This window comes from Pirellulales bacterium, assembly GCA_019694435.1.
Taxonomy (GTDB): domain Bacteria; phylum Planctomycetota; class Planctomycetia; order Pirellulales; family JAEUIK01; genus JAIBBZ01.
In genome coordinates this window covers 1-57,671 of the sequence record JAIBBZ010000026.1, presented here as the reverse complement: position 1 = coordinate 57,671, position 57,671 = coordinate 1, and the positions used below count along the sequence as shown (strand labels likewise).

General features: G+C 63.4%; 42 protein-coding genes and 1 pseudogene (1 of these 43 running past the window's edge). 22 read left to right on the top strand and 21 right to left on the bottom strand.

All coding sequences use genetic code 11. The features are described from left to right. Nucleotides 1–1,001, bottom strand: the start of a protein-coding gene (locus tag K1X74_17395; GenBank protein ID MBX7168114.1) for an AAA family ATPase. 4,102 nt of this gene lie to the left of the window's left edge; 1,001 of the gene's 5,103 nt are visible here — the first part of the coding sequence; it begins with the start codon at nt 999–1,001; its stop codon lies beyond the left edge, outside the window. An 898-nt stretch (nt 1,002–1,899) separates the two neighbouring features. Between K1X74_17395 and K1X74_17390 the strand changes: the two genes are divergently transcribed. From K1X74_17390 to K1X74_17380, 3 genes are all read left to right on the top strand, one after another. Further along, nucleotides 1,900–2,967 carry a transcriptional regulator gene (locus tag K1X74_17390; GenBank protein MBX7168113.1) on the top strand — a complete coding sequence of 356 codons (1,068 nt, stop codon included), beginning with the start codon at nt 1,900–1,902 and terminating at the stop codon, nt 2,965–2,967. A 425-nt stretch (nt 2,968–3,392) separates the two neighbouring features. Beyond that, nucleotides 3,393–4,889, top strand: coding sequence for a hypothetical protein (locus tag K1X74_17385; GenBank protein ID MBX7168112.1), 1,497 nt, complete (start codon nt 3,393–3,395; stop codon nt 4,887–4,889). Between the two features lie 39 nt (nt 4,890–4,928). Continuing rightward, nucleotides 4,929–6,152 (top strand): SGNH/GDSL hydrolase family protein, encoded by a 1,224-nt coding sequence (locus K1X74_17380; protein MBX7168111.1) that lies wholly within the window; start codon nt 4,929–4,931, stop codon nt 6,150–6,152. 823 nt (nt 6,153–6,975) lie between these two features. Here the strand turns inward: K1X74_17380 and K1X74_17375 are convergent. From K1X74_17375 to K1X74_17365, 3 genes are all read right to left on the bottom strand, one after another. Continuing rightward, entirely contained in the window at nt 6,976–7,998 is a 1,023-nt protein-coding gene (locus K1X74_17375; protein ID MBX7168110.1) for a hypothetical protein, read from the bottom strand. An 86-nt stretch (nt 7,999–8,084) separates the two neighbouring features. Continuing rightward, on the bottom strand, nt 8,085–8,264 hold the full coding sequence (locus K1X74_17370; GenBank protein MBX7168109.1) for a hypothetical protein: 180 nt from the start codon (nt 8,262–8,264) through the stop codon (nt 8,085–8,087). Nucleotides 8,265–8,426: 162 nt separating this feature from the next. Next, nucleotides 8,427–8,630: a hypothetical protein gene (locus K1X74_17365; GenBank protein MBX7168108.1), complete on the bottom strand. Its 204-nt coding sequence runs from the start codon at nt 8,628–8,630 to the stop codon at nt 8,427–8,429. 264 nt (nt 8,631–8,894) lie between these two features. On the opposite strand from K1X74_17365, the gene K1X74_17360 reads away from it, so the two are divergent. Further along, nucleotides 8,895–11,186: an SUMF1/EgtB/PvdO family nonheme iron enzyme gene (locus tag K1X74_17360; protein ID MBX7168107.1), complete on the top strand. Its 2,292-nt coding sequence runs from the start codon at nt 8,895–8,897 to the stop codon at nt 11,184–11,186. 228 nt (nt 11,187–11,414) lie between these two features. Further along, nucleotides 11,415–11,897 (top strand): hypothetical protein, encoded by a 483-nt coding sequence (locus K1X74_17355; protein MBX7168106.1) that lies wholly within the window; start codon nt 11,415–11,417, stop codon nt 11,895–11,897. 48 nt (nt 11,898–11,945) lie between these two features. Here the strand turns inward: K1X74_17355 and K1X74_17350 are convergent, their stop codons facing one another. After that, nucleotides 11,946–13,166, bottom strand: a complete 1,221-nt coding sequence (locus tag K1X74_17350) for a hypothetical protein (GenBank protein MBX7168105.1) — start codon at nt 13,164–13,166, stop codon at nt 11,946–11,948. 490 nt (nt 13,167–13,656) lie between these two features. Here K1X74_17350 and K1X74_17345 point away from each other — a divergent pair, with 490 nt between their 5' ends. From K1X74_17345 to K1X74_17295, 11 genes and pseudogenes are all read left to right on the top strand, one after another. Next, nucleotides 13,657–14,184: a hypothetical protein gene (locus K1X74_17345; GenBank protein ID MBX7168104.1), complete on the top strand. Its 528-nt coding sequence runs from the start codon at nt 13,657–13,659 to the stop codon at nt 14,182–14,184. Next, complete coding sequence (locus K1X74_17340) at nt 14,177–15,250, top strand: ThiF family adenylyltransferase (GenBank protein MBX7168103.1); 1,074 nt, start codon at nt 14,177–14,179, stop codon at nt 15,248–15,250. Before K1X74_17345 ends, K1X74_17340 begins: the two co-directional genes overlap by 8 nt. Then, nucleotides 15,219–15,830, top strand: a complete 612-nt coding sequence (locus tag K1X74_17335) for a hypothetical protein (GenBank protein MBX7168102.1) — start codon at nt 15,219–15,221, stop codon at nt 15,828–15,830. Before K1X74_17340 ends, K1X74_17335 begins: the two co-directional genes overlap by 32 nt. Next, nucleotides 15,827–16,555 (top strand): hypothetical protein, encoded by a 729-nt coding sequence (locus tag K1X74_17330; GenBank protein MBX7168101.1) that lies wholly within the window; start codon nt 15,827–15,829, stop codon nt 16,553–16,555. The genes K1X74_17335 and K1X74_17330 overlap by 4 nt, the downstream gene beginning before the upstream one ends. A gap of 40 nt (nt 16,556–16,595) precedes the next feature. After that, nucleotides 16,596–16,877: a hypothetical protein gene (locus K1X74_17325; protein ID MBX7168100.1), complete on the top strand. Its 282-nt coding sequence runs from the start codon at nt 16,596–16,598 to the stop codon at nt 16,875–16,877. A gap of 1,054 nt (nt 16,878–17,931) precedes the next feature. After that, nucleotides 17,932–18,084 (top strand): annotated as a pseudogene (locus K1X74_17320) (hypothetical protein). Further along, the gene (locus K1X74_17315; GenBank protein ID MBX7168099.1) at nt 18,081–19,718 is read left to right on the top strand and encodes an AAA family ATPase; all 1,638 of its coding nucleotides are present in this window, start codon (nt 18,081–18,083) and stop codon (nt 19,716–19,718) included. Before K1X74_17320 ends, K1X74_17315 begins: the two are co-directional and overlap by 4 nt. A gap of 30 nt (nt 19,719–19,748) precedes the next feature. After that, nucleotides 19,749–21,299, top strand: coding sequence for a proteasome accessory factor PafA2 family protein (locus K1X74_17310; protein ID MBX7168098.1), 1,551 nt, complete (start codon nt 19,749–19,751; stop codon nt 21,297–21,299). 37 nt (nt 21,300–21,336) lie between these two features. Further along, nucleotides 21,337–21,534, top strand: coding sequence for a hypothetical protein (locus K1X74_17305; GenBank protein MBX7168097.1), 198 nt, complete (start codon nt 21,337–21,339; stop codon nt 21,532–21,534). Between the two features lie 52 nt (nt 21,535–21,586). Next, nucleotides 21,587–23,209 carry a proteasome accessory factor PafA2 family protein gene (locus tag K1X74_17300; protein MBX7168096.1) on the top strand — a complete coding sequence of 541 codons (1,623 nt, stop codon included), beginning with the start codon at nt 21,587–21,589 and terminating at the stop codon, nt 23,207–23,209. Between the two features lie 89 nt (nt 23,210–23,298). After that, nucleotides 23,299–25,704: an SUMF1/EgtB/PvdO family nonheme iron enzyme gene (locus K1X74_17295; GenBank protein MBX7168095.1), complete on the top strand. Its 2,406-nt coding sequence runs from the start codon at nt 23,299–23,301 to the stop codon at nt 25,702–25,704. 282 nt (nt 25,705–25,986) lie between these two features. On the opposite strand, the gene K1X74_17290 is transcribed toward K1X74_17295, so the two are convergent. The 7 genes from K1X74_17290 to K1X74_17260 form a co-directional block, all read right to left on the bottom strand. Next, nucleotides 25,987–26,241, bottom strand: a complete 255-nt coding sequence (locus K1X74_17290; GenBank protein MBX7168094.1) for a hypothetical protein — start codon at nt 26,239–26,241, stop codon at nt 25,987–25,989. A 6-nt stretch (nt 26,242–26,247) separates the two neighbouring features. Further along, nucleotides 26,248–27,279, bottom strand: a complete 1,032-nt coding sequence (locus tag K1X74_17285; GenBank protein ID MBX7168093.1) for a reverse transcriptase/maturase family protein — start codon at nt 27,277–27,279, stop codon at nt 26,248–26,250. A 6-nt stretch (nt 27,280–27,285) separates the two neighbouring features. Beyond that, complete coding sequence (gene avd / locus K1X74_17280) at nt 27,286–27,642, bottom strand: diversity-generating retroelement protein Avd (protein ID MBX7168092.1); 357 nt, start codon at nt 27,640–27,642, stop codon at nt 27,286–27,288. Nucleotides 27,643–27,768: 126 nt separating this feature from the next. Continuing rightward, on the bottom strand, nt 27,769–30,288 hold the full coding sequence (locus K1X74_17275) for an SUMF1/EgtB/PvdO family nonheme iron enzyme (GenBank protein MBX7168091.1): 2,520 nt from the start codon (nt 30,286–30,288) through the stop codon (nt 27,769–27,771). 160 nt (nt 30,289–30,448) lie between these two features. Further along, nucleotides 30,449–33,577 carry a tubulin-like doman-containing protein gene (locus K1X74_17270; protein ID MBX7168090.1) on the bottom strand — a complete coding sequence of 1,043 codons (3,129 nt, stop codon included), beginning with the start codon at nt 33,575–33,577 and terminating at the stop codon, nt 30,449–30,451. Between the two features lie 132 nt (nt 33,578–33,709). Next, complete coding sequence (locus K1X74_17265; protein MBX7168089.1) at nt 33,710–36,055, bottom strand: PKD domain-containing protein; 2,346 nt, start codon at nt 36,053–36,055, stop codon at nt 33,710–33,712. An 81-nt stretch (nt 36,056–36,136) separates the two neighbouring features. Continuing rightward, a complete protein-coding gene (locus tag K1X74_17260; GenBank protein ID MBX7168088.1) occupies nt 36,137–36,907 on the bottom strand; it encodes a hypothetical protein in 771 nt (256 codons plus the stop codon). A 244-nt stretch (nt 36,908–37,151) separates the two neighbouring features. Between K1X74_17260 and K1X74_17255 the strand changes: the two genes are divergently transcribed. From K1X74_17255 to K1X74_17245, 3 genes are all read left to right on the top strand, one after another. Next, entirely contained in the window at nt 37,152–39,518 is a 2,367-nt protein-coding gene (locus K1X74_17255; GenBank protein MBX7168087.1) for an SUMF1/EgtB/PvdO family nonheme iron enzyme, read from the top strand. Nucleotides 39,519–39,733: 215 nt separating this feature from the next. Next, nucleotides 39,734–40,390 carry an NYN domain-containing protein gene (locus K1X74_17250; protein ID MBX7168086.1) on the top strand — a complete coding sequence of 219 codons (657 nt, stop codon included), beginning with the start codon at nt 39,734–39,736 and terminating at the stop codon, nt 40,388–40,390. A 248-nt stretch (nt 40,391–40,638) separates the two neighbouring features. Then, nucleotides 40,639–41,637 carry a hypothetical protein gene (locus K1X74_17245; protein ID MBX7168085.1) on the top strand — a complete coding sequence of 333 codons (999 nt, stop codon included), beginning with the start codon at nt 40,639–40,641 and terminating at the stop codon, nt 41,635–41,637. A 220-nt stretch (nt 41,638–41,857) separates the two neighbouring features. Here K1X74_17245 and K1X74_17240 read toward each other — a convergent pair whose 3' ends face one another. The 6 genes from K1X74_17240 to K1X74_17215 all read right to left on the bottom strand — a co-directional run bounded on the left by K1X74_17240 (nt 41,858) and on the right by K1X74_17215 (nt 49,221). Next, nucleotides 41,858–44,332: an SUMF1/EgtB/PvdO family nonheme iron enzyme gene (locus K1X74_17240; protein ID MBX7168084.1), complete on the bottom strand. Its 2,475-nt coding sequence runs from the start codon at nt 44,330–44,332 to the stop codon at nt 41,858–41,860. Nucleotides 44,333–44,402: 70 nt separating this feature from the next. Then, on the bottom strand, nt 44,403–45,653 hold the full coding sequence (locus tag K1X74_17235) for a hypothetical protein (protein ID MBX7168083.1): 1,251 nt from the start codon (nt 45,651–45,653) through the stop codon (nt 44,403–44,405). A 47-nt stretch (nt 45,654–45,700) separates the two neighbouring features. Continuing rightward, complete coding sequence (locus K1X74_17230; protein ID MBX7168082.1) at nt 45,701–46,363, bottom strand: hypothetical protein; 663 nt, start codon at nt 46,361–46,363, stop codon at nt 45,701–45,703. Between the two features lie 86 nt (nt 46,364–46,449). Continuing rightward, nucleotides 46,450–47,601, bottom strand: a complete 1,152-nt coding sequence (locus K1X74_17225; GenBank protein ID MBX7168081.1) for a hypothetical protein — start codon at nt 47,599–47,601, stop codon at nt 46,450–46,452. 163 nt (nt 47,602–47,764) lie between these two features. Next, nucleotides 47,765–49,021 (bottom strand): ThiF family adenylyltransferase, encoded by a 1,257-nt coding sequence (locus K1X74_17220; GenBank protein ID MBX7168080.1) that lies wholly within the window; start codon nt 49,019–49,021, stop codon nt 47,765–47,767. A 5-nt stretch (nt 49,022–49,026) separates the two neighbouring features. Continuing rightward, the gene (locus K1X74_17215) at nt 49,027–49,221 is read right to left on the bottom strand and encodes a hypothetical protein (GenBank protein ID MBX7168079.1); all 195 of its coding nucleotides are present in this window, start codon (nt 49,219–49,221) and stop codon (nt 49,027–49,029) included. Nucleotides 49,222–49,543: 322 nt separating this feature from the next. Between K1X74_17215 and K1X74_17210 the strand changes: the two genes are divergently transcribed. Beyond that, the gene (locus tag K1X74_17210) at nt 49,544–51,901 is read left to right on the top strand and encodes a formylglycine-generating enzyme family protein (protein ID MBX7168078.1); all 2,358 of its coding nucleotides are present in this window, start codon (nt 49,544–49,546) and stop codon (nt 51,899–51,901) included. 230 nt (nt 51,902–52,131) lie between these two features. Here K1X74_17210 and K1X74_17205 read toward each other — a convergent pair whose 3' ends face one another. Next, nucleotides 52,132–53,157: an alpha-ketoglutarate-dependent dioxygenase AlkB gene (locus K1X74_17205; GenBank protein ID MBX7168077.1), complete on the bottom strand. Its 1,026-nt coding sequence runs from the start codon at nt 53,155–53,157 to the stop codon at nt 52,132–52,134. Between the two features lie 34 nt (nt 53,158–53,191). Here K1X74_17205 and K1X74_17200 point away from each other — a divergent pair, with 34 nt between their 5' ends. Both K1X74_17200 and K1X74_17195 read left to right on the top strand, forming a co-directional pair. Continuing rightward, nucleotides 53,192–54,220, top strand: a complete 1,029-nt coding sequence (locus K1X74_17200; GenBank protein ID MBX7168076.1) for a hypothetical protein — start codon at nt 53,192–53,194, stop codon at nt 54,218–54,220. 96 nt (nt 54,221–54,316) lie between these two features. Continuing rightward, complete coding sequence (locus K1X74_17195; GenBank protein ID MBX7168075.1) at nt 54,317–55,387, top strand: hypothetical protein; 1,071 nt, start codon at nt 54,317–54,319, stop codon at nt 55,385–55,387. A gap of 738 nt (nt 55,388–56,125) precedes the next feature. Here the strand turns inward: K1X74_17195 and K1X74_17190 are convergent. Both K1X74_17190 and K1X74_17185 read right to left on the bottom strand, forming a co-directional pair. Beyond that, nucleotides 56,126–56,557, bottom strand: coding sequence for a hypothetical protein (locus K1X74_17190; protein ID MBX7168074.1), 432 nt, complete (start codon nt 56,555–56,557; stop codon nt 56,126–56,128). A 479-nt stretch (nt 56,558–57,036) separates the two neighbouring features. Then, nucleotides 57,037–57,671, bottom strand: a 635-nt coding sequence (locus K1X74_17185; protein ID MBX7168073.1) for a hypothetical protein, incomplete at its 5' end; no start/stop codon positions are given.

The following is a 57,671-nucleotide window of genomic DNA, read 5'->3' as shown; positions in this document are numbered from 1 at the left end:
AGGTCCTTGGGGGCATCGTCGCTGGTAACCAGCTCGGCGATGCCGGCTGGCAGCCGGCCTCCGGTGTGGATTTGCTCACTGATTCTCTGTAGGGCAGCCCGCAGGGATCGTCCCATCCGCGGGCGGAGGATGAGCACAGGTGCAAAGCACACCTGGGGAACTTCCGTTACGCGCGTGGGGGGCTCGAGGGCATCTTCATATTGCGCGTCCGAATGCAGGCCATGCACGTACGCAGTCAGCAGCGATCGCAAGTCTGCTCGTTCCCAGGGCGAGCCGAGTTGTTGGATTTGCTCACGAGTACGGTGTTGAAGTTCGATAGCGGGTCGTTCGTCGACTTCCAGCATGTCCTGCTCGAGCGACAGGTTGACACCGTCGACGGAAGGTGACACTCGGAGGCAACCGGAGGTGGCCTCCAGTTCAATGGCCACACTCGCCGTGATCAAAGGATGATAGATCCGCTGGTTGCGCGGGGTGACCCAGGCCAGCAACCCAAAGCCGAACCGCAACTCGTATTGCTCACCACGCCGCAACTGCTCCTGATAGATTTTGAACAGTCGGCTGTAGGCGTCTTGCACGAGCAGCCAATGGCGCTGCTTGGTCTGCCAGGGCAACCACTGGTCTTCGAGGAAACGCTGCCAAGCGGTGAGCACCTCGGGGTGATCGACTAAGCGAAGGTGAGGTGTTGGGAGCGCTTCCTCGCTGTCGCCCGAATCGATCGGCGGCTGCCAGCCGGGATCGGCAATCTCTTCCCGAAGTTGCGGGACCTGGTTCACTTGCTCTAAGGATGAGAGCTCAAGCCACGGTTGGCAGATTTCGGGACAGCGGGGTCGCGCAGGTGGTCGCGGCTTATCTATCCGCAGCCAGGCCTCCTCTTCGTCGTCCGGTGTTTGGGCCTGCGCGAAGCAGTGAGGATCAGCGGGTAGCCGGTGGATCCAGAAAAGGCCGGTCGACGGGCTGATGTCGCGGACAACTTTGGTCCGCATCGCAACCAGATCGGCCAAATAGGCGAACAAGCGAGCGGCACGATCATTGGCAGGACTGGCAACCGGCGACGTCATGAGCGTCCATCTTCAAATTCATCGAAATCTCACGATCCGCAGCGCCCCACGGCACACTTGGAAATCTGAGAGGCAGACAAAGGCCGCAACGGCGTCCTTTCGACTTCCCAATAGTGGCTGATTGTAAACCGGGACTCAAGCTGTCCAATCGCCAACCAGTCAGGGATGCCAAAATCGATGCCTTCGATGCGCGAAACATACTACCGAGGACGCGTTTTCGCCCGGCAGCTCGTATTTGGTGGAGCCGGATACACGGCCGGTATACAACGAGGAATTGGACGGATCAGTGACAAATTTCCGCTGAAAACGCCACCAGGTTGATGGGCTCGCGGACCATCTCAGTACGATCTTGACGAGGCTACCGGCCGAGCAATCTATCGAGCAGTGACACCAGGCCGTCGCTGTTGCCACATCATGCGGACAGGATCGCTGCGTTGACGGCAAAGCGGCCTTCAGTGATCGTCGCGACGGGTGCCGGAATGCCATCTTGCGCTACGGTGGTGTCGCGTAATTGGGCGGATCAGGGAGCGCCGCTTTGGCAGCGTCTTACCCCGTGACCAAAGGTGTCATACGCGTGGCCTAGGTGGACAAACGTTTCGAGGCCTTCCGCGTTTTGCTGTTCTGGAGCGATGGTGCCGGCCGAGAAAGCGGGATCATGTTGTGGGCCGACCCATTCGCACTGGCCGCCTGGAGAACAAGCCCCGCGGAATCGATCGCCCGGATTGCTTGCGTTCGTTGAATGCTCGGATCAAAGTTAATCACGATATTCAGTTTGAAATCGCCGGGCCACACCGCAGAGTCGTGGCTGGAATTGAAGCAATGCAGGTGGGGGCTGCTCCGCATGGCTCGTAACGAACAACTGATTCGGCAACTGAAGCTGCTGCAAATCCTCGAGGAGTCGCGCTATGGTTGTACGCTCGAGGAGCTTCGTGCGGGCTTGCTCGAGCGGCTCGGCCTGTCGTCGCTGTCGACACGCACAGTTCGCCGCGATCTCGAGGCCCTGCAGGCTGCCGGGTTCGATGTCGACACGACGACCTCCGAGGCGCGGGGCACGGTCTGGAAGCTGGGCCGTACATTGCGTCGCTTGCCGGAGCTCTCGGCCACGTGTACGGAGTTGCTGGCCCTCTCGGCCGGACGTGATTTGCTCTTGGCACTCAGCGGCACCCCGTTCGCCCAGGGCATCGAGTCCTTCTGGGAAAAAATCCGCGAGGCCTTGCCCGAACCCGTCTGGAAGCATTTCGAACGCCGCCGTCAAAAGCTGATCGTCCGCACGATACCGCACAAGTCGTACGCCACCAAGGCTGGAATCCTGGCGACGCTCAATCGCGCGATCCTCGAACACCGTCGGGTTGAGATTGCCTATCAGGGGCTGGGGAAACCCCGCCCGATGCCACGGAAGATCGAACCGCTGGGCTTGGCCGTGTACCAAGGCAGCATCTATGCAGTCGCCTCGGCCTGCGATGCGGCGCCCGACGAGCCACCGCGGCACTTCAAGCTGGACCGGATTAGTCGCTCGCAGCTATTGGACGAGCGGTTTGCGCCGCGAGCGTTCGATCTGCAGAGCCATTTCAGCCACAGCGTAGGCGTCTATAAGGCTGCTCGACCGCAGCGGTTTCGGATTCGCTTTTCGGCGCTCGTGGCTCCCTGGGCCAGTGAGACGCCTTGGCATCCGCAGGCCAAGCTCGAGCCGTTGGATGACGGCGGGCTGATGATGACGTTGACGGCCGCTTACGAGGCCGAGATCGTGCCCAAAGTGCTGGGCCTGGGGGCCGAAGTAGAGATCCTGGAGCCGGCCTCAGCTCGACGTGCGGTCGAACAAATCGCTCGACGCATGGTCGCCGTCTACGGAGAGGCGACAGCGCCCATGTCTTGTGATGGCGAGCGGATCGCCGCAGCTCCAGCGAACTGACGGCTCCACTGCGACTGCGGGTGGAGCCGCTTCACCGGAGCACATCACCATCGTTTCGCGCGCGGGCAGTTAAAGAATTGGGGCCGTTGGACCAAATGTGTCACGGCCGCGCAGACAATCGTCTTGCAGGAGCCAAGCAGGGGCCAATCCATGGGCTTCGGCTGAGTTCCGCACCGAACTTCGCGGTGCAAAGAGAGTCCGCGCGGCACGGCATGCTGCCGAATCGAGGCAGTCGGCATCGAGCGTGTCCTCGCGGACCTTCTTTCCATCGCGACAGGCGTCTGCCCAGGAACCCGATCCAACGGGCAGCCACCAGGTGGCAGCTTTGCATCGGCGGTGCCGCGGCTCTGGTCCGAGCCGCGAGCGGCTTCCGGTGCGCGCAGCGGAATCGAACAAGCAATCTTGTCTCCCAGGGGCACCTCAAGATGAACAAACAGATTTGGCTGTGGTTGGCGCTGCTAGGGGCTTGGCCGCAGGCATCGGTCGCTCAAAGCTACCGCCAAAACCTGGTTCTCGACACCGCGTTTGGCTCGAACCCGTTACGCGTGTCCAACGCGTTCATTCGCTATGAGCCCTTTGGGCCGCCCCAGATCCGCTATTGGCAACCAGCGGTCGCCAATACCTGGGGCGAGGTCGTTTACCGCTTCGATTTGCCGTTTGCGGCACGGACCGCTGAACTGTTTGCGCCAGCAAGCGTCTACACCCTGGGCGGACCTGCCAACTTTGACCCGGATGCGGAGGCGCACGTCGAAGTCTCTCTCGACGACGTCCAGTGGCGAACGATCTATTCCGGTGTGCCCGGCAATGTCCCACCGTCACTGCCGATCGACCTGACCGGTTGGATCGACGACGCTACGAGCTTGTATGTGCGGGCCCGGCTGCGGACCTCGACCGACTACGGCGATTTCTCCACCTCGCAATTCATCCGCACGGCGCCGGGTGACGGCGGGTACCTGAAGATCACTGGTGCCGATTCGCCATCCGTCGCCAATTTGGCCGCGGCGGTCAGCCCGCCGGGCTCGAGCCCCGGCTACGACGGGCCGGTGCTCCGCTACGGTTTGACCGATTCGGGTGACGTGGTGGATCTGCCGGACCTCTACGGGGCGCCCACCAGCAGCATGCACGATCCGATGGGTCTGGCATTCGACCGTCACGGCGAACTGTTCGTCGGCAACCGTTTTGGCAACCAACCGGGCGCCGGGAGTATCTCGCGATTCCGCTACAGCGCCGAAGGAATCCGTGTCGAAGGCGCTCCCATCATGGGCAATGGCCTGGAAGCCGTCCACGGCTTGGCGTTCAGCCCGAACGGCGAACTATTCGCGGCCAACTACCTGGCTGGCAGCATCTCGCGATTCACCTTTGACGACCGGGGGGAGGCGATCCCGCATGGCCAGATCACGGGTCTTACGCCCGGCCAGACGATTGGCGTCGCGTTCTCGCCCGCTGGCGAGCTCTTCGTCTCGGAGTACACGCAGGTTCGCCGCTTTATGATCGATCCGCTTACCGGCGAGGCGCTATCCAACGGCGCGTTTCAAGTCCCCGGCGAGCAGAAGCTGCATTTTTTGGAGTTCGATCGGTACGGGCGGCTATTCATCGCCGGCCTGGATTCCAACACGGTCTACCAATACTCGTTTCTCACCAGCGGTGCCCCCAGTCTGCTGAACAGCTTTGCGGTGCCCGAGCCGATTGGCTTGGCCTTCACCGCGGACGGGGAACTGTTGGTCAGCTCGCACGGCAGTGGCGGCATTCACCGTTTCACTTTCGATGTCGGCCGCCACGCCTTGCCCGCCGGGCACATCGAGACGGGCACTCCGCTGGGCGACCTGGCCTTCAACGTCGTTCCCGAGCCGGCTACTTGGGTGTTGGCCGTTAGTGGCGTGGCAGGACTAGCCGCGCTGCGCCGCTGGCGTCGGTGCCATTAGCCGTAACGTGCGCTTTCATTTCGTGCTAGGAGGGGCAACATGTGGCGACGTCCACTGATCTGGGGTTCGTTTGCAGTCAACCTGGCGTTGTTGGGCGTGTTGCTCTGGGGGAGCGGCCGCTGGCGTAGTCGTTCTGCGGAGACTCCGCTGAATGATCCAATCACGCGGACCTATCAGTGGGTCCATGCTCACAAATTGACGCTCGAAGGTCGGGCGTTTCGTGACACGCTAGGCCCGTACGACCGCCTGCCGCAGCGCGCCGAGACACTCGTCCCGCGAAGCGTTTGGCAGCTGGCCCACCAATCGGCGGGAATCTGTGTGCGGTTTCAGACCGACGCGCGCGAGATCGCCGTGCGCTGGCAACTACGCTCCGAGCGGTTGGCGCTGGCCGATATGCCCGCGGCCGCCGTGAGTGGTCTGGATCTTTACGCCCGCGATGCCAAGGGCAAACTGCGCTGGCTGGCCGTGGCTCATCCAACGGGCATCGACAATGCATGCGTGCTGATCGACGCCTTGGATGGATCACTGCGCGAGTACTGGCTCTACCTGCCGCTGTACAACGGGGTCGAGATGTTGCAAATCGGAGTGCCAGCTGAGTCGAGGCTTGAACCGGCATCGCCACGCGCCGCCTTGCCGCTGGTATTCTATGGTACGAGCATCACGCAAGGTCGTTCGGCCAGTCGCCCCGGGATGGCCTACCCGGCAATCTTGGGGCGACTGCTCGATCGCCCTGTGATCAACCTGGGCTTCTCGGGCAGCTGCAAGATGGAGCCCGCCGTGGTTTCGCTGCTCGCCGAGATTGAAGCGGCTGTGTACGTCGTCGATTGTCTACCCAACATGAATGGTGAGCTGGTCCGCCAGCGCACCGAAGGGGTCGTGCGGCAATTGCACGCAGCGCGCCCTGGCGTGCCGCTAGTGCTAGTCGAAGACCGCACGTACCCGGCCGCTGCGTTTCGTGCCGATCTGGCCGAGCACAACCAAGCCAGCCGCGCCGCACTGCGGCAAGTGGTCGAGCGGCTGCAGGCCGAGGGCATCGGGCCGTTGGTGCTGGTCTCGGGTGATGAGCTGCTGCGCGACGATCACGAGGCCTGTGCCGATGGCTCGCATCCGACCGACGTGGGCATGCGGCATATCAGTGAACGACTGCGTCAGGTGCTCGAGGCACAACTCCAAGCCGCTGCTGGCCAGCAGCTCGGCGGCAATGCATTCCGGCAACCCGCTGCCGGAAGCACCGCTACAGTTTCGCTCGTCCGAACCCGTTGAGGATGCCGTGGATCTTTTCGATTACTGGATCTGGGACGAGTTTCTCGATCCGGGACGACGCGCGGTGTGTCCACATTGCGGCAGCAGGCTGGATGACGCACCAACGACCGAGACGTCCGCCGATGGCACGGTGCGGGCGAACTGCCTTGGATGTGGGCGTCGCATTCGCGTGCCAGACGACGAGTGCTAAGGGGGAATACGGCACAGCAAACCTCTGGCAACGGTGATGGAACGAATGTCGCCATGGCTTCGCAAGTTGTCCTAACCACGCGCTTAGCTGTTCAATCGTTGGCAAGTCTCTGCAAACGCGTTGACCACGATCTCGGTGCAGCGGTGACTCAGCTCAGCCGTCCATGCTTGGCGACAGGGGAATTGATTCGAGGGCTTCAGAACCCGCTGTGACGCGTCGATTGACCTTGCCAGGTCCATGGAGGTCCTGCGGTCAGCGCCCGCGTGAGAGGCGCTGCTGGGCGTTTTCCTGAGGGCATGCGGATCGGCGCATCGCGAGCGGACGATGTTGGTGCATCGATTGCAAGGTCTTGCTCATGTTTGCAAGTCCCTGCCGGAGTCCGCATTGATTTGCGACGCCTCGCTGCGATCATGGTGAACGGCCAGGACGTCATCCGGGTCCAAGGCACCTTAGGCCAATCGGCGCAGTAAGAATTCTTCTCGTATTTGGCCATCCGCGATGCAGGGCGGCAGAAAGTGAAAACGTTTTCACGATTCGCGCCCTGCTCGCGTTTGCTCGCAGCAACCTCCACCAACGAAACCGGCTCGGCGCGCTGTCCTGAACGTGCCGAGCCGGCAGGGTGTGTTAGCCGACTCAGGCGACAGCAGTCGCCGCGGGCACTGCAGCTCCGCGTTCGATTGCTCCGCGCGCGACCAGGTAGGCCAGGCGGGCCCGTTCGCGCGAGGGGCGGTCGTGATAGTAGTGGGCCGAAGCGGCGGCCTGCGCGGCGGCGACGATCTCGCTTACTACCGAGGCCGCCGCCAACGGGCCTGCGGCACCCAACAAGTAGGTGCTCATGCCTGCCAGGACGTCCCCGCAACCGACCGACATCGGGAAGGAGACAGGAGAGGCGCTGGCGGGCGCTGGCCAAACGCTCAGTCGGATTCCCGTCGGGCGGTGATGCACAAACACCGGGCCCGGGCCCGTGGTCATCACGGTCAGGTGACTGGCGGCTGTGCGTTTGACGAATCCCTCGAACACTGGGCCAGGTTCGGCGCCGGCGGTTCCCGTGACCTCCCGCGCCTCGTCGAGATTCATAAACAGCGCGTGCGGCCGCAAGTCAGCGAGCGCTTCATACTGATCGCGCCCCGGGCACAAGCCCAGGTAGGTGCTCGTCGTGTGGCCCCACTGCAGCAACTCGGCCGTCAGTTCGGGGCTCATCCGCCCCAACAGCACCGCACCGCTGCGGGCAATCTGGCTCTTGAGCCGCCGGCTCGAGACAGGATCCAGATCGGCGGAAAGGTCGATCTCGGCCCGCAGCCGAGCGATCTGCCGCGAGCCACGCGCGTCCATCATGACGCGCGAGCGATTGGTCCGCTTGCCGCGGACCTGGCAGAGGCACGGTTCGGTCAGCCGCAGATGATCGACGGCTTCGTGCGCTTGGCCCAACTCAGACTCGCCAACGAGGGCGAACAGACTTAAGCAGGCCTCGGGCACGAGTTGCCGCACCCCTGCACAGGCGAAGACACCGAGTCCGCCGGCCTGATCGTCCTGGATACGCGCAATGTCCATCCGACCATCCAGGACGAGTCGATCGGTCCATTCGCGGTTCTCGATGGTGAACTGGCTGATGCCTGACAAGTGGATGGTCTTGGTCAGATTCGGCTTGCGGATCACGGGGAGGTCTCCTAATGCGAAACGCGGGTCACGGGGAGTTGTGGGTCTAAACGAGAAACGTCGAGCGAAATTCTGCGACCGATGGGCTACGCGATTCGCTCAGGCCGGTCGATCACCAACTCGATGCGGTGCCGCTCCAGTCGTAGCGTGAGCCGCAGCTCACCCCAGCGAAACGTGTGCTCCAACCGCCGCCCGCCGGCGCGGCGGACGCGATTGGGCATCGGCAAGGTCATCGGGTACGGGTCGTGGGCATCGTCGCTAGCCATGGGATTTGCTCCTGATTTCGTTCCGGGGTCGACTTCCTAAAGGCATGTCGCGATCGAGTGCGTCGTGAGAGACTTCGCCGAGATGTGGCGGCGCTCGCCTTCCCGGGACCTGGGCCGGCGGATGCTGCCGCCCGCGCGACCCAAGCCCCGAGTTGCCCCCGCTCAGTCGCGGTCGAACCAGCCGCGCGGCGACTGGCCCGGTTGCGTGGCCGACTCGGTGCGAGCCGGTCGTGGCGGTTCAATCCAGCCGCGGGCCAACTCGGCCAGCGCCTCGGAATGCGCCACTTTCGGTTGCTCGGCCGCCGGTGCGGTCGGCGGGGTTTCCGTCGGTTGCGTTGGTTGCTCCAGCAAGGTCGGCTTGCTCATCGGTCACCTGCCTTTCTCTGTCGGGCTGAGGGGGTGCCCAAACACGGGCGCCGCGGTCCTCGAACCCGCTGTGTGAGAAAGGCATGGCCGATTCGGTCGCAGCGCGAGCCGCCAAGCAAGAAAGAGATTTTGCTGGCCGGTAGAAAAGCCCGGGCGTTGCTCAACCGCGGCCATGCCTTTAGCTTGTTAATCCGCTCCCGGCGCCCCCGGCCCTTTGCTGACCGCAGCGCCCAGCTCACGACCTGTGATTTGGCAGGAAATCCCATGCTCGAGCCGGTGCCCTACATCGCCGACCAGCGGATGCGGATCCTCGTGCTGCCAGCCGAACAGCGGCAGGCCGTGCGGAATTACATCAAGCCCGAGAACTTCGGGGCCACCCGCCCCGATGCTCTGCTTCGGGAAAAGGAAATCAGGTACGACGAAGCCTGGGTTCCCATCGATCGGCTCGACTGGTGTCGCGGTGAGTACCAAGACCAGCCGCTGCTCCGCTCGGTCTTGGTCAGCGAGTCGGGCGAGGGGAAGAGCACGACGCTCGCATGGATCGAGGCGTGGCTCCTACGCCACCACCCCGACCGGATAGCGATGCGGGTCGAAATCGATGATCTGAAGCCTGGTGCCGGCGATCCCGACTGGGACCTGTTCACCGATCTGTTGGCCGTGCAGGTGTTAAAAAAGCTGGGCAAGCAGCACGCCGGCAACACCCGGCAGCAGCGCGGCGAGATCGGCAACGCCCTGCGGCGGCTGGTGCTGCACGGGCGGCTGACGCTGTTGTTCGATGGGCTCGATCTGGCCAGCAGCGCCGCGGTCGAGGTGCTGCGGACACTGCTGGACAGCGAGGTTCTGAATGTGCCCGGGGCGCCGTGCCGCGTGGTGATCGCCGGGCGGCCCTATTCGGTCGATACGCATTGGGACACCCTGTTCGACCGGGCGACGCCGGGGGGTGCCTGGGAATTTGCCCTGCTTGAAGAGTTCACCGAGCCCCAGCAGATTCTTCGCCTGGGCAAGGATCGCTACGACCTGGTGCCGGCCGAGGCCCGGCCGATCCTGGGCACACCGCGGGTGCTGCAATACCTCCGCGAGGTGCCGCTCGACGAGTTTGCAACCATTCGCACGCCGAGCGATGTGTTTTGGCGGGCGACCGAGAAGATGCTCAACGAAGCACGCACGCGGAAATCAGACGACCCGGGCGGCGTGACGCACGACCAGGCCGTAGCGCTGTTGGCGGCGATCGCGTTTGAGATGTACACCGGCGAGGCCGCGCCGAATCGTATCGGCGTGGCGGGCGAAGGGACAATGATACCTTTTCTGGAGCAGGTCACGCTGCTGCTCCAACAGGCCCGGCCGGCCCACGGCTATCTCTATCCGACCGTTGTCGATCAACTCTTCGAGCTTGCCGGCTGGAACACAATCGTGGCGTGTGGGTTCGGACGCAACAAATCGCCCGAGAAAATCCAGTTTCGCGACACGAGCTTGCTCGAGTTTTTCGCCGCCACATGGCTGGCGCGGTACGCCACGGCCGAGCAGGTCAAGCGGACACGGCTGTTCTTGGCTCACGACACGCCCTCGCGGGCCTGGTATTGGGTCTGGCGCTATGCGACCGAGTTTCCGCTCGATCGGGCCGTGGCCGCGCCGTGGTCCAAGTCGATGGCCATGCTCTATCAGCCGGGCGATGGCACCGCCGAGGGCACGCGGCGTTCGACGGAGATGATTTACCGGGTGCATGCCAACTGGGAATCTCGCGCGACGGGCAAGCTGCAGGCATTGCTCCAGAAAGACTGTCTCGACGACTACCGGAAAGAGTTCCAGGCGATCGTCGCCGGCGCTCGCGGCCCAAAGGCCCAGCGCGTCGCCGACGAGTTCCAGGGCGGTTTCAAGTCGATCATCCCCAACAAGAAGAACATTTCGCCGACGTTCAAGATGGGCTCCCCGGCGGAGGAGCCCGAACGGAGCATCGACGAGCATCAACACCCGGTGACGCTGACGCGTCGTTTTTCGCTGTCCCAATACGCGGTGACCAACGAACTCTACGCGTTATTCGATCCGGGCCACGTATCGCGGTATTCGAAGTACAAGAAGTACAGCGACCAGCCTCGTTGCCCTGCGATTTATGTGAGCTGGTACGACGCGGTGTCGTTCTGCCTGTGGCTCGGCCCCGATTATCGTCTGCCGACCGAAGCGGAGTGGGAGTATGCTTGTCGCGCGGGCACGACGACGCCATTCCACTTCGGTCAAGAATTGCAGAATAGTCGAGCAAACTACCGCAGCGATGACTTCAAGGGTCATACAACGCCGGTGGGGAGCTACGAGCCCAATGCATTGGAGCTGTGGGACATGCACGGTAACGTGTGCGAGTGGTGCAGCGATTGGTACGGCGAGAATTACTACTCGGAATCGCCGGCTCACGACCCTACGGGGCCGTCCTCAGGCCGATCCCGCGTGCTCCGCGGCGGTTCTTGGTTCGACGACGCCGGGAGCTGCCGATCCGCGATCCGGGACGGGTTCATGCCCGACGACCGGATCGGCATCATGGGGTTCCGTGTTGCCAGGACTTCGTAACGGTTTGCCCTTTCGCCCTCTTACGCTCTGCTCTTTGCCTTCTTCCCTTTTTCTTTCTGCTGGCTGCGTCTGCCTGCGCTGAGCGCAGCGAAGCGCGCGAGTTATTTTTTGGAATCCTGTTTTTTCCGTCGCGCGCAGACGATGGCCGATGCCTTTTCGTGAGTGGTTCCCTGTGGAGTCGGTCGCTTGGCCGAGCCGGGGGGCGTTCACCTCAGGCAGGCGATCTCGATGGCAACTCCCCCACGTCCCGGCGGCTTTGCGTATCGAGTCGATCCGCGATTGCACCTCACGGCCCAAGGCCGGCCGACCGGCGAGGGGAGCGTGCAATTCCACGACGATGGGGGGCCGATTAAAGAGTTCGCCCCGTCGCCGACGCAGTTTGCCCTGCTGGTGTTGCTGATCGAGGCGGCCCAGCGCGCGGCAGCCACCGGCCGACCGGCGGACGCCTTTGTCCCGGCGAAGGTGCTGGCCCAGCAGGTTCTCAAGCGGCTCGGACGGGGCGAGGGAAGCCGGCTGAACGTCCACAAACAAATCTATAAACTCCGCCAGCGACTCACCGAGGCAGAACTGGCGGCGTATGTGCGCAACCCGGCCGAGCGCTTCGGCTGGGCCCTGATCGAGCGCCACCCCAATCTCGGCTACCGACTGAGCCTGCCGCCGGAGAATCTGACCCTGCTCCTGTCGCTTGAACCCCTAGACGCGGTCGGGTAGAGCTTGGGCGTTGACATGTTGCCGGCCCACGGGCTCGGCGGTTGACCATCACCGCGGCTTGATCGTCGCCAGCAGGCCTCGGGCCGTCGGCGCGTCGAGTATCAGATGGGTGAACACCTGCTTCTCGGGCGGCAGCCGCAGAATCGCATTGGCCAGCGTCGACTTTTCCTGCGCCGTTTTCCCGGAACAACCGAGGACGACGATCGAAGTTAACCCCTCGGGCCGCCGGATCAGGTTGGGCAGTTCGATCAGATCGAGGGCCGTGGCGATCCGGAATTCGAGCTTGTCGAGATCGACCCAGCCGTTGGTGGTGAGCGGATGCCAAAGCAAATCGCCGATCACGCCCTGCTGATCGAGCGCGTCGATGAACTCTTGGCCACGGTTGGCGTTAGGCCAGGATCGCTTGGCGAAGATCCCTAATTGGCTCTTGATGATGCTGTTCGGATCGTCCCACAAGCTACCGGAGGTGATCAGGATCGAGATTTTCTGGGCTTCCTCAAACGGCCGGCGAAACTCCGGGCGAGTTTTCAAGCGGTCATCGAAGAAGGTCCGCTCGACGATCGCCGGCACCTGCATCTTGACGTGCCGGATTCGACAGGGCAGCACGTTTGGCTCGACAAAGTAGGTGATGAAGCTGTTGGGGTCATCGTGCCAGTCATCGGCGTCCTCGAAGGCCGCCACCAGCGAGTGGAGCACGAGTTCCTTGAGATCGGGTGCGCTCTCGGGCATGGTTTGCAGGCGCTGGGCCAAGCCGGCGGCCACGCTGCGCAGCGTTCGTCCGCCCGCGAAACCGACGTGGACCACGCCGTTGGGCGAGTGGGCCGCCTGGCGATTGATCGCGTCGAGCAGCACCACAGCCGCCGAGGTGGCAAAAGGTTCCGGCGCAACGGTCGGGACGATAGTCAATTGCCGCCCAAGGAGGGCGGCGCCGTAGCGCAACGCGATCTTCCGCTTGAGGCGCTCATCTTCGGGCGGCAGGTAGGCGAAGCGGCCGTGACGGGCGAGTTTCGAGATCGCATCGAGCAGGCGCAGCTTCTTGAGTGCCGCCAGATAGCGCTCCTGAAGTTCGAGATCTGTTTCGAATCTCGCCCGAATCGCGGCGGCCAGCTCTTGCTGGGTCGTAACGCCACCGGCGAACTGATAGCCGATGAAATTCAGAAACTCGTCGCGCTCGCTGTGGGCTAGATCGTCGAGGATGCGATCGACACGCATGGCGCGCTCGGCGGTTGTCGAGAGTGGGCGCCCTGGCTGTTTCTCGTGCGTCGACATGCGTGGCCCTTCCTGTCGGACACCTAGGTTATGCGACAGCGCAATCGTTCGTTGATGATAGCCGACATTGCGGAAAGATCACCGAAAGATGCGCGTGCGCAGCCAAATTACAGGTGCACACGCAGTTAATTCATGCATGCAGTGAATTTCATGCGCGTCGTGGCGCATGGCGGGCCGCGCGCCTTGTGCAATCGGCGTTGTGCCGCTGCGGCGATTGTCCTATCGGGTCTGCACGCGACTCTTGCCTTTGTGGAGCTGAGAGTCATGCGCTGGCGCCGCTTGCGGCGCCAGTGTCCTGCTTGCGGCGTTGCCGTGATTGCTCGGGGGAGCCAACACGGTGCTAAGCAGGTGACGGGAGCATCTCAGTTAGGCGGGGATATCGCGGGGATGTCTCCGGCATAAGCAGGAGAGCGGCCGCGTATGGCCCATTGCTTCCTTTGATCGTATGGATTGAAGGACACCGCAGGCGAAGACCACGAGGAGGTCGTCGATGAGCAGCATCTGGTTTCAACGTACCAGCGATGGACCGTATGAGGCAGTTGCCCTGGAAGGCGGGACTGATCTGGCGGCCGTCGCTGGCGCCGCGGTGCGCGGGCTCCGCCTGGCGACGAGCAGTGCTGGGCGGTTTGCGCTGTTGGCGCCGGGAGCAAACAAGGTGCAAGTCAATGGCCAGCCTGTGATCGGTGGCATTCGGGTGTTGGGGCACCGCGACGAGCTCACTTTGGGCGATGGGCACATCGTCTACTTCTCCGACGAGACGCTTGCGGTGGTTGGCCGGTTCGCATCGACCGATGGCCAGGCACCGCCGCGTTGTCCCGTGTGTCGGCGGGACGTCGTGCACGGCCAGTGGATCGTGACCTGCCCGCGCTGCGGACGCGTTTATCACCAGGCGGTGGACAACACCGACCCGGCAGCGAAGGCGTGTTGGACGTACCGCGAGGTGTGTCTGTGCGGGCACCCCACCGGCCTGACTGAGGATGCCGTCTGGCGACCGGACAAGGAGCTGAGCCATGCATGAACCCCAACAGCAGCCGCGCAGCACAACTTGGCTTACTCGGCGTCGCGGGCGGGTGGTGCTAGTCGGCGCCGGCAACATTGGCTCCCACGTGGCGATGGAGTTGGTGAACCGAACAGGCATCGAGTCGCTCACGATCATTGATCGCGACACAATCGAACTGCGCAACTGCCGCAACCAGGCCTATGCGCCGCACGATGCGGGAAAGCCGAAGGCCGAAGTGCTGGCTCGTCGTGTGACGTGGATTGAGTCGCAAGTCGCGGTGAATCCAATCGTCGCCGATCTGGCGGATGTGCCGCTGGGGGTGTTGGCGGACGCCAATGTGATCCTGGCCGGGCTCGATTCGCTGGCGGCGCGGCAGTTGCTGCACGCCGATTTGGCTTATCGGCTCGGTACTCCATCGATCGACGGCGCGGTCGACGGCACCGGCGGCACGACGGGCCGCGTGCAAGTTTTCGTGCCGGGCCAAGCCTGCCTGGAGTGCGCCTTCGGCGACGACCACTATCGGCAGCTGAGCCACGAGATGCCTTGCACGCCGGACGGCACGGATCACGGCCTGCCGAATCAGGCAACGGCCGAGTTGGGCGCGGCCGTAGCCCGGCGGATGGTCGATCAGGCCATTGCGTTGTTGCAAGCCGTGCCGAGGCAGAGCTATGCGATTGACTTCGACCTGCACAGCGGGCGGCAGTTCACCTCGCAGTTGTGCCGCGCCGCGGGCTGCCGCTTCGATCATCACTCTGTCGCTGAACGCGTGAACCTCACCCTGCCCTTCGCATCGGCCACGGTTGCTGAATTGATTGAGAGTGCCCAGAGCTGGGCAGGGAGCGACGCGGTTGAGGTGGAACATCGTCGCGGCCTCTTCGGCTCGCCACGACGGCGATCGTCCGCCACCAGCCGTGTCGCCATGTTGCAGCCCTACGCAGGTCAAACTCTGGCGGACGTCGGGCTCGATCGGCGTGACTGGATTTTGCTGCGCACGCCCGGCCGGCATGCCTTTCTGCAGTTGGATACCAACACGGTAACCCCAGGACCCCACCATGCGAACCTTCACACCCGATCCCATGCGTGACCCGCTCGATCTGGTACTGGCGGTCGAGGCTCGGGCACAGCCGATCTTTGATCCTGTGGTGGCCGATTTCCTGCACCAGGGCTACGAGGACCTGCTGCGGCGAACGGCCGAGTCCGCAGGGTTACTGTCCGTGCGGTGCTTTGGTAACGACGTGCCGTGGGTGTACCGGTTCGACTTTCAGACCCGCAGCCTGGGCAAGCAAGCCAACGGCGAGATCGTGCCGATTGCGCAACACGCCATCGCGGTTCGCTTCCCGGGCGACTGTCTCCGGAGGGCCGAACGGTTCGAGATGCTCCGTTACCTCGGGCCGCCGCAGCCGGCGATTTGGCATCCGAACATCTGTCCGCAAACCGGCGCCGTGTGTCTTGAGATCTACCCTGGCGAATCGCCCCTGGCGATTGCCGAGTCGCTCCATGACTTGCTGCGCTATCGCCTCCGGACCTTTGCTGAGCACGACGCACTGAACCGCGACGCCTGCGCGTACGGCCGCACGTTCGTGACCAGTCCGACCGATGAGCGGCCACTGTTCGGCGCAGCCGACTGGACGTTGCACCTCGAGACAATGGAGTCGCCCCGATGATGACTGCCGAACCGCTAGTAAATTCGCGCCTAGAAGCTGGCAACCGGCTTGTCGCCCAACGCCCGTGGCTAGGCGAACGGGGCCAGCGCCCCGTGACGCTGCTGCAACGGACCGCCGCGCTGCCCGGCACCACGCGAGTAGCGCGCGTCGCCAGCGCGACGGTCCTGCTCGCCGACACCTACTTGTGTCAGGAGGACAACGCCTGTGCCCTCGCCGAGCGCCGGCTGCTGCGTCAACTCGCGGGCATTCAGTCCGAGGGTCCGCAGCCCGACGCGGAGCTGGTCACCATGCTGCTTACGGAGCAACAAGCGGTTTTCGAGCCGGTGGACGGCGGCTGGTCGATTCGTAGTATGCGGGGCGAGCCGGTCGAGCTAGCGGTGCGCCCTATCGCGGGCGGCATGCGCGTCGAGAGCTTGCTTGTCCAAGTCCCCGCTGCTGCCGACGCGGTGGTTGTCGAGGCCCTGAGCGAGTTCCTGCTGGAAGCGCAGGGACATCTGCAGTTTGCCCGGGTCGAGCTGAGCCCGCAGGGGTTCTTGATAACCGGCGCCTGTGCGACTGCCCAGGCGGAGGAGCACTTGGGCCGGGCCATGGCGGCCGTCGTGCGGGGCGTGAAGCGGCTGGTGGCCGAAGCCACCGCGCTGACGGATGTCGAACTCGCCAGCAAGTACCTGAACTTCGTCGCTCCGTCGCCCGCCGACGATGGGCCACGGCGTTCGGGGGCGTGAAAGCATTGGTTCCCTTCCCTTCATCAACAGGAGATTGGTCATGACTGCCACGATGGAACTCGAAGTCGAGGATTTCACGGGCCAGGTCCGGCATCGTGCTTCGAACGTGCCGCGCGATGCCCGCGTCGGCGATTTGATTGCGCGGCTTTCATCGACGTTACACCTGCCCGAGATCGACGCCCAGAACCGGCCTGTGATTTACGGAGCCCGCACCAGCCGCGGTGAGGTGCTCAACGCGAGCGACGTCGTGGGCGACGTGCTCCAGGAGAACGAGACCGTCACGCTCGTCAAAAGCGTGACCGCCGGAATGCAGGCGGGGTAATGGCCAGGAGCCCGGCGGTGCCTTCCCACGGGCACCGCCGGTGGTCCCGCTCCTTCACGCTGGAGAAACGCAACATGCCCGCGACCGCCACGCAACGCGACGATTACCAGTTCGAGCTCGACTTGATCGATGGCCAAGGCCGGCGACTTGCCGGCCAGCGGCTGGTCCCGGCCGATTTCGCTCGCGCCGTGCAATCAACTTATTTCGAGGCCTATCGTCTGGGGCGCTGTGGTGCGTACGCGCCTCGGCTCGATGCGGCGCGGATCGACCCGCTGTTTGTGCATATTGCCGACCACCCGAGTCGCTCCGATGGGTTTCGGGTCGGGGTGCCGCTGCCCTCGGGTGAGACGTTTTACAGCGAGTTTGCACTGCGGTATTTCGCGCCCGAGGTCGATCGACTGCGGGCGCCATTGCCCAGCATCACGGGTGAGGGCGATGATTCGGCCACGCATTACTACGTACTCAACGCGTTTCTTGAAGACGCGCCCAGCGAGATTTCCAGCAATTCGGCTGTAGAGCTGGCCCTGGGTCCGGCCACGAGCCGCCTGACGATCGTCGAACAACTGCTGGCTGAACTCGGCACAGTGCAACCGTGGGACGATCCTCAGCCGGGCGCCTTGCCGATCTACGTCGCCCGTGCGGTGATCGAACAATCTCACGCATTGGCACTCCAGCGGCCCGACGTGGAAGTCGGCGGGTTGCTGCTAGGCCAGGTGTGCCGCGATCCGGCGTCGCGCACCGTGTATGTCCAGGTGACCTGCTTGGTCGATAGCTCGGCAACCGCTCAGGGCACAGCGACGACGCTGACGTTTACGCCGGAGTGTTTTGCGGAGGCGAAGCGAATGAGCGCCCTGCGTGCCGGTGCCACTCCCGCGGAGTTGTTGCTGGGCTGGATGCACTCGCACCCCTTCAAACTCTGTAGTGCCTGCCCGCTGCCCACGCCGCCCGAGTGTCTCGCCAAGGTACTCACGTATTCGACCGCTGATGCGCAACTCACCGCCACGACCTTCGCTGCGCCCTACGCCGTCGGTCTGTTGGCCGGCGTCGACTCGCGACTGGAGTCGTCGCTGGGCCACTTGCCCGTGCGCTGCTTCGGTTGGCAGGCGGGCGAGATTGTTCCGCGCGGCTGCTACGTGTTCGACGACTGACCCACGATCCACTTACCGCACTCGATCCTTCCAGCTTGTGCGAGGAGCATCTTCCATGACCCAAGCAACTCCGCGGCCCGATGTGCATGAAAACAGCTCGGCAACGGCTGATGCGGCGGGCGATGATCGCGGCCAGGCACAACTCGAGGCCTTGGCGTCAAGCAATCCGCTGCTGCGGCGCCGTGCAGCACGACAGTTGGTCGAAGAAAACACCCGACTGCGGGCTGTGAACGAGCAGGTTCGTGCATCGATCGACGAGCTGCGCGTCGAGCATGCCAAGCTTACGGCGCCCTACAATCCCGTGGGGATCCTCACGGATATCGAGCGCAACGGCCAGACTTTGGCGCTGGTGTCGATCGAGGGTCAGGCGCCGCTCCGGGCCCAGGTGCACCCCACACTCAACCCGGCCGAGCTCACGATCGGCGGTTCGGTCTATCTGACTGCCGACCGTGGTTGCATCGTGGGCACCTTGCCGGACCGATTGGCCTGGGATCAGGTGGCACCGTTCGAGGAACGGCTCGGCCAAGATCGGGCCCTGCTGCGTATGCAGGAGCAACTCATTCCCGTCACGCTGACGGGCGAACTGCGCGAGCTGACGCTTACGCGCGGTGACCGAATTGGTTTCCACGCCTCTTCACGACTGGCCCTGGTGCGCTTGCCCTCGCCCAACGGACGTCACTGGTTCACCGAAGAGGTGCCCGAGGACGACTTCGCCGGACTGTGTGGGCTCGAGCTTCCGATCCGCCAGATCCGCCATGCGTTGGGCTTCGCGCTCGCGCATCGCGCGACGGCCGCACGCTTCAACCTGCCACGCAAGCGCGGCATCCTGCTGGATGGTCCGCCGGGCAACGGCAAGACGCGCCTGGCCCGCTGCGCGGCCGCGTTTCTTCGGCAGCAGTTCCCCGACCGCCCCTGCCGGTTCATGAGCGTCATCGGCTCGCAGGACCACTCGATGTGGTTCGGCCACAGCGAGGAGAATCTTCGGGCCCGATTTGCCGCGGCGGCAAAGGCTGCGCTCGAGGGGCCGGTCTTGTTGTTCTTTGACGAGTTCGACGCCCTGGCCAAGGCGCGGGGCACCGACTATTCCGGCGGCGCGGCGGACCGCGTAACCAACACGCTGTTGGGCCTGTTCGACGACGTCCAGCAGACGGCCGAGAACCTCGTGATCCTCGCCGCCACCAACCGGGCCGCCTTGCTCGATCCGGCCGTGACACGTCCGGGGCGGTTTGATCTCAAGCTGACGATTCCCGCGCCGAATCGGCGCACGGCGGAAGCCATTTTGCGGCATTACCTGACCGGTCGACCCGTTGAAGGCACCACTGACCTGCTCGTCGCACCGCTGATGAGTCGCCTATTCAGCCCTAATAGCCCTTTTGCCGAGTTGGTCACGGTCAAGCTCTCCGATGGCCGGCAGATCGTCGTGCCGGGTCGCGAGTTGATCAGCGGCGCGATGCTGGAGAACGTCTGTGCCCGCGCCGCCGAAGCCGCGGCGGTGCGTGAGATCGAGACGGGCCGCGACGACGCAGTGACCGGCGACGACCTGCTGCTGGCCCTCGAAACGGAGCTGGTCGCCGTTGCGCGGTTGCTCAGCCCGGCCAATGCCAAGGCCTATCTGCAGCGGATTCCCCAAGACGCGCATCCCGTCGACGTCCGCACCAATTCGACCGCCACCCGTGCCGCCTTGCCCGCCTGACCGTTACCCGATCCATCCGGAGTCTCAGCCATGTACGACCGTGCCCGCGAGCTGCCACCCATCGAAAAAATCCTCGGCGCCGACTTCGAGTTGGGCAACTCGCTGGTCGACGCGCGGCAGCGTCATCACCTGCCCGGCGAGGCGGCGCAGTTGTTGCTGCAAGCGGTGCCTGGCTATCCGCTGCACCCGGCGTCGCGCGGCACGGCCATCGAGCTGGGCCGGGTGTTTTTGCCGAGTGGGTCATCGCGCTACGAAGACCTCGAGCATTTTGAGTGGAACGTGCCCGAGTGCCGGTCGGCCAGCGAGCACGCACTGTACCTCCACGCCGGCCTGCGTTGGGCCCAACGTGCCCGACAGCTCGTCAATGCCCGGCTCCCGCGAGGTCAGCATGTCGAGGTGTTCGCCAACAATGGCGACGGGCAGGACCACATCAGCTACGGCGCGCATAAAAACGTGCTCTGCACGGCCGAATGCTGGCACGACCTCTGCGATCCTCGCAAGCCGCAGTTGGGCACCTTTCTGGCGACACACCTGGTGACCAGCGCCCTGTACAGCGGCCAAGGCACCGTCGGGGCGCGCAACGGCCGTGACGCGTGTGACTACCAACTCTCGCAACGTTGTGACGCGTTTGAGCGGATGTGGGACGTCAACACGATGCAGCACAGGCCGCTGATCAACACGCGGAACGAACCCCATGCCGGTGAAGGCATGGCCCGGCTGCATGTGATTTACCATGACTTGACACTGGCGCCCGTTTCGAACCGCCTGACGGCTGGGGCGCTGCAGGCCGTGGTGGCGCTATGTGAAGCCGGGATCGTCGATCCGAGTCTTACCCTCGGCGATCCGGTGGCTGCGGCGTCGCAGATCAGCCGCGATCTGGGGCTGCAACAGAAACTCGCCACCGTGGTCCGCGGGCGCAAGCTCACGGCTCTCGAAATCCAGCAGGGAATTCGTGACTTGGTTGCCGGCTGCCACGCCGAAGGCCTGTTGCGCGATGCGGTCCCTGAGATCGAATCGATTCTCCGCGACTGGCAAACCTCGCTCGACCTGCTTCAGCAGCGCGACGTCGAGGCCCTCGCCGCGCGGCACGACAACTGGCTCAAGTACTTGCTGTTGGACCGCCATCGGGCGCGGCGCAACCTGCGCTGGGATACGGCCGAGATGCGGATGCTCGACATGCAGTACGCCAATCTCGATCCCGAGCAGGGATTGTTCCTCAAGATGGCCGCTGCGGGCGCTGTGGCCGAGCTGCCGGATGAGGCGGACCTCGAGCGGGCCATGCACCAGCCCCCGCGCGACACGCGGGCCTGGCTCCGCGGCGAGTTGCTGCGCCGTTTCGGTCAATACGTCAGCAGCATGGACTGGTCGTGGATCACCTTCCGCATCCCCGTGGCTCGTGGCTGGACGCAGGTGGCCCGCGTGTCGATGCCTGACCCACGGCGATTCGGGCAAGACGAATGCGCCGACATCCTCGCCCTCGACTCGCTCGAAGCGATCGTTACGGCCCTCAACGAGCGGAGTGCGCCGTTGGCTGGCACTAGCCTGACAGCGACTCGCATCCAGACGACTTCCTGGCAGTAGTCTTTTGTCCCCCACGTCTCAATCCGGAGTCCACGCGATGCAACGCGAACGACAACACCAAGCTCAGCTCGGCGGTCCCCAGGGGAGCACCGATCCGTCGCCCGACCCTCAGCGCGAAGCGGCCCGCGAGCGAGCAGGCAACCTTCTGAACGCGGCGGATGCGACGCTCGACAGCCTTACCCCCCGCGAGTCCGAGCAGTGGCTGCAAGATCACCGGCAACGCTCGGCCCAATAACCGCGCGTCGCCACGCCTAAGTGCGTTCCACCACTCCGAAAGCGAGCTCCCCATGTCCGTCACTCGGCTCGATCGCCCCATGATTCTCGGCACCGAGACCGAATTGGCCGTCAATGGCGCGATTCGTGGCAACCGCGTGCAGCCCGAGGTCCTGCAACAGCTCTTATTGGAGCAGGCCAGGCAGACGCTGGTGCAACTGCCGGCCAATCGTGACCACGGCCAAAGCGGCTTGTTCCTCGAAAATGGCGGGCGGCTCTACGGTGAGATTAACGGTGTGCTCGAGTTTTGTAGTGCTGAATGCAGCACGCCGGAGGAACTGGTGTTGATCGAACAGGCGCACGAGCAGATCCTCCGCGATCTGGCCGCCGAGGTTTGTCGTCGGCAAGGATCCGGCAGCGAGATCACCATCGTCAAGAACAACGTCGGTCCGATTGACCCCGATCGCATTACCCGCGGCAACCATGAGAGCTTCACCGCGTGGTGGCCGCTGAACTCGCTGGCCGAGCCGCTGATGGCGTTTCTCGTCACCCGGCTCCCTTACGCCGGCAGCGGATGTCTCTCCGGCGCCAAGGATGGCTCAGGCTACGAGCTCTCGCAACGGGCCCGGCATCTCACCAAGGCGACGGGCAGCGACACCACGGGCAACCGCGCGATCTTTTCGACCCGCGTCCGGAATTCGCATGATCGCTCGCGCGCCGGCTGGCGGCGCGTGCACCTCATCGGCAAGGATTCGTCGCGTTGTCCCTGGAACGTTTACTACTCGGCTGCCAACACGGCGGTGCTGCTCTGGGTCATCAACCACGGCGGCCAGGTCGGCGCGGGGCTGGTGCTCGAAAATCCGGTGCACGCCCTGCAGACCGTTTCGGGTGATCCGTTTCTGAAAGCTGAGCTGTCCTTAGCCGATGGCCGGCGGATGACAGCCCTGGAGATTCAATCTCGGTACCTCGATGCGGTCACGCAGTTTGTACACCAGCGCTCGTGTCCCGCTTGGATCACCGCGGCGCTGGAGCGCTGGGGCGGGTTGCTCAGCGAGCTGCGCGATGACCCGCTCAGCCTGGCCGGGCGCCTCGATGCCTACACCAAGCTGCGGATCGTGCTGCACGAGCTCGATCGCTCGCGGGCCACGCTGAAGGACATTCGCCTTGGCGTCCAGTTGCTCAAGCGGCTGCGCACGATCTATCCCGAGCCGATGGTCGCCGCGATCCTGGCTGAATCGCCGGCCGAGCTGCCGGCCGCCGCAGCACCGCTGTTCCGAGCCGCCATGCGAACCGTCCAAGACGCAGGTCGCAAGTCGCTCGACCGGCTGCGACTGGTCATTCGGTTGATCCGCGTCGACTTCGAGTACCACCGCCTCGGCGGGCTGTTCGAACAACTCGTCGCGGCCGGCGGCATCGACATGAGCCTCGCCCCCGACGACGCCGTCGTGCAGGCCAAGACCCAACCGCCCGCCGGCACGCGGGCCGCCGCGCGGGCTCAGCTCATCCGCGAGCTGCACACCGAGCCCGGCTGGTCAGCCACCTGGGGCGCCGTCGCCCACCACCATCTCGACCGCTACTACGAACTCGAAAACCCCTTCACGCCGCTGGTTCCGCCGCGCCAGTCCCGCTCGACCGAAGACCGCTCCGGCCTCCGAGAAGAACTCGCCTCGATCCGCCAGGCTTTACTGGGACATTAGCATTGCGCTCCCCGCGGCTTGTCCCGGCCCGTCACGGTTTGGATACTCTGTTGACGGTCGATCGGTATCGGGCACCCGGCATGGCACCCATGGCCAAGACGAAGCGGGCAAAGTGGCCCCTGCCGCCGTGGATCGATTCGCAGCGGATGCTTCTGTTGCGCAACGTGTCCGATCCGCAAAAACACCTGACTCCCCAAGCCTTTCGCGCCAGCCGTCTCCGCCGCGACAAGCGGCGCGTGCAGGACTCCGCCACCCCGTCGCGCCGCCGGCGCAGGCGCCCTTGGGTCAAGACGAACAAGCGGCGGGTGTTTCTCGACTGGTTGCTCCAGCCCAAGGTTCCCTCGCGCCGGTTGTGTGTCACGACCGACGGCGGGATCGGCAAGACGACGCTGCTCCAATGGGCCACAGCGGCGATTGCCCGGCACCGGCCCGAGTTTCTGGCCGTCTACTTGCCGCTGGGCAAGATCGCCGTTCCGGCTCCCGAAGAGAAACCCCTGGACTGGATCAAGCGCATCGTCGTGGCCGCCGTCGCCGAGGGCGTGCATGGTGCCGAGTCAAATGGCCGCCAGGTTTCCATTCGGCACGACGAACTGGCGAACCAGGTCGAGCGGCTGTTGCACCAGCAGCGGCTCGTGCTGCTGTTCGATGCACTCGACCAGACCCGCTCAACCAGAAACGACGAAGTCAGTCCGAAGATCGCTGCCCTGGCCGCTGTTCTGAAGGCCGATGGTCACGCTTGCCGCGTCGTCGTCTCGGGCCGGCCCCATGGAGTGGAGCGGTACTGGAGCGACCTGTTTGCCGACTCCAGCACCTCACCCGCTCGCGCGTGGCGCTACGTGCAGTTGCTGCCCTTCACCGAGGAACAGGTCAAAATCTACTTGGGGGACGAGCGCGTCGAGCTGCTGCAACAGCTCGACGTCGACGTGTTGCGGGTTCCGCGGTTTCTCGAGGTGCTGTACAAGCTGGACGATCTCGGAGGGATCGCCACGAGCTGTGGCGTGTATTTCGAGTGCCTGGAAGAGGACCTTCGGCAGATTGAAAACAAGGATGCCCTCAACCGGCTGGGTCAACGCGTCAAGTTAAAGAAGAGCGAGGTCGAAAAGCTGCTGGCCCTGTTGGCGTTCGAGATGCTGCGGGCTGACAACTTCGAGGGGGTGGCCCCGGCAGATTTCGAGGACTTTCGCGGCGCGGTTTGGAAACGCCGCCGGGAGGACCTGGCCGAGTTTACCTCACTGCGGGAGTTTGGCGATCAACTCGATCTGGTGGCCCAGGCCAACGAGGCCTTGGAGCATGGTTACCTCGACCACGATGGGCTCACGCAAGTCTACTGGCGCGATCCGACCTTGCAGGCCTTCTTCGCGGCGATCTGGATCGTCAAGTACGCTTCGGCCGACGATCTGACATGGTGGGGCGAGCATTTGTTCCTGTCGCCGCCAATGGAGAGCGACGCGTTTCTCTACAGCGTCTGGCGGTTTGTGTGCGAGATGCCGCTGGAGCGAGTCGCTGCGAACCGCTGGACGGCTGCCGTGAAACCGCTGTTCCGCCCCGGCGATGGGACACCCCCGGGGCCGCGGCGCTCGACGGAGATGATCTACCGGGCGCATGCCAACTGGGAATCTCGCGCGACGGGGAAGCTGAAGGATCTGTTCAAATCCGAATGCCTGGACGAGTACCAGCAGGAGTTTCAGAGAATCATCGCCGGCGATCGCGGCGCCGAGGCCCGGCGGATTGCCGCCGATTTCTCAAACGGTTTCAAGTCGATCATCCCGAACGACAAGGGCATTCCACAGACATTCCAGATGGGCTCTCCGTTGGACGAGCCCCGGCGGGGGGACGATGAGCATCAGCACGAGGTAAAGCTGACGAAGCCGTTCAGTCTTGCGGAATACGCGGTAACGAATGAGCAGTACGGCCTGTTCGACCCGGAACACCATTCACGGTACAGCGACTACAAGCGGCGCAGCCCAGAGCCGCGCTGCCCCGCAATCTACGTGTGCTGGTACGACGCGTTGTCTTTTTGTTTGTGGCTGGGTCCCGAGTACCGTCTCCCCAGCGAGGCGGAATGGGAGTACGCTTGCCGCGCGGGTACAGAGACGCGGTTCCACTTTGGCGAGGTGCTGAACGGCACCCAGGCGAACTGCGACGGCAACTACCCGTATGGCGACGAATCCAGGGGCCCATACCTGGAGCGTACGACACCCGTTGGGGACGCTGACAAGAAGAATCCCGACGACCCCAGGCGAGGCTACCGGCGCAATGCCCTGGAGTTGAGTGACATGCACGGTAACGTGTGGGAGTGGTGCAGCGACTGGTACGGAGCTTATCCGAAGGCACCGGTGACGGATCCGGAGGGCCCACCATCAGGCCGATCCCGCGTGCTCCGCGGCGGTTCTTGGTTCAACTTCGCCAGGAGCTGCCGATCCGCAAACCGGTTCGGGAACTTGCCCGTCCTCCGGGACGACGGCATGGGGTTCCGTGTTGCCAGGACTTCGTAACGGTTTGCCCTTTCGCCCTTTTACACTCTGCCCTTTCTGCCTTCTTCCCTTTTTCTTTCTGCTGGCTGCGTATGCCAGCGACGAGCGCAGCGAGGCGCGCGAGTTTAATTTTTGAGGTCCGAGCCGCGTTCGGCGGCGCGAGCCGACAAGCGAGCCGCCTGCCGAGTTAGGCGAATTTGCCTGATTTCTTGAATCTTCGGCAAATCTACCGAACTCCGTTGGGCCCCAGCGAATCGGTGGCCGCGACCGGCAAAGGGCCGCCCAAGGTCTTCGCCCTCCCGGCTACCAACCTCGGACGGCCACGGTCTCTTTCGGCCGCGGCTCCGTCCCGCGACACGGGTCACGCGCCTTGGACTGCACAGATGCGCTCCCTGCCGGTCCGTGAACCGGCAAGTTCGGGCCCTCGCGGCTCGCGCCGCCGGCTGTGCTGGCAACACGGAACCCCATGTTGTTGTTCCGGTTGTCGGGCATGTTCCTGTTCCGGTTTGCGGATCGGCAGTTCCTGGCGTTGTTGTTCCAAGAACCGCCGCGGAGCACGCGGGATCAATCGGCGGGTGACCTGGTGAACACAATATCGCCGAGCAGATCGCGACGAAAGCTCTCCGGGCTGGCATGGAGGGCATGTCCCAGCCAGGCACGCACTCGTTGGGTCAGCTCGGCCCCGGTCAACCGGCCCGCGGCATACCACCGCTGATACCGGCGTAATCTGCGCCGCGCTCGCAGCACCCCCTCGCGCGTCAGCCGGCTGTGTCGCGGCCAGACTCGGTAGCCCAGCAGTCGCAGCCCATCTCCGGTGCGGCTGATGGCGCGCTTCTGGGGATGAAGCTGCAAGCGCAGGCTCGCGAGAAACTCGGCAATCGCCTCGCGAAACCCGGCCAGTTGATGGGTATCGTCACCGAGGAGCACAAAGTCGTCGACATACCGCAGGTAGCTCCGGCAACGGAGCCGCTCCTTGACAAAATGATCCAGCGGATCGAGGTAGACGTTGCCGAAGAACTGGCTCGTCTGATTGCCGATCGGCAGGCCGCGAAGGCCCGCGTCGGTTGCCAGGGCCGGGCTGCTGTTGGCGACGATCCGGCGCGCGAGATCCAACACGTCTCGGTCTTTCAGCTTGCGGGCCAACAACCGCAGCAGCACGTGATGATCCACGCTCGGAAAGAACTTGCTGACGTCGCACTTCAGAACATACGGGTGGCCGCGAGCGAATTGCTGGTAGCGGCGAATTGCCGCGTGGACCCCTTTTCCCTGCCGGCTGGCATAGCTGTCGTCGATAAACCTCCGCTCGAAGATCGGCTCGATCACGTTGCACAGGGCGTGATGCACGACGCGATCGCGAAACGGCGCGGCACTGATCCGCCGCGGCTTGCCGTCGTGGAGGATGAACGTCCGTAGCGGGCCCGGCTGGTACGTCCCGGCGACCAGCTCACGTTGGAGTGTCGCCAATTCCAGTTCATAGCGAAACGAAAAACGCTCGACATCGCGGCGCTGGCATTTCCCCCGGCGGGCCTTGCGAAACGCCCGCAAGAGATTCTCGAACGCCACCACCTCGCACCATAAGCCACCGTGGCGTTTCATGGTCGCCTACCTCGTGGGACGCGACGCGAGCGATTTGCGCCAGCCGCCCAGTTGTTGGCCAAGCTCAAGCAGTTGGCCGGCAATGCGGCCGAATGCCTTGGTGGGCAAGGCCCGGAGGTCATGGGCCGTGCGAACCAGATAGCGCAGCACTTCCAGTTCGATATTGGTTTGTTCGAGCAGCTCGGATCGCTCGCGCTGGTAACGGGCCCGAATCAACAGCTCGAGAATCAAAAGCGCCTGGCGTTCGATCCGTTCGCCGAGGGTGAACCGAAGGTCGCGGGGGAACTTGCCGACCAAGGGAATCAGGCAGACGATGAACTCGTGGGTAAACCGCACGATCGGCAACTCGGCATCGGGCTTCATCGGGTGGTCCTTCCTAAAGAATAACTCGCGCGCCTCGCTGCGCTCGTCGTACGCAGCCAGCAGAAAATGAAAAAGGGCAGAAGGCAGAAAGGGCAGAGCGTTACAGGGTAAAAGAGCAAACCGATACTAAGTCCTGGCAACACGGAACCCCATGAAGTAGCGGAGGTCGGGCATGAGCCAGTACCGGTAGGCGGATCGGCAGTACCCGGCGAAGTCGTTCCAAGAACCGCCGCGGAGCACGCGGGAATCGCCGACAAAGCTGGGCTCCATGGCGCGCAATGCATCGTATTCGTACCACGAGGACGTCCACTCATAGACGTTGCCCAAGATGTCGCGAAACCCCCAGGGATTGTCGTGTGCGTGCTTGCCCGCAGCGACGGCGGGTTCCAGCGACGTGGGTTCGCCTGATTTAAACGTCATGCGGCTTGCGTCCGCCTCGTCACCCCACCAACGGCGCCAGCGCCAATCCGTGCCTGCCTTGGCGGCGTATTCCCACTCGACTTCGTCCGCGAGCCGGCAGCTCTCGCCGTCCCATCGAGCCCACTGGCAAAACACCCAAGCATCGTACCAATCGACCTCGGTGGCTGGCCCCTCCGGACCAACGTCCTCAAGCCAGGGATCGTCATGCCGGGGGTCGAACAGGTGGTACCAGGCGATCAGCGTCGGGAAGCGGCTGAGCTGAAACGCGCCGACGCTCAACTCGATGCCGTTTGGTTCGTCGTCGTATCGCTCTTCATCGCCCTTTCGCGATCCCATCCGAAAGCGGCCCGCGGGGACCTTGATGAAGCAATTCTTGAACTGGTGGGCCCGGCTTGTTGCCGCCGCCCACGACCAGACGACGTCCTGACGCGTGGTCTTCTTGCCTTTCGAGGGGCTGCCCCAGTCGTGGCCGTGAAGTTTCTCGAACCGCGACCAGTTGCTGTTGAGCAGGACATCCTCGAACTCGCTCTGCCAGTCTTCGATTACATCGTTCGCCGACTTGTCGCCCGCGATGGCATATGCCTGCATTGGCTCCCAAGAGCGGTAGATGATTTCACAGCTCCGCTTGGTTCCGGCGGCCGTCCCGTCGCCGGGGCGATAGACCACGCCCAGCGAACGAACCCAGGGATTCAGCTTCGTCTTCGCCGGCGGTCGCGCCTCGGCTGGTATCTCGGCCGCATAGCGCCACATCCAGTAGTAGTCGCCCGTCGAATCGTCCTGCGGGAGGTACACCAGGCCCCACAGCCGCTGGGCATCGGCCGCCGGCGCATAGAGCGACATCCACAGGCCCGCATAAAACTCCTGCAAGCCCCGATCGCGAAACTGAATCCCACTGGGTGCGTTCTGTTCGAGGAAACCAAACTGCACGACCGTGTTGAGGGCCGCGAGCTGCTTGAGCGACCGATCCCACCAGGCGGGCGTGCGCTGCACGCGGAGCTTCAGCTCCTGGTAGTGTGCCTGTTGCCGGCGGATCACGGCGGCCGCCAGCTCCTTCATCGCATGGGCGTGGGCGTCAACGGCCCGGAAGTTCGGTTCGGCGCCGTCGGCCACCATCGTGAAGGCAATCGCCGCCAGCAGCATCTGCACGTCTTCGAGCTTGACCTGTTTGGTCCGCGTGCTGTTGGCCAGGCCATCGGCCAGCATCTTGCGCGTTGCCTTCCAGAAGACGTCGCTGGGGGTGCTGAGGCCGGCGAACTCGGCGTCATCCAGCAGGCTCAGGTAATAGAGCACCCGCGGCACGGCCAACAGCGGTTGGGCCTCGACCGGGACATTGTCGTAGCGATCACGGCCTGCGCTGTCCTTGCCCAGGTAAAGCCGCTGCTGCGGTTCGTCGAACGGCTCGAGCCACAAGAACTGCCAGCCCGGCGCGAAGTCTTGGTGGCCGAACAGCGTCTCGAAGTGCTCGCGAATCCGATAGGGGCGACTACCCAGAATGATCCGACACGTGGCAAACGTCGTGTCGCGGTGGTTGAGGATTGCGCCGAGCACCTTGAGCTGCTTATCGCTGGCATGGTCGATACCGTCGAACGCCAACAGCAACTCTCCCCGCATCGCCAGCCGGGCAAGCTGCCCGCGCACATCGGCGTGTCGCGCCTGCCGGTTCTTCGGCGACAGATGGGAGACCGAGTTGTTGCCCGAGAGGACCTTGTCGACGAGCGTGTCGAGCAACTTTTCGGCCGAGGCGGGCAGCTCGTCGGCCCGAACGAGAAAGGCACAGCCGGCCGGACGATGCGCACAGGTCCAGGTGACGAGGTACTCGAGCGTGGTCGACTTCCCCTCACCGGCCTCGGACAGGACGACCTCGCGCAGCCCGCCGGGAGCGGGGGCGAGGGTTCTCGGCCGTTCGGCGGGAGCGGGACGGCGTCGGCGGGCCTCGGGTTCTTGACGCCGGCCGGGGGGATTGGCCGCGGGGGCATCAGGCAGCGCCCTATATATATGGTCAGCCGCGGCCAGTTGGCCGGCGACCCACCGGCCCCGATCGGCCGGCTGCCAGGCCCCACTAAACGCCGCAGGGGGGGAATTGCCCGAACGACGCCCGCCACCCCGCGCCCCCTGGTCCGCATCGCCCCGCCGGGGGACATCGAGATCGGCCAGCCTCGGCACGCCGTCTTTGGGGTGCAGGATCCGGAGACGCTGGTCGGCGATGTAGTGCGGTTGTCGCTGCATTCGCACTCCTGAGTAGGGACGACCTTACGGCCTTTGAATTAGCGAACTTAGTCGAAACGACGAGCCCACTGTTATACGCGAAACGTCTCGCCGCCAGTTAAACAACCGGCGCGGCGGTTACACAACCGTGCCGCCGCGCCGGTGCGTACGGAAAGTGCCGCTAGTCGCGGCACAGCTCGCCGACACGGCGCTGAAGCGTGTCGGACATCCTCATCACCAGATCGAAATTCTTGTCGCTGCTGCGCATCCGCTTGCGCAGGGATGCCACATAGCCGGCCACTTCCTCGGCAACCTTCACGTCGCCGGCGGCGGCCCGCAGTTCGTCGAAGGTATTGAGAATCAGCTCGATCATCTGCGGGTCCTGCATCACAGCTCGGGCAGCGTTCTCCATGCCTTGAGCGAGCCGATCGGTAGCGACCATGTCGTCGCGAGCTTCGTAGACCAGGCGCCCGGTCCCCAGGAGCGTTTGGAGTGCACCGTTTTCGACCGTGGGCTGCTGGCCCTGGAAGGCGACCCCGTCCCAGTGGCTGTTCAGGCGACAAACCAGGCGGTTCGAGCCCAGAGCATCGGCGGCCAGGTTGGCATACCACCAGGGCCCACGGTTGGCGATCCAGCCATAAGCCACCCCGAGCGCGAACGCCAGCTCGCCATCATCTACCCTCTGCTGCGGGATAATCGAGGGCATGTTGGCCACGATTTCCGGGGCGAACAGGTGGAGCGGATGGCCGCCCATCCGCTGCCATTCCTCGTAGGCGGCGTGACCCTCGTGGACCTCGCTGAGGTAGTGCAAACACGCGCCATGGGTGCGCCGGAGGACATAGATCCGATGTGGATCGCTCGTGGCAACGGCGTCGGCCTTGCCCGTGTACTGCCCGTTGGCGTGAATGCGGCTGGTCGCCGCGGTGAGCAGTGCCGCCTTGACGCGTTCGCGCTCGGCCGGCACTTCCCCTGGCGGGATGCCGATGATCATCGTGTCGGCAAACCGGACGCCGATATTCCGCGGATCGGCTTGCCAGAGCGGCTGACAGGCCTGAACCACGTGCTGGATTCGCACCAAGGCGCCGTGCTGCGACTCGGCATCGGCCAATTGACCGGCCAATAGATCGACGGCCGTTACGTTGCGGAACGCGGCCCCGAAATGGTCGGCCACTTGGCGCATCGCCACTTCGAGAGCCTCGGGTTGAATCGCCAAGGCACGTAGGGTGCTGCGTGACGACTTCTGTAGCCGCGCTTCGAGTCGGGCTAACAGGGCGTCATCTTCCAGGCGGAACCGGGCGAACAAGGCTGCATCCGACTTCACCGTCGAGATGTCAACCTCGACGAGCGAGTCGGTTGTGAGCCGCTGTTCCGCGCGGTACTGCTGTTGAGTCACGGCCAAGTTCTGCCGACAGCGCGGGATTTCCTGGAGCACGCGAACGATCCGATCCTGGCATTGCGACGCTTTCGTCAGCACGTCCTGGAGCACGCTGTGCGCCGCCCGCTTCAACGAAGCATCGACCGACGCGGACAAACCGTCGAGCAAATGCGCAGCGACCGCGTCCTGCTGGCGGCCGCTGGTCCAATATCGCCGCCAGATTGTTGAGAACTTGAGGGCCGACTCCTTGGCCTTAACCACAGCGCGTTTGCCCCGCTGTTCGTCATCGGCCGCCTCCGCCGTGAGCCGCGCCGCGTCCTCGGTCAGCAGTTCGATCAACCGCGCACCAAAGGCTGCCGCCGTGCGATGCCCGGTGGCAACCACCAGCTGCTCGAACTGTGCTTGCAGCGAGTCGCCAACCTCTTTCAGTAGCACCTCCTGGAACTCGGCGACGCGGGCCTCCAAGGCTGGCAGTTGCACGCGTTCGAATTGCTGCAGGAGCTGGTGCATCCGGTCGGGGATTTCGCCGTTGCGGTAGTACAGCCGCTGCGAGCCCTGTACGAGCTTGAACAGGGGACGAACGAGGTGCTGCGCGTTTGGCAACACCAGACGTCGGAGGGTCGCCGTCAAGGCGCGGGGGTCCAGCGCCAAGGCATCATCAGGCAGCGGCCGAGTGAACCAGGCGCTGGCCGATTGCTCGGCGGCTTCAGCCGTCGGCTGCGCACCCAAGACGCGCCGCTGCACGAAGCCATCGAGGTTGGTCGCGGCACAGAATTGGGCACAACGATCAGCCGAGAAGGCCAGGGCCGTGGCGCCGAGCGTACTAACGTAACGCGCCTGGCCGGTGGCCGGGTCAGGCATCAGTTCGCGGAGCGTGGCCTGATTCGAATCATCCAACGCGATGAGGTCCACCAGTTCGGTGCCCAGTTCGGCCGCGACGCCCAGCGCGAGCGAATCGTACACCGCCTCGGCCGACGGCAATTCTCGCCCATTGGCCTGATAGCGACCGACAATGAACAGCTCGTTGAACAAGCCTGCCGGCACAGGGATCTGGCTCCGTTCGTCCGGCCCCAGTTTCAGGTTGACCCGACTGCCAAAACCCTCGCGAAGGGCGTGCAACTCCTGGAGCGTGACGTAGCCATTCGATTTCAAGCGATTGAACTGATCCGGCTTGCCCACCATGACGCGCTCAAATGTGCTCGGCGCGAGGACAATCGCCTTGATTGACGTCGGCAAATGGCTCGTCAACGCTCGCGTCAACGCCAGCGCGTTTGGCGCCGCGCCCGACCCGGAGCCGCCGCAGTCGGAGAACATGATCCAGGCCTCCAGACCGTCCTTCAGGTCGTTCCCGTCCTCGGTGCCTAATTGCTGCTCGAGACGGTAGGACGTGCTATTGAGGATCGCGAGTTTGCGCTTGATGGCGCTGGAGATGAGATGCCAGGCTGCCGAGACGCCCAGGTCGCACGCGGCTCGCACCTGACCGGCCTGGTCGTTGTCGTCATGGATCATCGACTCGAAGAAGGCCAGCTGCTGGGGGTCCGCCAGACCCATCCGCTCCAAGATAGCGCGATGCGTGTCGGGATTGCGGACGATCTTACCGATCTCGCGCAAGTTGATGTGCACGAATTCGTCGTCATCGAATCCCGGGCAGCCCTCGGCTCCCGCCTGGCTCGACTCGTCTGTGTCGATGGCGAGAAACTCGAAGTGGGAATCGGCCTTGAGGGATTGCATCAGTCGCTTGAGGCGACTGCCCGTCTTGATCGCGGCGCCGCCCAGGAAGATCAGCAGTTTGCGGGCGAACCTGCGGCCGCGTTTGCGGCGCGGCAACGGCGCCAGGGTGGGGGGCGATTGCAGGGCTTCAATCACCTGCTCGCGGATGGCCGCATGGCCGTAGCTGACAGGGTCGTGACGGTGATTCGTTTCGGCAGACGACATGACATACTCCTTCGTGGTAATCAGGGAGATTGAGGGATCCTGGAGCGCGAGATGGACTCTCCGCCCGCCCCACTGCTGCAACTAAAAGGCATGCCGCCGGCGCGATCAGAACAACTCCGGCGGCGCTCAGGGTCAGGCCGTGTAGGTCACTCGGTAGGGCTCTAACAAGACTTCCAGCCCTTCTTCGAGTTCCGTTTGCAGAACCGGCCGATCTTGTTGGCTCAGTTCCAGCCGGTAGTTCACGAGTGCCTGCTCGGCGATCGCTGTAAGCTTGATGCGGGTGCCGGGTTCCACTTCGACCTCCTCTTCGGCCGATGTGCCGGGAAACTCGAAGCACTGAACATCGCGGTGTCGGGGCCCTCGGCTGACCACCAGGTTTCCGCACAACAGCGCCCGCCGTCGATCGAACGTCCTGGCACGCCGCTTCCAGGCTCCGATGCCGACGGTCGTCAGCACCAGCGCCCCCAGCGGCAACTGCCAAGCCAGCCGATACACCCAATCCGGTGTCGGCGGGGCAATGTCGAGCGTCGGGCCCTGCCAAGCAGCGGGCACAAGGTTTTCACCCGCGGGTCCGTGCACCTCGATTCGTGGGGTCCACTGGCCCGGGCGATAGCGATAACTGAAGTCACGCGCGCCGGAAAACTCCTGCGCTGGCGAGCCATCTCCCGGATCAAAAATCAGCTTGGCAATCGTGCCGGTGCAGCGGCTGCGGAAGCCTACGTTGGTCAAGCCCCGACCGGGGGTACGGTCCACCTCAAAAATGGCGCGCGGCTGCACCGAGCGGGCAGCAACCTCAAGGGTCGTTTCGTACTCGTCCTGACCGCCGGGCCCCCGTACCGTTTGCCGGATCGTGACCTTGCCGACGCGCTGGCAAGGCAGCTCAAACCACCGCTTTGCGGCCGTAGGCGCGAGCGTCAGATGCATCGGCTCGGCGTCTCCGGCAACGGCAAACGCCACCTCCGATACCGACCCCTTCGAAATGTCGGTAATCACGATGACATCGCCGACAAACGGCGCAGGATTCCCCACCGTGAAACCTGCCTGGGGAGGTTGCCAGGCAGCCACGATCAGCGGACGCTCCAATTCGGCTGTTCCGCCGGGGCCCGTGATGACACGGCGGACCGCATGTTGTCCCGGCAGCGGCGCCGTCAACTTCCAGGTTCGACCCGAGCCAAGCAATTTTCCGTCCAGATACCACTCCCCCTCGCCGTCGACGAGGCCCGATGATGTGTCGACCAGCGTGATTTCGTCATCAGGACCGACACTCGCCGTAAACTCGAAAGCGACCACCGGCTTCTCGGGGCGCACGACGGAAAGTTTCTGCGTGACGCGGCTCGACTGGCCGCTCTGGTCCCACACCGTCAACGTGACGAGGTAGTCACCGAACTGCGACAGTGCAAATGTCGGGTGCCGATCGCTCGACACGGAGCCAGCGCCCCAGCGCCATTCGAACCGCACCGCCGATGCGCTCGACTCGTTAATGAGCGCTACCGTCTCCCCGAGCCGGGGCGCGGTGGTCGAGAAGCGAAACTTCGCCACCGGCGGCGTCGGCGCGGTCACGATCAACGTCGCGCGGGCTTCACTCGTTCGTGGCTTGGCCGACGACTTGCCCGGTTGCTTGACCTGGTATCGCACGACGTACCTTCCTGGCCGCGTGTAGCGATGGATCGGTCGATCGCCAGGCTTACTGCCCGTGCCATCTCCCCAGTCGATGTTGCGCTCCGCCAGGATGCCGATGCTTTGGTCGACTAGCTTGACGGGCTCCCCGACCTGCACCGACATGGCCGACAGCCGAAATCCGGCCCGCAGAGGCAAGACTTCTTCGGCCGTCAAGGCCTTGGTAAATCGGACCCCTGCCCCTTCGAGGGTTGCTTTGACATCGGCCTTCACGTCGTAGCCCAGTGTGATCCAATCGACCGTGACCACCGACTCCAGCACATGCCGGTACTTCGCCACGAGCGTCGCATGATTCAGTTTGGGGGCCTTCTCCGTGTCTTCGCCGTCAGTCAGCAGGAGTACGCGCACCCGGCCGGGCAAGTCTTGTGACTCGGCTTCGGCCAGTTGTTGGGCGAGTTTCAAGACGTGATCGGCCGAGCGCCATAGATAGGTCGAGCCCTCACGGGACTTGATCGCCGCAAACGCCCGCTTCAGCCGCTCGCGAGCGGCGGCGTCAGTAACCTGGAGGTCGACGACGTCGATCAACTGATGATCGAATGTCTTGACGAGGATCCGCGTGCCTGCGGGCAAGTGATCGGCCAACAACGTAAGCCGGCGTTTCACATCGTCGAGCTTGCTTGTGTCCGACAGCACCGGTTGCACCGGGGCGGGAAACGGGTAGCGCATCGACCCGCTGACGTCGATCAGCACGATGAACACCAGTGGCGGATTCGTCGCCGCGGCACTGGCCGTGTCGGCGGTCGTCCAGGGCATAAAAAATAGACACAACAAACAGCACGGCTTCTTGAGAGATGTCCGCATGGCTAAGTCCTTGTTCAGGGGGCTCAAGATAAGGCGTTCGATCCAGTGCATGTGCTCCGCGAGATGCTGCAATGGTGGTGGTCAGCTTTCTGCGTTCGGGCCTTCGATTGCCGCAGGGCGTTGCAGCGTCGGGATCGCCAGACCGTGTTCCGCGGCGGTTTCGAGCGCCCAGTCGCGCAGCTCCAGCAACCGTTCGCGCGGCACCGCGCCATAAGTGAACAGCCCCAGGCCGAGAATCGTCACGGCCAGGAACACCGATCGCAGCAGCGCACCGACCGCGAACCGGGCCACACGCGCGCCCAAGCCCAACGCAAACGCCACGAGGCCCAGTGCCAGATAGCCCCCTTGCAACGGCGGTGCGCCACCGGGCGTCTGGGCAACCGGCGTTTCCGCGCTCGGAGGCGTGCCGGCGGCAGCCGGGTGATTTCCGGGCACGATTTCGACACCGTAGTTGCCCGGCAGGAACCGATTGAGCGACCGGACAACGTATTGGCACTCGCCACGAACGACGCTCGCCGCGAGCGGATCGAGCTTGAGCTCGGCCACGGGTCGGCCGTCGTCGAGCCCGACTTGCTCAACCCAGCCCACATTCGCCGTGCCCAGCACGACGGCCGCGCCTGGCTGCAGCCGCCCTACCTGCGGGCCGGAGACCATCACGGTGAGCTCGCGGCGTCCTGCCAGGGTTGCCCGACCCAACTGCAATACACCCCACAACACGGCCAGGCCGACGAGCAATAGCCCAGCCCACTGCCACGGGCTCCATGTCGGGCGCGCCAGGCTGGGCTCGCCCGGATCGATTTCGTCCGGCTCGTGATAAAAGTCTGCCAACCGTTTGCTTTTTGTGCGCTGCATGGCGAGATCCTTGTGCAAGAGGCGAACGCATCGAGGGACGCAACCCAGGGCCGCGCGGCCGAGCCTTCGACTGATAAAGGCATGGCACGCGAGACCCGTGCGGTTCGCGGCCGATTTTTTTGTGCCGCTCCGCCTGCGCTAAAAAGGCATGCGGTCTACCCGTCTACGGCACCTTGCCAAGTGCCCGGCGGCTATAAATACTTGGCCGACCCCGCAGCGCGACGTTAGGAAAGGTGGGCAACCGTTGGCCAAGCATTCGTCCGCGACCACCGTTGGGAAGCCACCGTGGATCGATTCGCAGCGGATGCTGGCGCTGCGCGGCGGCCGTGATCCTTGGCCCCATCTCCAGCCGGCGGCCTTTCGTCGCGGGCGGCGCGATCGCAGTCCGGCAAGCGAGCTCGATACTCGGGGCGCACCGCGTACGGGCCGTCCACGCCGTCGGCGAAAGCGGCCCTGGTGCAAGACCAATAAGCGGTGGCTATTTCTCGACTGGCTTCTGAGGGCCAAGGAGACGCATCGCTGGCTGTGCGTGACGACCGACGGCGGGATCGGCAAGAGCACGCTGCTCCGCTGGGCCGAGGCGGCCATCGCCCGTCACGCCCCCGGTTATTTCGCCGTCTATCTCGACCTGCCGCGCGTCGCGGCTCCGGTCGCGGGCGAACCGCCGCTGGCCTGGATACTGCGCGTCGTCGTCGCCAAGGTGCGTGCGACCCTGGCCGAGACGGGTCCTTCGGGCATCCGCAGCGACGCGCAGCAACTCGCCGCCCAACTCGTCAGGCTGTTGCACGCCGGCCGGCTGGTGTTGCTGGTCGACGCGCTCGATCAGACCCAATCGCTTGATCCGCAAACCGTCGCCAAGGTCGACCTGCTCGGCCGGTTCCTCGCCGAATATGGCCCCGCCTGCCGCGTCGTCGTGGCGGGGCGGCCGCATGGCGTGGTTCGCTACCGCCATTCGCTGTTTGCCCAGCCACACTGGCGGTTTGCCCAATTGTCGCCGTTCACCGAAAACGAGGTCCGCGAATACCTCGGCCCCGAGCGGTTCGACCTGCTCGGCCAGCTTGACGTCGACGTCCTGGCGATCCCGCGGTTTCTCGAGCTGATCCGCCGCGAGCTGCCGCTCGGCCAGTTGCGCAAGCTCCGCACCGGCTCGGGCGTGTACCACGCGTGCATGACCCAGGATCTCGAGCGGATCGCCAAGCAGGACCTGCGCGGCTCGCACGGCGTCGCGCGGCTCAAGTCCGAACATGCCGAGCAGCTCTTGGCCCTGCTAGCGTTCGCGATGTTGCGCCAAGAGAACTTCGCCGGCGTGCCCGCGCAGGAGTTTGCGGACTTTCGGGCGGGGCTCTGGCGGCACTATCAAGGCGAGTTGTTGATCTCCTCCCCCGAGGCGTTCGAAGAGCGGCTCGACCTGGTAGGCCAGGCCAATGAAGTCCTCGACCACGGCTACCTCGATAACGACGGGCTTCGCCAGGTCTACTGGCGCGATCCGACCTTGCAGGCGTTCTTTGCGGCGCTGTGGATCGTCAAGTACGCCTCGGCCGCCGACCTGGCGTGGTGGGCAGACCATGTGTTCCTGTCGCCGCCGATGGAAGTCGATGCGTTCCTGTACAGCGTCTGGCGGTTTGCGTGCGAGATGCCGCTAACGCGGGTTTCGGCCAAGCGCTGGACGGCCGCGATGGAACCGTTGTTTCGGCCTGGTGATGGGACGGCCGCAGGGACACGACGATCTAGCGAGATGATCTGGCGAGCCCACCAGAACGCGACGTTGCGCGGCACCCGTGAGGTACTGGAGCAGTTCACGAGAGTTTGTCTCGTCCCTTATCAGGGCGAGTTTCAGGCGATCGTCGGCGGCGCTCGCGGCGCGGAGGCCAATCGAATCGCCAACAAGTTCTTGTCTACATTCCGGCGAATCGTGCCAAACAACATGGGCATTTCGACGACTTTTTTGATGGGTTCAGCCGCGGATGACGACTTTCATCGTTCAAACGAGCAACAGCACAATGTAGAACTGACGCGAAGAATGTCGCTATCTCAGTATCCTGTGACGAGCGAGTTGTACGCGTTATTTGACCCGGGCCACGCTTGGCGATTCAGCGACTACAAGAAGTACAGCGACCAGCCGCGTTGCCCTGCGATCTACGTGAGCTGGTATGACGCGGTGTCTTTTTGTTTCTGGCTGGGAGCCGAATACCGATTGCCGACGGAGGCGGAGTGGGAATTCGCATGCCGAGCAGGTACAACAACACCATTTAGTTTTGGGTCGGACACAAAGGGCCATCATGCGAATTGCGATGGCACCTTATTCTACACACAAGAAGGCAATAACCTTGGCGCTGCATCACAAGTTGGTGCGTACGATTCCAATGCTTTAGGACTCTACGACATGCACGGAAACGTCTGGGAGTGGTGTAGTGATTGGTATAGTGCGTACCACATGGTTCCCGCTCCTAATTGCGATCCACTAGGCCCAGCGTATGGAACAGAGCGAGTTGTTCGCGGTGGGGAGTTTGGCATTCCATGCAGCTACTGCACCTCTTCAATGCGCCTTCGTTTTAAGCCCGGACACAAAGCATGTTGTCTCGGATTCCGCGTTGCGCTGAGCACTAGTTAGCGTGAAAACCGTGCGTGGTTGATCGCTGGAGTTGGACCGCTGCGCGGCACTTGCACAAGTCTGTCTGGATTCTATCGTGGGCGGCTGCTCGCGAGTTGAGTTGGGGGGCACGTTTGCGGCTGATCGGTAGATCATGGCCGCCCGGCATGCCTTTATCGGGTGTTGGGCCTGCTCGGTTTGCGGGGCCCGGGCTGCACCAGCTTGGAGGACAGGCCATGGAGCACCGACTGGCATTACTGGTCGACGGCGAGAACGTCGCCGGCCGGCATGCCGCCGAATTGCGGCGGCGCACCGACGAGTTGGGCAGCGTTCGAGTTTGTCGCGTTATCGGCAATTGGCAGGGTAACCGCGGGCTGCAATGGAAGGCGGCCGCGCGCCGTTGGCCGGCGATCGAGTTTGTACAGCGCACCGGGCGGGCCAAGAATGCGGCCGACGTTGCCTTGGCCATTCAGGCCGTGGACTTGCTACGCGACGGGGGGCTCGACGGCTTTTGCCTGGCCAGTGCCGATGCCGATTTTGTCCCGCTGGCCCAGCGCATCCACCGCGCTGGGTTGTTGCTGTACGGTTTCGCCGCGGGCAACTGCTCGCGGGCGCTGCAGACCCAATGCGACGCCTGCTTTTCGCTGGGCGAGTGCGTGCCGGCGGCTGCCGAGGGCAGCCTGGTCGAACTGATCGAGCAGGCCATTCTCGCGCGCTCAGGGGACGATGGTTGGGCGAACCTTCCCTCGGTGGGCAACTACCTGCGATCCTGTACCGAGAACGACGCCGTGACGCATTGGGGCTTTTCGAGCCTGTCGCAGTGCCTCCGCAAGCTGGGGCAATTCGAGTTGCAAGACGTCGGCACGCTCCGCCGCGTGCGCGTGGCGGCGTAGCTGGTCAATTCGCGCAGGACGGTTTTGCGGTTCGCTCCTCGCCTTGGCGTCGAACTTCCCCCTGCTCCCAAAGGCCCCGGTGTTGCCGATTGCTAGTGATTCGTGAGGGTAATTGTCTTGGCTGGTCGCCGTGAAATGGCGGGTCGATGCGTTTCGCCAACGAGATACTTCCAAAAGCGATGCGTCTGGATGCCTTTCTTACTACGGCGGCTCCAATCAACCTACTGCTTGCTTGAGGGTGTGTTGTCATGGTGATTCAAGAACAAACGTCCGAAGTTATGCAGTTCGATAAGTCCGGCGTGGTGATATGCCATGCAGAACTGCTTGATGGGCGCGTCGCGTTGGGGACTCTTGATGGCAGAGTCCTGATCTGGAGGCCTTGCATCAGCCGCGTACCAGAGGTGATCGCACAACGCCGTCGTTGTCCGGTAGAGAGTTTGCTCGCTCTTCCAAGCGGCGCGGTTGTAGCGGGCTATGACGACGGCATGATGGTCGTTGCTGATCCAGCCACTGGCAACGTCCGAGCAATTCGCGCTCACACGAGCTCCGTTAGATGTCTATTGGGATTCGCAGACGGTGGCTTCGCATCCGGCAGTTGGGACGGGACCGTCAAGACCTGGACGGGAGAGTGCCGTTTTGTTCAGTCGATGCATGAACACACAGGTTCGGTACGGTGCCTGACCGCAACGATCGATGGCTGGATCGTTTCTGGCAGCGATGACTGGACGCTGAAATCCTGGCATCCTAAAACCGGTGCAATTCGCACAGCGTTTGCAGAGGATGCCTGCTTCAGCCTGCTCGCTGCACTCCCCGACGGTGGCTATGTCGCAGCGGAGGAGTTCGGAATTGTTCATCGCTGGGATCGGGCCGGCGTTCGGATCGGCTACAAAGTCCTCCATGAGGACGAGATCAGAGCGCTGGTGGTCTTACCCGACGGAGGTATCGCGACAGGGAGTTTTGACGGCTACGCAAAAGTGTGGATGCCTAATTCGGACGACATGGTCCGCAGCTCCTCCTGGACGGCGAACGGGGTAACTTGTGTCGGAGCGCTGTCAGATAGCCGGCTGGTGATCGGCGACGGTAACGGCATCGTCAGAATGTGGAGCCCGAGCACCGGCGAAGTGCAACTGTTAGGCCGACACGGGCACAGTGTATCGTATGTGACTAGCATCTCCGACGGATGCGTCCTCTCAGCGGGTGGCTATGGTGACGAAACAGTTCGATTATTTTCGCCGGTGGGCCACTGAAGTCGCCAGAATCGATGTGTCTGTAAGGTTAAAAATGGCCACGGGAAGCTCTAGCACGCGGCGACTCGCTTCAGCGGTTGGACACCGCTCAAGAGCGACGGCGATCACTAATGGGTGCAAGAGGCAATCAGGCTCTCGCGCCTACTGCGCTCGTTGTCGCCACCAGCAGCGGAAAGAATGGTCGGTGATCAAGCGATGCAGAGCTTGGGAAACAGAAACCCTACAACTCCTCCCTGGCAACACGGAACCCAACGTTGTTGTACCGGACGCCAGTCGCGTACCAGAACCGGACCGCGGAACGGCAGAGACTGGCGTCGTTGTTCCAACTACCGCCGCGGAGCACGCGGGAATTGCCCACGAAGCTCGGATTCATACCGTCGCGAAACTCAATGGCGGACCACGATGCCGCCGTCCACTCCTTGACGTTGCCCAGAATATCACGAAACCCGCAGGGATTGTCGTGGGCATGCGCGCCTACAACGACGGCGGGTTCCAGTGATGTTGGTTCGCCTGAATCAAACGTCGTGTCAAACGTCATGCGGCTCGTGTCCGCTTCGTCTCCCCACCAAAAGCGCCTGCGCCAATCAGTGCCAGCCTTGGCGGCGTACTCCCACTCGACTTCGTCCGGGAGCCGGCAACACCCGCCATCCCAATAGGCCCACTGGCAAAACGCCCAGGCATCGTACCAATCGACTCCGGTCACCGGCGCATCGGGGCCTACCTTTTCGAGCCAGTAATCGTCATGCCGCGGATCGAAAAAGTGAAACCAGGCTACCAGCGTTGGAAAGCGATTGAGCTGAAAGGCACCGACACGAAACTCGACGCCGTCCGGTTCGTCGTCAAGATGCTCAGAGCCACTAAGGGGCGAGCCCATTCGAAAGTGGCCGGCGGGAACGTGGATGAAGCTGTCCTTGAACTGCTGGGCTCGCTTCGTTGCCGTCGCTGGGGACCAAACAATGACTTGCCGTTTGGTTCGCTTACCTTTCGCGACTGTGTTGCCCCAGTCGTGGCCATGCAACTCGTTGAAACGCGACCAGTTGCCGTTGAGCAGGACGTCCTCGAACTCGCTCTGCCAGTCGTTGATTACGGCCGACGCCGCCTTGTCGCCGGCGCTAACGTACGCCTGCATCGGCTCCCACGAGCGGTAGAGGATCTCGCAGCTCCGTTTCGTGCCAGCGGCCGTGCCGTCGCCGGGGCGATAGACCGTGCCCAGCGAACGAACCCAAGGGTTGATCGCGGATTTGGCCGGCGGTCGAGCCTCGGCTGGCATCTCGGCTGCGTAGCGCCACATCCAGTAGAAGTCCCCCGTCGAATCGTCCTGCGGCAGATAGACCAGGTCCCACAGCCGCTGGGCATCGACTGCGGTCGCATAGAGCGACATCCACAGGCCGGCATAGAACTCCTGTGACGAACGATCGCGGAATTCGATGCCGTGCGGCGCGTTTTGTTCGAGGAACCCAAACTGCACGACCGTGTTGAGGCGGACCAATTGTTTAAGCGACGCCCGCCACCACGCGAGCGTTCGCGGCTCATCGAGCCCGAGCTCGGCCAAATGCCCCTTGACCCGGCGAATGACCGCAGCTGCCAGCTCGGTCATCGCATGCTCACCCTCGGGCACCCGGCTGAAGTTCGCCTCGTGGCCGTCGGCCACCATGCTAAAGGCGATCGCCGCCAGCAGCATCTGGATTTCTTCCACCGCGGCCTGCTGTCGCGGCAGCCCTTCGGCCAACATCTTGCGCGTCGCCAACCAGAAGACGTCGCTGGGCGTGCGGAGCACCAAGCCGTCGTCCTGCAAAACCATGCTCAAATAGTACAGTGCTCGTGGCACGCCTAGCAGCCGACGGGCCTCTCGGGGAACCCGTTCGTAGCGATCCTTGCCGTCGGCACCTTTGCCGAGATACCGCCGCTGTTGCGGTTCGTCGAACGGATCGAGTTGCAGGAATTGCCAGCCCCGCGCCTCGTGCGGGTGGCCGAATAGCCTGGCGAAATGCTCGCGAACGCGGTAGGGCCGGCTGCCTAGCACGAACCGGCAAGCTGCGAGCGCCGGGTCGGCGAGAATCAGGCCGAGAACATCGAGTTGGGTCTGGCTGGCATGATCAATGGCGTCGAACACCAGCCACAGTTCCCCGCGGCGTGCCAGCCGCGCCAGTTGTGCCCGAACCTCTTGGCGCCGGTCATGCTGCGCGTCGGGGGACAAGAGCGTAATCGAATTGCGGCCGGCAAGCACCTGGTCGACGAGCGTGTCGAAGAACTGGCCCGCGGACTCTGGCAACTTATCGGCCCGAATCAGGAACGCGCAATGGCCGACGAGGCGAGCGTTGGCCCAGGTGACGAGCCACTCGAGCGTGGTCGTTTTGCCCAACCCGGCTTCCGACAGCACGACCTCGCGAAGTCCTCGTAGTGGCTGGTTCGACGCGACCGGCGGCTCAGCCGGATGATCGGTGCTCGGGGCGTGGCTGAGGGCATCGCCATCCGCGGCGGTGGGCAGCCGACCGGCGGCCCAAAGTTGACGATCGGCTGGTTGCCAGCGTGCGCCACGGCCCGATCGGCGAGCGCTAGCCAGCGACTGGCGCTGGCTCAGGTGTTCTTCGCCCGAAATGTTCGTAGTCGAGAGCTGAAGGTCTTCGAGCCGCGGAATGCCGTCTAGGGGACGCAGGACCTGCAAACGCTGGTCGGCGATGTAGCGATGAGCCATGGGGAGCAAGTGCTGCGCTGGGAGCCAGGTCGGATCGGCAGGGTAAAGTGAAGGTCCGGCGACGCGGGGTTCAAAGTGCCGCAGTGCCGGGCTCCCAGCGCTTGGTCCACTCGTTGATCACTTCTTGGCGATAAAAGGTGAGTGCCGTTTGAACTCGGAACAAGCTGCTGAAAGCCTCGCCTAGAGTGCGTGCGGTCGAAGGATCGTCTGGTCGCAGATCACGATGCTCCTGGTAATCGGCGGATTCTTGTAAAGCTGCCACGATCACGCGATCGACTAGATCGCTGCGAATACGCGTTGCTTCAAGCTTCTCGTTGATTCCCCCTACCGGTCCCAGCGCCGCCGCCGGACCCGTGCCCGACGCTATGCACGCGCTAATCGACGCATACGGATCTAGATAGAAAGGCGGCGTGAACTCATCGCCGCCCTGGGGAACTTTCCCCGCGGCCGCCCAGAGAGCACAAACCGTCGCGGCCTGGGCCGAGTTGCCGGAGATCCACGGGATTTGGGAATACATCTCACAGGCGTTAACTCGCCAGCGTCCGCTACAACCGGTGAGCCCCGCGACTTGCCAGGCATCCCCCATCGCGGTCAAGAACTCTGGCTTGGCGGTCGTCAGGCCCATGCGGCCGACGTCAGGAATAAACGTGCCGCATTTATCGTCGAAAAGTTCGACCTCCAGTTGTGCGATGGCCCCTTTGCTGCCCAACTCGTTCGCACCAAAGAGCAAGATTTTGATTCCCGCGGTGCGGTTGTCTTGGGGCTGGCGAAAGTCAAAGCGGGAGAGCTGACAGACGATGTCCCAAACGATCCCCACAGCGGACGAAGTGTAGCCGCTGGCCGCCTGGCAAAACGCGTCGAACTGGGTTCTGTTCTCGGTGTAGGAAACGGGGAGCCACATTGCCCGGTCGGCTACGGTGGCGGCTCCGTAGCCCGCTTGTTCAAAGGCCACAATCGCCGATTGCACCGACTGCGCTTTGAACGGGTGATCGGGGTCTCGGTCGAAGCACGCGGCCCGAATCGAATGATCGATTCCAGCGAAGAGCTGCCGAGCCATCTGCTGGCTGTCGCCAAACGCATCGAAGGCCAGCCCCTGCTCGGCCCAAGTGGCCAAACCGTCGAGTGCCTTTTTCAGTTCGGTATGTTGATTCGTCTCGACAGCTTCTAGCGCGGCCATCACGGGCACGCACTCGGCACCACACAGCTTGGGGATGGCGAGCGCTGGATTTCGCTGCAGCTGCGCAGGCAGTTCCTGCAGTTTTTGTAGCCACGTTGACGGACGGACACGAGAACTTGACTGCGGTAGGTCCGCACTACTCATGGGAGCCTCCAACCAAGGCGTTGAATTCTTAAGGATCTACCCGCGGCCTACAGCCGCTCCAGTAGAGCCTGTACGTTGGACCGAAGTTCCGCGTGCCGCAACGCGAGCGGATGCTCGAGCAGCGGCTCGATGTCCTTCCGCGAAAAATTCTGTAAGCCATCCGGGTTATTCAGATCGGCGGGAAACAGTTCAACGGTGGGATTCGTCAAGCGGGCGCCCTGGCAGAGATCCACTAGCTCGACAAAGCCGGTGCGCATCTCGACTTGGTTCTTCGCTTCCGGCCCCGCCGCCGTCGGCTCAAGGACCAGCAAGGCAGTGACCTGCCCGGAGACCTTAGAATCCTTCAACTCGATTTTGACGATCCCCAGCGGCACTTCATTCGCGGGCAGCCGCAGCTCGAGAATTCCGGCAGTCGGGTCGACGCGGACGCCCTCGATAAGCTGATTCCGAGGTGCTGGGACCTCCTTCGCCGTCTCTGCGGCCATCCCCAGCGGCGACTCAGCAAGCCGGAATGACCATGACGACCGCCGGGGCGCTGGGGTTACGGGCCCGGAAGCGGGCCCCTTTCTGCGGCGCGATACGTACTCGGCTGACCATCGCTGTGCGACTTCATGCTGCAGGATGGCCCGATGTACCAGCGCCTGCCGGATTGGATCGGGGTTTTCGCCCGAAAGGCTGTCCAGGATGTCATTGATTTCGAACTCAGTCATCGTAAGGTCCTTTTATCGTTGGCCGGCTTGTCTTAGCCGGCTCATGTTTGAACAACGCTTGCTTGACGGCTGGTGTGGATGCGGCACTACACGCCTAGGCCCGCTCTTAGTCTGCTAATCACGGAACCATGCTTGGCTTTAACCGAATGGACTGAGTCCCCGGTCTCCGTGGCAATCCAGTCCCAAGACTTGCCCTCGCAGCGCCAAAGCACGATCTGACGCTCTTCGACATCGAGCGTTTTTTCCATCATCTGCAAGATGCGATTGAGGTTCGAGTCTCCGGCCGAGGCTGCAGCCATCGTTTCTGCCTTTTCTAGATCGCGTTCGCCGGCTTCCCCGCCCTTACCGTGCTCCCGCTTCAAACTCTTCTCTGTGGGGTTCTTGGCGACGTTCTTTCGCTCATAGGCCTCACTGTCGATATCACCGTGAGCCCGTGCCAGAAAATACCCGAGAAAGTCCTTTTTGTCCTTCTTGCGCGAACGATCCGCGTTGTGGCGAGCGACGTATGTTGAAGCGTTACACAGCAACCGAAACCAGACCTCGTTCGCGACGGCCAAGACGGATTCATTCAGGTTGGCATCTTCCCGCCATTTGCCCTTGTCGTCGACAAAACCGCCAAAATGTCGACGAGCATCGCGGCGATGCTTGCGGACCAGGTCTTTGATCGCCGGCCGTGGCTTCTTACTGCTCGGTGACGCCGACCCGGCTTGGTCATCGGATTGCTCAGGCGCACCATCAGGATCATCGGTATACAGACGGCGCACGGCCTCGAGCCAAGATTCCGGCCAAGACTCCTCGGGTACCTTGAGTTCGAGCAGTTTGATTTCGTCGAGTTCCTCGAGCGCGAGTTCCTTGCCTTCCTGGAGATTTTTCCTGAGTTCCTTGAGTCTCTTGCGTTGTTCTTCCTTGAGTTTCTTGAGTGTTGCCAGTAACTCTTCCACGAGGGTGGCACGCTCTTTAGCCGCTGCGGTACCGGACTCGGATGGCAGCGTGCGCGACAGCGTCGCGGCGACGAGACGCTCGAGGTCCTCGGCGATCTGCTCCAGCAGCACCCACGCACGCCAGAAAGAGCAAACCGGCAACGGCTTCCAGGATGACTTGGGTTTCCGTTTTCGCTTTCGCTGCTTCCGCACATCGTTGATCGGTGTCGCCTTCGCCTGCTTTTGCGACGGCTGCTGCACGCGCTGCTCGGGCGGCTGCATCTCGCCACCCGCACGACCAGATCTCGCTTTTGCCATGCTTCACCCCGCTGTGCTAGTTCTTGCCCACCGAAATGAGAAGGAATGCGGACGGCATGTTTCGACCAGATTTTTTCCAACTATGCTGGGGTTTAGGTATAAGGTCTTGTGCAACCAATAGTTATTGGCTGTCATCAGCCAGGTGGGGTTGCGGTTTCTCCCGTCAAGCACCCCGGCAAACTGGGCAAATTACCCCTCCCGGCAGCACCTGACTCGTCACGCTCAACTCCCCGCTTGCCGACCATTCCAGCCGCTGCCAGCGGCTCTCCGTCACCCGGCCCGCTAGGAAGTCGAGCCAGAGCTGGATGCCCAGATTGACGCTGACCTGCGAGATGGTGATGCACGAGCCGGCCCGGTCTTCGTCCCAGCGGGGTGGACGCTGCCGCGGTAAGGCCCCGATCGGGGCACTTAGTTCGTCCTCGGCCAAGTCCGGTTGCCGCAGTCCGCCCAGACAGGCGATACAGCACTCGCCGGGCACGCAGAGGCGTAGATCGGCCCCCATCCGGCGCTCACCGCCAGCGTCGCGGAATATACCACTGCCAATATCCAAATGCACTTTTGCTAACCAAGGCTTGTTGACAAGTCTCGCCGCCGCCAGCCGGGCCACGTCGGAATCGACACACGTGACTAACAAATCCACGCCACGCAGGCGTTCCATTACCACGCGATGCCTAATCGAAGCTCGTAGCGGCTCGATCACCAAATCGTCAGGCCGAAGTTGAATCAGCTGGCTGGCACGATTGGTGACCTTGGGTTGACCGAGCCCACTCAGAGGGGCGCCGACGGTGGCGTCCAAATTGTGGAGCTGATCGATGTCCTCGTCGATCAGCAGGATTCGACGTGCGCCCAGCATCGCCAGCGTCCACGCGGCCGCTGAGCCATTGCGCCCCACGCCCACGACGGCCACCGTGCTATTCCGCACGCGATGAAACACATCTTCGCCAAGGGCCCCGATCGTGCGGCTCCAGCGTGTCGCGGTCGAGGCATCTAGCAGCGCCGGCCTATCCTTGAGCTGTATTGAGCGCATACTTGGCCCGACGAGCGTGATCCGATCGAGCGGCGCCAATCGTCTGCCCACATCCACCGCTGCATTCCATTGGCCCGCCGCCGGGCCGGTGCCCAAGACGACGCCCACCGCGCACTGGGTCGGTAGCGGCTGCGTGTTCACCAACAAACGCTCGGCAGCATGGGCCGGCACACTGTCGGCCAGCTCGATCACCAGAAAATCGTCGCGCGGGGCGAAGTCCGCGGCCCTCTGGGCGTCGGTCAGCCGATGACAGACCAGCTCGCGGGCACCGGCCCAGTCGTTGGGCTCCAACAACGCGCTACCTCGGCGCGTCCCACGGGCCAGCCGGAGCAGGTCTTGCTGCCAAACTCGCGGCAGCAAACGAAGCTCGTACGGACGCTCAAAGTCAGACATCTGCGTCACCCCACCCGGGCCGAACGGCCCGTTTCACTGCGGCGGAGGAACTGGGTGAGCTTCGCCGCGGCGACACGGCGGTCCAACTCGCGCATCGCTTGCGCCGCATCGCGGCGGATCGTGGCGTCGGGATCGACCAGCGCGAGCCGAAGGGCTTGCCGGGTAAGGTCAATGAGCGTGAGATTCAGCGGGCGGTACATCTTCAACTCTAGGTACTTAAGGTCTGCGGGATCAGCGGAAGCTGGGCGATTGCCCCTGGCAATCGGTAAAGGCATGGATCTGCGGCTCCGCCGCCGCAGCCGGACAAAAAACTCAGGGCTGCGCGAGATCAAAGGCATGTGGGCCGGACAAACGGAGCACTAAGCCGGCTGGCAAAAACTCTCGCCCCACTTTCCGGCGGGAATGAGGATGCCTTTTAGACTCGGTCGCCTCGCGCGACGGCGTTTCGCGGCGTGGGGTGACCCGGCATAATGCCGCCCAGCCGCGTGGCCACGATCGATGCTTGCAGGGGAGCCCGTCGCGATGGACGATCGCCCACCGTTTATCCATGACCAGCGGATGCGGATCCTCGTCGTGCCGCCGGACGCCAAGCGTGGGGCGCGAGACTACATCCAGCCGGAGAGCTTTGGCGCCCCTCAGCCCGACAGTTCGCCCCAGGAGAAACAGGCGAATTACGACAGCGCCTGGCAGCCGATCGCGCGTGCCGATTGGTGCGACGGGGTCTATCAGGAACGTCAACTGCTCCGCACGTTGCTGATCAGCGAGTCGGGCGAGGGGAAAAGCATCGCCGGCGAGTGGATGGCCGCGCGCTTGATGCACCACGATCTGTCGCTCGTGGCGATCGTGGTCGAGATCGACCAACTGAAGCAGGGTCACGGTAATGGGAACTGGGACCTGTTTCGCAATTGCCTGGCGCTACGGATGCTCAAGTCCCTAGGCATGTCGCACACCGGCCAGGTGGCCAGCCAGTGCCAGCAAATCGGCGATGCGCTCCGCCGGCTGGCGCGTCGTGGCAAGTTGGTGCTGCTGTTCGACGGCCTCGATCAGGCCGGCGAAGCAGCGGTTGAGGTCCTGCGTGAACTGTTGCAAGCCGAGCCGCTTAACGTTGCGGGCCAAGAATGTCGCATCCAAATTGCCGGGCGCCCCTTCGCGGTGGCCCAGCATTGGGACACCCTGTTTGAGCCCACGGCAACCACGCCCCAGCATCGCCGGTGGGTGTTGGGATTGCTCGAGGACCTCGACGCAGATCAGCAGCGGCGGCTGCTAGGCGAGGATCGGTACCGCCTGGTGCCGGAGGAGGCCCGGCCGATTCTTGGCGTGCCGCGCGTATTACGTTACCTCCGCCAGGTCGCCTTGGCCGATTTCGAGCGCATCCGGACCCCCAGCGACGTGTTCTGGGAATCGACCCGACACATGCTTGCCGAGGCAAGCCGCAAGTCATCAAGTGCTTCGCAGTCGCTTCGTACCGATCAGGCGCTGGCGCTGCTAGCCGCGCTGGCGTTCGAGATGCTCACCGGCAGGGCGGCGCCTAACCGCTCGGCCGTGTGCGGCGAAGCGGCCGTCGACTCGTTTCTGCTCAAGGTGGCCGAGCTGATGAGTGCCACGCCGCGGATGCGCGCCTACGACTATGAACGGGTCCAGAACGACCTGCGCAAGCTGGCGGAGTGGAACGCGATTGTCGGCTGTGGCTTTGTCGAGCGGGACATCTTTGTCAACGTCCAGTTTCGCGACACGAGCTTGCTGGAGTTTTTCAGTGCCGTGTGGCTGGCGCGATTTGCGACCGAGGAGCATGCCGAGCGGATGCGCTCGCGGCTGTACCTGCAAGAAGAACCCGATTCGCGCATCTGGTACTGGGTCTGGCGCTATGCCTGTGAGTTCCCGCTGGCCACGGCCGACGCCGAAGCCTGGGCGACCGCGATGGCCGTGATCTACCGGCCCGGTGATGGGACGGCCGAGGGTACGCGACGGTCGACCGAAATGATCTACCGTAGCCACGATCAGCAGGTCCGATATCAGACTCTTCCCGCCGAGAAGCAGGGAAGTGACGCGAGCGAACGAGTCGCGCCATACCAAATACGATGTTTGGGCCCCTATCAGGGCGAGTTTCAACTGATCGTCGCCGACCCGCGCGGCGCCGACGCTCAGCGGATTGCCCGTGAGTGTCTGGGTGGCTTCAAGTCGATCATCCCGAATGACAAGGGGATTCCGGCGACGTTTCAGATGGGCTCACCGGCGGACGAGCCCGAGCGGATGGACGACGAACAGCAACACCCGGTAACGCTGACGCGGCCCTTCAGTCTGGCGCAATACGCGGTGAAGAACGAGCTGTACGCGCTGTTCGATGTGGGTCATGAGTCGCGGCAAGGCAATTACAAGAAGCTGAGCCCCGAGCCCCGGTGCCCGGTGATTCATGTGAGCTGGTACGACGCGGTATCGTTCTGTCTGTGGCTTGGTCCGGCGTATCGCTTACCGACGGAAGCGGAATGGGAGTATGCGTGCCGTGCGGGTACGGAGACCCCCTTTCACTTTGGTGAGAAGCTGAACGGCCTGCAGGCGAATTGCAATGGCAACTACCCGTACGGCGTGAAAAAGAGAGGCCCGTACGTGGGACATACGACCCCGGTGGGGAGCTACGCTCCAAATGGGTTTGAGCTGTTTGATATGCACGGGAACGTCTGGGAGTGGTGCAGTGACTGGCACGGGGCGTATCCGAAGGAATCGGTAACAGATCCGGAGGGCCCACCATCAGGCCGATCCCGCGTGCTCCGCGGCGGTGCTTGGGGCTTCAACGCCATGCTCTGCCGTTCCGCGAACCGGATCAGGCTCGCGCCCGACGACCGGAGCAACCTCAGGGGTTTCCGTGTTGTCAGGGCTTACTAACGCTTTGCCTTTTCGCCCTCTTACCCTCAGTCTTTTCTGCCTTCTGCCCTTTTTCTCTTTCTGCTGGCTACGACGCCGAGCGTAGCGAGTCACGCGATTTCTTTTGGCGGTGGGCTCTCGAGTCAAGTCACCAACCGCCCGCCGCTGACCGCGGTGAACAACTTGGCCAGTTTGTCGGTGTTGAGCTGATCTCCTTCGACGCAGGCCCGCAGCATGGCCAGCACGCGGGACTATGTGGTGCGCTCCCCCGGGGCCATGGCGTCGTAGTCGACGTTCTGCAGGAAGAAGTCGAACATCGTCATCTCGTCGTCGCCGATCGGCGGCGACGTCTTGCTCGAACGCTTGGCCATCGTGGGTTCCTCCGAGACGGGTAAAGGTTGCCCCGGTTCTGAGTCGAAAGGCAGCGGCGATTTTACAGCGCGAGCGGCACGTTTGCGTGCCGCTCGCCGAGGCTTCTGCTTGGCAGCTTCTGGTAGAAAGGACCGCATGGTCACTGAAATGCGCTGCCCGCAGTCGCCGGCAAAGTGCAGCACGGCATGCTTCCAGACCCGATTCGTGTCGCTGGGCAGAATGATCACGCTGCCGTGCTCCACGGGAAAATCGTGCTTAGCCCGGGTCTTGGGGTGGACCATCCGAAACGTCCGCGGCGCGCCCAGTGAAACCATGATGATCGGCGCGCCAGCGACAAGTTGCTGCCATTTGTCGTGATGCTCGGTGATTTGGTGCTGATCGTCCCCTGAGTACCAGTTGACCAAGAGGCCATTCAGCCGCGGATCCAGCTCTCGCGCCCAGTCATACAGCGGCGCGAGCTCTGGGAGCAGGGCGTGTTGTTCCTCGGTAATGCCGGAAAACGCGTAGGCATGTTCATAGGCCCGCGTCCAACGGCGCGTGGTGACCTGGCGGCCAAACATCTTCGCTTTGCCCTGCTCGGCGGGCCGCGCTTGCCAGAGCGACTCAAAATCGCCGGTAGCGGCCATGCTCAATTTCTCAGGTAGCCGGCCCAGCCACAGCTCGCAAGTCTCATCGAGCGGCTCGCGCTTGAAGCCGTCGTAGGTCGGATTGTCGGACATGCCTTTAGCTCCATGGGTTAGCCGGGCGCGACCGGCCCGGAAAACCGGAGCCGCGCGAATCGCGCCCGCCTCATAAAGGCATCCTGGGTACCCCGAGGGGCGCGCGTTTAGCCGAGATAATGTTTTTCTTTTTTTCTCGCTCAACCCAGCCGCCTGCTTGCCTTTCTCTTGCGGAACGAACCGCAATCCAATTCTCCGCCGATTCTAGGAGACCCAGCCGATGAAATCGAAAGTTGCTCAAGGCGCCCAACTGGTTGCCGGACTGGCTGTTTTTCTGCCGTCGTCGGCCGAGGCCCTCGATCTGTTGGCCCGACATCAGCTCCGGCTGAGCGCGGCCCTGTTGAACCCCGCCACCTGCCAAACGTCGATCTGCGATGGCTCGCTGTTGAACCTGGCGATCCAGGCCCTGGGGGAGACGTCGCCGAGCGCCCCGCTTGGTTACGACGATATTCGCCTCGCGTTGGACGAGGTGGCGCAGATTCGCGTCCGCCAGGGTGAAGGCATGCCCGCGTGGCGGTTGGCCGATGGGCAGGTATTGGCGGTCGTGTTTCCCTTGGTGCTGCAGGCCGAAGGCCGAGGCCTTTGTGCGGATTTCAAGGGTGTCCGAGATGGCGAGCTGGACCCGGCTGAGAAGTTAGCCGAGCTGCGGCGGGTTCTAGGTGAATTGAAGGTCGTCGCCGGGCGCTTGGCATGCCGAACCCCAGCCGAGCGACTCGCCCGCGTGCAAGCCAAGCGTCGGTTGGCCTGTGTGAGTGACGAGCTTCAGCGGTTGCAGGCCTATGGTTGGCCAGTGCCGTCGGCGACCTTGGGCGAATGCACGCTGTCCGAACTGATCCGCCATTTCAACCTGCAAGGACTCTCGTTCGCCCCCTGTGAGCTAGGCGGCGAAGCGACCTATACGCGGATCTTTCTGGCCCTGGCCGCACGCTGCCGGCAGCAGTTGCCCGAGGAGGTCTTGCGGCTGGCCGAGACCCAGGCGCAGCAGCGTGCTGAGCGGCGCCGCGCGGACCTTGACGAACGTCGCGAGCGAATCTCGACCGCAGCGGCCGAAGGTGCCACGCAGCGTCGCGGGCGGATCGCCGCAAACCGCAACCGCCCACCGGACGTTGGCGTGCCGGGCGACCCGAGCGTTTTCGTGTTGCCCCAGCCAGCCGCGGATCCCGCCTCGACGTGGACGCGCTATTGGTACCGGACCTATCGCTATTCGTACCCCGTCTACAGGACGTATCGCTACACGATTTCGCACTGAAGACGCGCACGGCCCGGGCATCAGATGCCTTTCTTCTTCACGCGACGACGCCGAGGTGACCGTCGCCACGCTCAACCTCGATGGAGCACTGAAATCGTGCGTTCGCAAATTGTGCACTGGTTTGAACTCGCGCTGTTCTTCCTGGGAACGATCGTGCGGGTGATGCCGTGGTGGGCGCGCCGCGACCGAAAGCCGCGAGTCGAAGCGGCAATCGCCGTGCAACCGATTCGCTCCCAAGGGCGCAGCACCTCGCGTGACGTCGACCATCAAGAAACCTGGCCGGTGACGACCGTTGAGCGGTTGAGCTGGCGGGGCCCGTCCGCGAACGGCTTCTCGCATTCGACGGTCGGCTATGCGCTGCGAGGCGCCGCCGAGTTGTTTTACGCGACGGGCCAGACGCCGCCGCTGGCACCGATTGCCCAGCGCGTTCTGGCCTACGAACGTGCTCGGGCTGGCAATCACTCGGTTGCTGCCAACGATTGCACGCCGATTCTCTACGGTGGCGTGATGGGGACCGTCACGAAGGCCAGCGGCGAGGTCGTCCCGCAACGGATCGGCGTGGATCGCGCGTTTCTGGAGGAGCATCTGGTTTGGGCCTATCGCCCCGGTGGCATCAAGCATCAAGTGCCAACGGCCCTAAAGCGGCTCTTTTCACACCCGAGCGTACGGGACTATGTGCAACGGATCAGCGAGGTCGCGCAACATGCCGAGCAGGCCCTGCGGGCAGAGGACCCGGACCGACTGTCGATGGCGATGGTGCGTTATCGTGAGTTGTTCTGGGATGGCTGGGGCGAGGGAATGCTGCTCAACCCGGAGGTTCCGCGCGTGGCGGAGCACCTCCAGGGCGAACTGGGGGATCGATTGCTTTCCTGGATCGGCGCTGGAGCTGGGGCGGCTTCGAGTATCGTCGTGTTGACGAGCCATGCGGCCGTGACGATCGCAACGCTGAAGGCGCTAGGCTGGCGGGCTTACTCAGCAAAAGTGGCCGAGGGGCTGCGCTTTGACTACGCGCAGAATCAGCGACGGCTGACGATCACTGCTCCCCAGCGAATCGCCTTGGTGGGTGCCGCTGATTTGGGCGCCGACCCAGCGATTGCCCAGGACGGCTACTCAATTGCTGTGGCCATCGAACCGCGCAGCGAGTTGGTGATTGAGTTGGGGGAGTAGACGACGCAGCATCCGGTCGTCGTGCCTGATGACGGCCGCCCTGGCAACGTCCACTTCGGTCGAGCGGCACTCTGACGCCGCCGTCGGTGTCACCACGACTCAGACCCCACGGAGTTGTGTGATGTCCCAAGTTGGTCCTACGCGAACAAACCGTCAATCAACGTCCCTGGGGCTCCGCGTCGTTGAAAGGTCGGAAGGGCTACTACGGCACCGCCATGCAGATCTCGACATCCTTTGGCGATCGCGCGCGAATCCCTTCAAACGTTGAACCTTCCCGCGGGAGCGCGGCCATGATGGCCCTGTCGAATCCGACCCCGTCAGCTTTGTGTATTGTGGAATGGCACCAACGTGCCCTGGTTGAGCTTCTACGGCGGTCGGGTTCGCGACGAGTCTATGTTGGGGCCGTGGGGTTTGAGTGCCGCTATGGGGCTTCCTAGTCGCTTTCTCGCGGGGCTGATCTTGTGACTCGTCTTCCTCCGCTTGAGCCGACCGGCATGCTCGCCAATACCGGGAAGCGGTTTGTCAGAGAATGTCGGCGCTTGCAATACATGGCGCAGGCAACCCACGGATTGTGATTTGCGGGGCGGTAGATCGAGCTTGAGACGGTCGCGCAGATTTGAGCAGGATGGCGCTGAAAGCGATCGCCAGGCTGGAGACAAAAAGCAACGTGGCCAATGCCAAACTGGCATTGGCCACGCGAGTCAGCTTTCGCTGTGGGAGCATGTCCCGCCTAGCGACCTAGGATTCCTGTGTGCTCGCAGGCTCGTCGCCGAGTGCCCATGCAAGCTCGGGGCGGCGTATCGTGATCTGCCGCAGTTCCAGCTGTTGCGTGTTGGAATCCCAATCCCAAACGAGGCAATTCCAGCGCTCCTCGAAATCGCTCTCCGTCTCGATGAACTGCACGTCAAACGGCGCACCGAACGTACTGGGATTGATTACCCACACGCCGCCAACGCCTTCAAAGGTCCAGCAGCAATGATCGTCATCGTGTGGCATCACGATTACGCGAAGCGGTGCCGGGAGTCTTTCGCTGAACAGGCGGATCTCATCGAAGAAGAGCTCTTCACTGGACATCGGCATGCGAGCGTAAAACGATGCTTGTCCAAGACGCTTTGCTGGGAACTCTCGAACGATTGATCCCTGATTAATCAACTGCAACCGGTCACGCATAGATGAAGTCCCCTGTTACGACATGCAAAGTGCCGACTGACGCGGGATCCGTGACCCGCAGTAACGTCAAGAGATCGGCACCGCAATGCATGATTCTGGTCCTAACAGCACGTGGTGGTGCGTGTCGATCCCCCGCTTGACATGAGCATCCACACAAGGACTTGCAAACATCGGCATTCGTTCGCAATGCGTTGCAGAGGGGGGCAGCCGCAGCGAGCAATCGTGCAGTGAACTTCAGATTTACGGCCGCGTTGACCGCATTGGGCCTGCTGTAGATCGAGGGGGCAGGCAGACAGCGGACATTCTCCCTTCACGGTGGCCGGAGCGCTGACTGAGGTCCGCGTGCTCGACGCGGAACTTACCTCGCAAGGCTTTGGGCGGGATGCTCTCTGACTCTCGCCCAAAGTGAAAGCGCTTTCACTTTTGACCAACGACAGGCAATTTCCTCACGGTGCCCAAGCACCTGTCCGTCAGCGACGTCAAGAACACCTTAAGGCGGTTGGCGTCGGTTTGCACCCAAGCAAGCGTGTCAGTCGCGCCAGCAGGACGGTCGCCAACCAACGATGCCCCAGCATAAATTCCGCGATGGTCTGATCGGAGCAATGGCGGAGCGCCAGTTCGAGATGGCCTGAACGGCGCAGGCGGCGCAACACGTCGAGGGCCTGGACGCCAACTCGCAGTTCGCGACCAAACCGCTGTTGCCAGCGGTGTTCATAACTGCGCAACCGTGCGTAGTCCGTCTTACCTTGGTGCAACGCAGTTGCCATCGCGTCGCCGGCCATCTGACCGCTAGCCAAGGCATAGCGAATGCCCTCACCGGTGGCGGCAAACACCATCCCGGCGGCATCTCCACAGCAGACCAGCGCATCGGCCGCGGTTCGCCGGATTGGTCCCTGGCGGGGGAACCGCCCACCGAACTGAGTCCGCGCCGGAGAAGTCACGGCATGCTGCCGCTTGAACTGGACCAACAGCTCTCGCAACGGGGCAGGTGCCAAGGTGAACACACCGAGATTAGTCTCCTGGTTACCCTTGGGGAAGATCCACCCATAGCCTTCACGCTCCTGCAAGATCTGCCAAGTGAACGTCTCGCGATCGCCAGGCAGTTCCGGATGAA

Coding starts and splice junctions, on each gene's coding strand:
- K1X74_17390 (MBX7168113.1), top strand. CDS start 1,900: ATGGCTCGTAACGAACAACTGATTCGGCAACTGAAGCTGCTGCAAATC.
- K1X74_17385 (MBX7168112.1), top strand. CDS start 3,393: ATGAACAAACAGATTTGGCTGTGGTTGGCGCTGCTAGGGGCTTGGCCG.
- K1X74_17380 (MBX7168111.1), top strand. CDS start 4,929: ATGTGGCGACGTCCACTGATCTGGGGTTCGTTTGCAGTCAACCTGGCG.
- K1X74_17370 (MBX7168109.1), bottom strand. CDS start 8,264: ATGGCTAGCGACGATGCCCACGACCCGTACCCGATGACCTTGCCGATG.
- K1X74_17365 (MBX7168108.1), bottom strand. CDS start 8,630: ATGAGCAAGCCGACCTTGCTGGAGCAACCAACGCAACCGACGGAAACC.
- K1X74_17360 (MBX7168107.1), top strand. CDS start 8,895: ATGCTCGAGCCGGTGCCCTACATCGCCGACCAGCGGATGCGGATCCTC.
- K1X74_17355 (MBX7168106.1), top strand. CDS start 11,415: ATGGCAACTCCCCCACGTCCCGGCGGCTTTGCGTATCGAGTCGATCCG.
- K1X74_17350 (MBX7168105.1), bottom strand. CDS start 13,166: ATGTCGACGCACGAGAAACAGCCAGGGCGCCCACTCTCGACAACCGCC.
- K1X74_17345 (MBX7168104.1), top strand. CDS start 13,657: ATGAGCAGCATCTGGTTTCAACGTACCAGCGATGGACCGTATGAGGCA.
- K1X74_17340 (MBX7168103.1), top strand. CDS start 14,177: ATGCATGAACCCCAACAGCAGCCGCGCAGCACAACTTGGCTTACTCGG.
- K1X74_17335 (MBX7168102.1), top strand. CDS start 15,219: ATGCGAACCTTCACACCCGATCCCATGCGTGACCCGCTCGATCTGGTA.
- K1X74_17330 (MBX7168101.1), top strand. CDS start 15,827: ATGATGACTGCCGAACCGCTAGTAAATTCGCGCCTAGAAGCTGGCAAC.
- K1X74_17325 (MBX7168100.1), top strand. CDS start 16,596: ATGACTGCCACGATGGAACTCGAAGTCGAGGATTTCACGGGCCAGGTC.
- K1X74_17315 (MBX7168099.1), top strand. CDS start 18,081: ATGACCCAAGCAACTCCGCGGCCCGATGTGCATGAAAACAGCTCGGCA.
- K1X74_17310 (MBX7168098.1), top strand. CDS start 19,749: ATGTACGACCGTGCCCGCGAGCTGCCACCCATCGAAAAAATCCTCGGC.
- K1X74_17305 (MBX7168097.1), top strand. CDS start 21,337: ATGCAACGCGAACGACAACACCAAGCTCAGCTCGGCGGTCCCCAGGGG.
- K1X74_17300 (MBX7168096.1), top strand. CDS start 21,587: ATGTCCGTCACTCGGCTCGATCGCCCCATGATTCTCGGCACCGAGACC.
- K1X74_17295 (MBX7168095.1), top strand. CDS start 23,299: ATGGCCAAGACGAAGCGGGCAAAGTGGCCCCTGCCGCCGTGGATCGAT.
- K1X74_17285 (MBX7168093.1), bottom strand. CDS start 27,279: ATGAAACGCCACGGTGGCTTATGGTGCGAGGTGGTGGCGTTCGAGAAT.
- avd (MBX7168092.1), bottom strand. CDS start 27,642: ATGAAGCCCGATGCCGAGTTGCCGATCGTGCGGTTTACCCACGAGTTC.
- K1X74_17275 (MBX7168091.1), bottom strand. CDS start 30,288: ATGCAGCGACAACCGCACTACATCGCCGACCAGCGTCTCCGGATCCTG.
- K1X74_17270 (MBX7168090.1), bottom strand. CDS start 33,577: ATGTCGTCTGCCGAAACGAATCACCGTCACGACCCTGTCAGCTACGGC.
- K1X74_17265 (MBX7168089.1), bottom strand. CDS start 36,055: ATGCGGACATCTCTCAAGAAGCCGTGCTGTTTGTTGTGTCTATTTTTT.
- K1X74_17260 (MBX7168088.1), bottom strand. CDS start 36,907: ATGCAGCGCACAAAAAGCAAACGGTTGGCAGACTTTTATCACGAGCCG.
- K1X74_17250 (MBX7168086.1), top strand. CDS start 39,734: ATGGAGCACCGACTGGCATTACTGGTCGACGGCGAGAACGTCGCCGGC.
- K1X74_17245 (MBX7168085.1), top strand. CDS start 40,639: ATGGTGATTCAAGAACAAACGTCCGAAGTTATGCAGTTCGATAAGTCC.
- K1X74_17240 (MBX7168084.1), bottom strand. CDS start 44,332: ATGGCTCATCGCTACATCGCCGACCAGCGTTTGCAGGTCCTGCGTCCC.
- K1X74_17235 (MBX7168083.1), bottom strand. CDS start 45,653: ATGAGTAGTGCGGACCTACCGCAGTCAAGTTCTCGTGTCCGTCCGTCA.
- K1X74_17230 (MBX7168082.1), bottom strand. CDS start 46,363: ATGACTGAGTTCGAAATCAATGACATCCTGGACAGCCTTTCGGGCGAA.
- K1X74_17225 (MBX7168081.1), bottom strand. CDS start 47,601: ATGGCAAAAGCGAGATCTGGTCGTGCGGGTGGCGAGATGCAGCCGCCC.
- K1X74_17220 (MBX7168080.1), bottom strand. CDS start 49,021: ATGTCTGACTTTGAGCGTCCGTACGAGCTTCGTTTGCTGCCGCGAGTT.
- K1X74_17215 (MBX7168079.1), bottom strand. CDS start 49,221: ATGTACCGCCCGCTGAATCTCACGCTCATTGACCTTACCCGGCAAGCC.
- K1X74_17210 (MBX7168078.1), top strand. CDS start 49,544: ATGGACGATCGCCCACCGTTTATCCATGACCAGCGGATGCGGATCCTC.
- K1X74_17200 (MBX7168076.1), top strand. CDS start 53,192: ATGAAATCGAAAGTTGCTCAAGGCGCCCAACTGGTTGCCGGACTGGCT.
- K1X74_17190 (MBX7168074.1), bottom strand. CDS start 56,557: ATGCGTGACCGGTTGCAGTTGATTAATCAGGGATCAATCGTTCGAGAG.